54 protein-coding genes and 1 tRNA gene (2 of these 55 only partly in view) are annotated in these 57,671 nt (G+C 58.3%); 37 read left to right on the top strand and 18 right to left on the bottom strand.

Annotation, left to right across the window (positions count from 1 at the left end; all coding sequences use genetic code 11):
* Together Pan181_RS08165 and Pan181_RS08160 are read left to right on the top strand one after the other, a co-directional pair.
* Positions 1-455: the final stretch of a DUF1559 domain-containing protein gene (locus tag Pan181_RS08165; protein ID WP_145246360.1), read on the top strand. It extends 649 nt beyond the left edge of the window; 455 of the gene's 1,104 nt are visible here — the last part of the coding sequence; its start codon lies off the left edge, out of view; its stop codon occupies positions 453-455.
* A 51-nt stretch (positions 456-506) separates the two neighbouring features.
* The gene (locus tag Pan181_RS08160) at positions 507-926 is read left to right on the top strand and encodes a hypothetical protein (RefSeq protein ID WP_145246359.1); all 420 of its coding nucleotides are present in this window, start codon (positions 507-509) and stop codon (positions 924-926) included.
* A gap of 196 nt (positions 927-1,122) precedes the next feature.
* Here the strand turns inward: Pan181_RS08160 and Pan181_RS08155 are convergent, their stop codons facing one another.
* The 3 genes from Pan181_RS08155 to Pan181_RS08145 form a co-directional block, all read right to left on the bottom strand.
* Positions 1,123-2,457 carry a glycoside hydrolase family 28 protein gene (locus Pan181_RS08155; protein WP_145246358.1) on the bottom strand — a complete coding sequence of 445 codons (1,335 nt, stop codon included), beginning with the start codon at positions 2,455-2,457 and terminating at the stop codon, positions 1,123-1,125.
* A gap of 118 nt (positions 2,458-2,575) precedes the next feature.
* Positions 2,576-3,373, bottom strand: a complete 798-nt coding sequence (locus tag Pan181_RS08150) for a PEP-CTERM sorting domain-containing protein (protein WP_145246357.1) — start codon at positions 3,371-3,373, stop codon at positions 2,576-2,578.
* A 144-nt stretch (positions 3,374-3,517) separates the two neighbouring features.
* Entirely contained in the window at positions 3,518-6,847 is a 3,330-nt protein-coding gene (locus Pan181_RS08145) for a beta strand repeat-containing protein (protein ID WP_197529033.1), read from the bottom strand.
* Between the two features lie 940 nt (positions 6,848-7,787).
* Here Pan181_RS08145 and Pan181_RS08140 point away from each other — a divergent pair.
* The 5 genes from Pan181_RS08140 to Pan181_RS08120 all read left to right on the top strand — a co-directional run bounded on the left by Pan181_RS08140 (position 7,788) and on the right by Pan181_RS08120 (position 12,047).
* The gene (locus Pan181_RS08140; protein WP_145246355.1) at positions 7,788-8,033 is read left to right on the top strand and encodes a hypothetical protein; all 246 of its coding nucleotides are present in this window, start codon (positions 7,788-7,790) and stop codon (positions 8,031-8,033) included.
* 37 nt (positions 8,034-8,070) lie between these two features.
* A complete protein-coding gene (locus Pan181_RS08135) occupies positions 8,071-9,177 on the top strand; it encodes an ISKra4 family transposase (RefSeq protein ID WP_231943638.1) in 1,107 nt (368 codons plus the stop codon).
* Positions 9,178-9,250: 73 nt separating this feature from the next.
* The gene (locus Pan181_RS08130; RefSeq protein ID WP_145246353.1) at positions 9,251-10,048 is read left to right on the top strand and encodes a helix-turn-helix transcriptional regulator; all 798 of its coding nucleotides are present in this window, start codon (positions 9,251-9,253) and stop codon (positions 10,046-10,048) included.
* A 250-nt stretch (positions 10,049-10,298) separates the two neighbouring features.
* Positions 10,299-10,964, top strand: coding sequence for a helix-turn-helix domain-containing protein (locus Pan181_RS08125; protein WP_145246352.1), 666 nt, complete (start codon positions 10,299-10,301; stop codon positions 10,962-10,964).
* A gap of 498 nt (positions 10,965-11,462) precedes the next feature.
* Entirely contained in the window at positions 11,463-12,047 is a 585-nt protein-coding gene (locus tag Pan181_RS08120; RefSeq protein WP_145246351.1) for a hypothetical protein, read from the top strand.
* Here the strand turns inward: Pan181_RS08120 and Pan181_RS08115 are convergent.
* The 6 genes from Pan181_RS08115 to Pan181_RS08090 all read right to left on the bottom strand — a co-directional run bounded on the left by Pan181_RS08115 (position 11,944) and on the right by Pan181_RS08090 (position 20,450).
* A complete protein-coding gene (locus tag Pan181_RS08115; RefSeq protein ID WP_145246350.1) occupies positions 11,944-14,628 on the bottom strand; it encodes a hypothetical protein in 2,685 nt (894 codons plus the stop codon). The two genes, Pan181_RS08120 and Pan181_RS08115, sit on opposite strands and share 104 nt — an antisense overlap.
* Positions 14,629-15,498: 870 nt before the next feature.
* Complete coding sequence (locus Pan181_RS08110; protein ID WP_145246349.1) at positions 15,499-16,539, bottom strand: DUF1593 domain-containing protein; 1,041 nt, start codon at positions 16,537-16,539, stop codon at positions 15,499-15,501.
* Positions 16,540-16,629: 90 nt separating this feature from the next.
* Positions 16,630-17,202 carry a hypothetical protein gene (locus tag Pan181_RS08105; RefSeq protein WP_145246348.1) on the bottom strand — a complete coding sequence of 191 codons (573 nt, stop codon included), beginning with the start codon at positions 17,200-17,202 and terminating at the stop codon, positions 16,630-16,632.
* Between the two features lie 443 nt (positions 17,203-17,645).
* Positions 17,646-17,719: transfer RNA gene (locus Pan181_RS08100), tRNA-His, on the bottom strand.
* Between the two features lie 298 nt (positions 17,720-18,017).
* A complete protein-coding gene (locus tag Pan181_RS08095) occupies positions 18,018-19,361 on the bottom strand; it encodes a hypothetical protein (RefSeq protein WP_145246347.1) in 1,344 nt (447 codons plus the stop codon).
* Between the two features lie 90 nt (positions 19,362-19,451).
* The gene (locus Pan181_RS08090) at positions 19,452-20,450 is read right to left on the bottom strand and encodes a sugar phosphate isomerase/epimerase family protein (RefSeq protein ID WP_145246346.1); all 999 of its coding nucleotides are present in this window, start codon (positions 20,448-20,450) and stop codon (positions 19,452-19,454) included.
* Positions 20,451-20,634: 184 nt separating this feature from the next.
* Between Pan181_RS08090 and Pan181_RS08085 the strand changes: the two genes are divergently transcribed.
* From Pan181_RS08085 to Pan181_RS08065, 5 genes are all read left to right on the top strand, one after another.
* The gene (locus Pan181_RS08085; protein WP_145246345.1) at positions 20,635-21,663 is read left to right on the top strand and encodes a hypothetical protein; all 1,029 of its coding nucleotides are present in this window, start codon (positions 20,635-20,637) and stop codon (positions 21,661-21,663) included.
* Positions 21,664-21,746: 83 nt separating this feature from the next.
* Complete coding sequence (locus tag Pan181_RS08080; RefSeq protein WP_145246344.1) at positions 21,747-22,529, top strand: ABC transporter ATP-binding protein; 783 nt, start codon at positions 21,747-21,749, stop codon at positions 22,527-22,529.
* Between the two features lie 37 nt (positions 22,530-22,566).
* The gene (locus Pan181_RS08075; RefSeq protein ID WP_145246343.1) at positions 22,567-23,742 is read left to right on the top strand and encodes a hypothetical protein; all 1,176 of its coding nucleotides are present in this window, start codon (positions 22,567-22,569) and stop codon (positions 23,740-23,742) included.
* Positions 23,743-23,778: 36 nt separating this feature from the next.
* On the top strand, positions 23,779-24,573 hold the full coding sequence (locus Pan181_RS08070) for a CorA family divalent cation transporter (RefSeq protein WP_145246342.1): 795 nt from the start codon (positions 23,779-23,781) through the stop codon (positions 24,571-24,573).
* A gap of 93 nt (positions 24,574-24,666) precedes the next feature.
* Positions 24,667-25,992, top strand: a complete 1,326-nt coding sequence (locus tag Pan181_RS08065; RefSeq protein ID WP_145246341.1) for a replication-associated recombination protein A — start codon at positions 24,667-24,669, stop codon at positions 25,990-25,992.
* 101 nt (positions 25,993-26,093) lie between these two features.
* Here Pan181_RS08065 and Pan181_RS08060 read toward each other — a convergent pair whose 3' ends face one another.
* A complete protein-coding gene (locus Pan181_RS08060) occupies positions 26,094-26,360 on the bottom strand; it encodes a zinc-ribbon domain-containing protein (RefSeq protein ID WP_197529032.1) in 267 nt (88 codons plus the stop codon).
* Positions 26,361-26,519: 159 nt separating this feature from the next.
* Between Pan181_RS08060 and Pan181_RS08055 the strand changes: the two genes are divergently transcribed.
* The 4 genes from Pan181_RS08055 (at position 26,520) to Pan181_RS08040 (ending at position 30,263) form a co-directional block, all read left to right on the top strand.
* Positions 26,520-27,749 carry a LysM peptidoglycan-binding domain-containing protein gene (locus tag Pan181_RS08055; protein ID WP_197529031.1) on the top strand — a complete coding sequence of 410 codons (1,230 nt, stop codon included), beginning with the start codon at positions 26,520-26,522 and terminating at the stop codon, positions 27,747-27,749.
* Positions 27,750-27,830: 81 nt separating this feature from the next.
* Entirely contained in the window at positions 27,831-28,379 is a 549-nt protein-coding gene (gene pyrE / locus Pan181_RS08050) for an orotate phosphoribosyltransferase (RefSeq protein ID WP_145246338.1), read from the top strand.
* Between the two features lie 28 nt (positions 28,380-28,407).
* Positions 28,408-29,115: a hypothetical protein gene (locus Pan181_RS08045; RefSeq protein WP_145246337.1), complete on the top strand. Its 708-nt coding sequence runs from the start codon at positions 28,408-28,410 to the stop codon at positions 29,113-29,115.
* Between the two features lie 113 nt (positions 29,116-29,228).
* Complete coding sequence (locus tag Pan181_RS08040; protein ID WP_231943785.1) at positions 29,229-30,263, top strand: 3-oxoacyl-ACP synthase III family protein; 1,035 nt, start codon at positions 29,229-29,231, stop codon at positions 30,261-30,263.
* Between the two features lie 56 nt (positions 30,264-30,319).
* Here Pan181_RS08040 and miaE read toward each other — a convergent pair whose 3' ends face one another.
* Positions 30,320-30,895: a tRNA-(ms[2]io[6]A)-hydroxylase gene (gene miaE, locus Pan181_RS08035; RefSeq protein ID WP_145246336.1), complete on the bottom strand. Its 576-nt coding sequence runs from the start codon at positions 30,893-30,895 to the stop codon at positions 30,320-30,322.
* 207 nt (positions 30,896-31,102) lie between these two features.
* Here miaE and Pan181_RS08030 point away from each other — a divergent pair, with 207 nt between their 5' ends.
* From Pan181_RS08030 to Pan181_RS07990, 9 genes are all read left to right on the top strand, one after another.
* Complete coding sequence (locus tag Pan181_RS08030; protein ID WP_145246335.1) at positions 31,103-33,724, top strand: PAS domain-containing protein; 2,622 nt, start codon at positions 31,103-31,105, stop codon at positions 33,722-33,724.
* Entirely contained in the window at positions 33,717-34,325 is a 609-nt protein-coding gene (locus tag Pan181_RS08025) for a response regulator transcription factor (protein WP_145246334.1), read from the top strand. The genes Pan181_RS08030 and Pan181_RS08025 overlap by 8 nt, the downstream gene beginning before the upstream one ends.
* A 302-nt stretch (positions 34,326-34,627) precedes the next feature.
* Entirely contained in the window at positions 34,628-35,278 is a 651-nt protein-coding gene (locus Pan181_RS08020; protein ID WP_145246333.1) for a response regulator transcription factor, read from the top strand.
* Positions 35,279-35,565: 287 nt separating this feature from the next.
* A complete protein-coding gene (locus Pan181_RS08015) occupies positions 35,566-36,477 on the top strand; it encodes a prenyltransferase/squalene oxidase repeat-containing protein (RefSeq protein WP_145246332.1) in 912 nt (303 codons plus the stop codon).
* A gap of 70 nt (positions 36,478-36,547) precedes the next feature.
* Positions 36,548-37,150 (top strand): hypothetical protein, encoded by a 603-nt coding sequence (locus Pan181_RS08010; protein ID WP_231943784.1) that lies wholly within the window; start codon positions 36,548-36,550, stop codon positions 37,148-37,150.
* 7 nt (positions 37,151-37,157) lie between these two features.
* Positions 37,158-38,411, top strand: a complete 1,254-nt coding sequence (locus tag Pan181_RS08005) for an NAD(P)/FAD-dependent oxidoreductase (protein WP_145246331.1) — start codon at positions 37,158-37,160, stop codon at positions 38,409-38,411.
* 181 nt (positions 38,412-38,592) lie between these two features.
* Positions 38,593-38,805, top strand: a complete 213-nt coding sequence (locus Pan181_RS08000) for a DUF3311 domain-containing protein (protein ID WP_145246330.1) — start codon at positions 38,593-38,595, stop codon at positions 38,803-38,805.
* Positions 38,802-40,382 (top strand): sodium:solute symporter family protein, encoded by a 1,581-nt coding sequence (locus tag Pan181_RS07995; RefSeq protein ID WP_145246329.1) that lies wholly within the window; start codon positions 38,802-38,804, stop codon positions 40,380-40,382. Before Pan181_RS08000 ends, Pan181_RS07995 begins: the two co-directional genes overlap by 4 nt.
* Before the next feature lie 18 nt (positions 40,383-40,400).
* Complete coding sequence (locus tag Pan181_RS07990; RefSeq protein ID WP_145246328.1) at positions 40,401-41,681, top strand: glycosyltransferase family 4 protein; 1,281 nt, start codon at positions 40,401-40,403, stop codon at positions 41,679-41,681.
* 87 nt (positions 41,682-41,768) lie between these two features.
* On the opposite strand, the gene Pan181_RS07985 is transcribed toward Pan181_RS07990, so the two are convergent.
* The gene (locus Pan181_RS07985; RefSeq protein WP_197529030.1) at positions 41,769-42,689 is read right to left on the bottom strand and encodes an ankyrin repeat domain-containing protein; all 921 of its coding nucleotides are present in this window, start codon (positions 42,687-42,689) and stop codon (positions 41,769-41,771) included.
* Between the two features lie 31 nt (positions 42,690-42,720).
* On the opposite strand from Pan181_RS07985, the gene Pan181_RS07980 reads away from it, so the two are divergent.
* From Pan181_RS07980 to Pan181_RS07945, 8 genes are all read left to right on the top strand, one after another.
* Complete coding sequence (locus Pan181_RS07980; RefSeq protein WP_197529029.1) at positions 42,721-42,894, top strand: hypothetical protein; 174 nt, start codon at positions 42,721-42,723, stop codon at positions 42,892-42,894.
* A 116-nt stretch (positions 42,895-43,010) separates the two neighbouring features.
* Entirely contained in the window at positions 43,011-43,766 is a 756-nt protein-coding gene (locus Pan181_RS07975) for a lysoplasmalogenase (protein WP_145246325.1), read from the top strand.
* Between the two features lie 144 nt (positions 43,767-43,910).
* Entirely contained in the window at positions 43,911-44,549 is a 639-nt protein-coding gene (locus Pan181_RS07970; protein ID WP_145246324.1) for a PP2C family serine/threonine-protein phosphatase, read from the top strand.
* Between the two features lie 954 nt (positions 44,550-45,503).
* Positions 45,504-45,749, top strand: coding sequence for a 30S ribosomal protein S18 (gene rpsR, locus Pan181_RS07965; RefSeq protein ID WP_197529028.1), 246 nt, complete (start codon positions 45,504-45,506; stop codon positions 45,747-45,749).
* A gap of 89 nt (positions 45,750-45,838) precedes the next feature.
* Entirely contained in the window at positions 45,839-46,264 is a 426-nt protein-coding gene (locus Pan181_RS07960) for an acyl-CoA thioesterase (protein ID WP_145246323.1), read from the top strand.
* A gap of 30 nt (positions 46,265-46,294) precedes the next feature.
* Positions 46,295-46,969: an ABC transporter ATP-binding protein gene (locus Pan181_RS07955; RefSeq protein ID WP_315861140.1), complete on the top strand. Its 675-nt coding sequence runs from the start codon at positions 46,295-46,297 to the stop codon at positions 46,967-46,969.
* A gap of 55 nt (positions 46,970-47,024) precedes the next feature.
* Positions 47,025-47,516 (top strand): HEAT repeat domain-containing protein, encoded by a 492-nt coding sequence (locus tag Pan181_RS07950; RefSeq protein ID WP_145246322.1) that lies wholly within the window; start codon positions 47,025-47,027, stop codon positions 47,514-47,516.
* A 111-nt stretch (positions 47,517-47,627) separates the two neighbouring features.
* Entirely contained in the window at positions 47,628-49,286 is a 1,659-nt protein-coding gene (locus Pan181_RS07945) for an ABC1 kinase family protein (RefSeq protein WP_145246321.1), read from the top strand.
* 10 nt (positions 49,287-49,296) lie between these two features.
* On the opposite strand, the gene Pan181_RS25965 is transcribed toward Pan181_RS07945, so the two are convergent.
* The gene (locus Pan181_RS25965) at positions 49,297-49,485 is read right to left on the bottom strand and encodes a hypothetical protein (protein WP_197529027.1); all 189 of its coding nucleotides are present in this window, start codon (positions 49,483-49,485) and stop codon (positions 49,297-49,299) included.
* 324 nt (positions 49,486-49,809) lie between these two features.
* On the opposite strand from Pan181_RS25965, the gene Pan181_RS26970 reads away from it, so the two are divergent.
* The 4 genes from Pan181_RS26970 (at position 49,810) to trmB (ending at position 52,162) form a co-directional block, all read left to right on the top strand.
* Positions 49,810-49,908 (top strand): 50S ribosomal protein bL37, encoded by a 99-nt coding sequence (locus Pan181_RS26970; RefSeq protein ID WP_369299133.1) that lies wholly within the window; start codon positions 49,810-49,812, stop codon positions 49,906-49,908.
* Positions 49,909-49,989: 81 nt separating this feature from the next.
* Complete coding sequence (locus Pan181_RS07940) at positions 49,990-50,511, top strand: 3-hydroxyacyl-ACP dehydratase FabZ family protein (RefSeq protein ID WP_145246320.1); 522 nt, start codon at positions 49,990-49,992, stop codon at positions 50,509-50,511.
* Between the two features lie 113 nt (positions 50,512-50,624).
* The gene (locus tag Pan181_RS07935) at positions 50,625-51,461 is read left to right on the top strand and encodes a rhomboid family intramembrane serine protease (RefSeq protein ID WP_145246319.1); all 837 of its coding nucleotides are present in this window, start codon (positions 50,625-50,627) and stop codon (positions 51,459-51,461) included.
* 47 nt (positions 51,462-51,508) lie between these two features.
* A complete protein-coding gene (gene trmB / locus Pan181_RS07930; RefSeq protein ID WP_145246318.1) occupies positions 51,509-52,162 on the top strand; it encodes a tRNA (guanosine(46)-N7)-methyltransferase TrmB in 654 nt (217 codons plus the stop codon).
* 18 nt (positions 52,163-52,180) lie between these two features.
* Here trmB and Pan181_RS07925 read toward each other — a convergent pair whose 3' ends face one another.
* The 5 genes from Pan181_RS07925 to Pan181_RS07905 all read right to left on the bottom strand — a co-directional run.
* A complete protein-coding gene (locus Pan181_RS07925; RefSeq protein ID WP_145246317.1) occupies positions 52,181-53,203 on the bottom strand; it encodes an exonuclease/endonuclease/phosphatase family protein in 1,023 nt (340 codons plus the stop codon).
* A 164-nt stretch (positions 53,204-53,367) separates the two neighbouring features.
* Positions 53,368-53,805 (bottom strand): hypothetical protein, encoded by a 438-nt coding sequence (locus tag Pan181_RS07920; RefSeq protein ID WP_145246316.1) that lies wholly within the window; start codon positions 53,803-53,805, stop codon positions 53,368-53,370.
* Complete coding sequence (locus Pan181_RS07915) at positions 53,802-54,950, bottom strand: DUF1559 domain-containing protein (RefSeq protein WP_145246315.1); 1,149 nt, start codon at positions 54,948-54,950, stop codon at positions 53,802-53,804. Before Pan181_RS07915 ends, Pan181_RS07920 begins: the two co-directional genes overlap by 4 nt.
* 246 nt (positions 54,951-55,196) lie before the next feature.
* Entirely contained in the window at positions 55,197-56,933 is a 1,737-nt protein-coding gene (locus Pan181_RS07910) for a PEP-CTERM sorting domain-containing protein (RefSeq protein ID WP_145246314.1), read from the bottom strand.
* A 231-nt stretch (positions 56,934-57,164) separates the two neighbouring features.
* On the bottom strand, positions 57,165-57,671 hold the 3' portion of the coding sequence (locus tag Pan181_RS07905; protein WP_145246313.1) for a lamin tail domain-containing protein. It continues 201 nt past the right edge of the window; only the last 507 of its 708 coding nucleotides appear in the window; the start codon falls outside the window, past its right edge; it ends in the stop codon at positions 57,165-57,167.

Raw genomic sequence — 57,671 nt, 5'->3', positions numbered from 1 at the left:
GAGTCGCGATTAACGGTGCGATCTATCCGTTTAACAATATGAAGCTGGCCCGCATTACCGATGGCACTTCGAACACCATGATGCTCGGCGAACTGTCTTGGCAAGCCGGGGCTTCGATGCCCTGGATCGTCGGCAGCCTTAGTGGTCGTTACCAGGACCCCAATTCCAAGGATAAAATCCGTCACTCTCGTGGTTGGGTATTCAACGCCAAGAACGTGTACCACCCCATCAAAGCAGCGGCTTACTACACTCCCGGCGATGGCGATCCACAAACCGCCTCGCCGACCAGCTACCCACTCACCGACTTGAGTCTCGGTAGCGAGCATCCCGGCGGAGTAAACATCCTGATGTGCGATGCGTCGGTGCACTTTATCAGCGAAGACGTGAGCCTCGAAGGAGTGCTGCGGCCGATGGCCAGCCGCGATTCGGGCGACATCTACGAATCTGGCTTCTAGCTCCAAGTGATACCAATGCTCCAGGCACCTGTAGATAAACCAACTCGGATCATGCGTACGATTATCATGGCAGTCGGGGTCTCCCTGCTCCCTAGCTTAGGGTGTGGAGGAGGCCCCGAAACTGCCAAAGTAACCGGCACCGTACTGCTGGATGGAAACCCTCTCTCGCAAGGCAAAGTGATATTTCGCCCTGAAAATGGCAAGGTGGCCGAAGGCGAGATTGCCAGCGACGGAACATTTAGGCTTGGCACTTTTAGCGACTCCGACGGAGCCTTGCTGGGCAAGCACAAAGTGGCCGTGATGGCTTATTCCAAGGCCAACTGGCCACCGAAGTACGACCAGCCCGATGGTTCGGTCGACTCGGGATCGCTGATTCCGCTGTTCTATACCTCGCCCGACTCGTCGGGTTTGGAATACGACGTGGAATCGGGCGGTAACGACTTTACGATCGAGCTGAAGTCGAAGAACTAACAACCCGCATTCGACGCCCGATGCGACGATAGCCAGCAGGTCGTCTCATCGGCAAGAGTTGTGAAAGACTCGCGAATCCCCAGGCCGCCAATCCGCGTGATTGGCGGCCTGTTGCGTTTCGCGAGGCTTACTCGCACCGACCTCGCTTCTCCCCCATCTTCAGTGTCATTCTGCCCGCCGATCGAATTGGACCCCGCTACGGTTGCTCCCAAACGAGCGGCTTGCCGTCGACGAAGGCCTGCTTGGCAACGAGTCCCTCGACATCACCGATGCGGAAGCCTGGCTTCTCGGTCGACAGGTCGACGTTCTCGATGGTCAAGTTGCGAATCACGTCCCCCTCGTTACCGCGCAGCTCGCCGAGCGATCGCACGTTGCCGGTGAGGTTACGAATCACTACGTTCTGCACCGTGGAGACAGGCGGGGCGTGGTCGCCGAGGTCGAAGAACTGCCGCCATGGTTTGACGTCGAACAACGCTTGGGCGCCCGCGAGTTCCAGGTCTTCGAATACGAAGTTCTCGTAGAGCTGCGGCGTATCGGGTCGCAGTTTGTAACGCACCATCGGTACTCCGTTGCCCACTCGGCACCGGCGGACCACCACGTTGCGGATGATGGTGGCCTCGCTACCGCAGGTGAGCATGCCATGGCCGTTCTCGAAATTGCAATCGGTCACCAGCACGTTCTCCACCGGAGGACTCGACTCGTCCTGCATGGCAAGCGGCCCCTTCGATCCCTTCAACGCGATGCAGTCGTCGCCGACCGAGATGGTACAGTTGCGAATGGTCACTCCCTGGCAGCTATCGACATCGATGCCGTCGGAGCTGGGGGCCCGGTCGATGGAGATCTCGTCCCAGGGCTGCGAAATGTCGGTAATCTGTGGCGGATCGCCATGGGGAGCGGTGATGGTGATGCCATCGATCACCACATTGCGACACCGATAAACGTGCAAGTTCCAGAAGCCGGAGTCTTTGAAGTGGATACCTTGCACAAGCACCTCAGAAGCACCATCGATGAACATCAACCGAGGGCGTTCAACTTCGAGATTCGTGCACTTGGGGTTCTCTTTGCGGCGTTTCCAGAAAGCGGCCCAGAAGGGTTTGCCGTTGCCATCGAGGGTGCCTTGGCCGGTGATCGCAACTCGCGACATCCCTTCGGCATTCACCAGCGCGGGCCGCCAGGGCTCAAAATGCCCTTCGATACGAGTGACTCGCTTCGGATAGTCGGCCAGGTCGGTCGAACCGAGCAGCACTGCGTCGTCGGCCAGATGCAGCTCGACCCCCTGTTTGAGGAACAACGCGCCGGTCTTGAACACGCCGGCCGGCACGACAACCCGCCCTCCCCCGTCGTCGGCCGCGGTGTCGATGGCTTGCTGGATGGCCTGCGTGCAAAGAGCTTGCCCGCCAGGCGTTGCACCATGGTCGATTACGTTGAGATCGGCCCCCACAGCAATGGAGCCAAACAGGAGCATAGTAAACGCAAAAAACGGCAGAGCGGTAGCTCGCCGTAGCGGGGTCGTAAATTGTAAGCGAAGCATGTCGAATCCCGGGGTCCAATAATCGCGAAAAGTTACCACTCCTCCCTCGTGGCGACCGACGAGTTTGCTGCCCGGCACTCGGCGATCGCCAGCGAAGGAGGTGGTAAAGGTTTGCTAGTTAGCCACGACGACGGGCGACCAGCAGCATGGCTCCGGCCAAGCCGCAAAGTACCAACGAGGTGGGCTCGGGCACGTTCGCCGAGTAGGTAAGATCCAACTGCGGATGCAGTGCGGAATCCACATTCTCTTTCGAAGCAATGCCCCACCCGCGACCACCATCGGCCTCGACCGGCAACAAGAACGTGACTAGCCCGTTGTCGTCGGCTCGCGAGTTGAGGAAGGCGATCAGATCGGCACCGGTGAGCACGATCTCGCCGGTCGAGTTGTTGACGCTTTCGACCACATTGGCTCCATCTTCCATATCAAGGCTCGTGAGCAAATCGCGGTCGATACCGTTGGCCTGGGTACCGGTCGTCGCGGTGTAATTGGGACTCCATTCGGCACCGGTATTGCGGAAGTCGAGCCCGTTGGTCGCATCGCCGGGATCGAAATCATCGGTTTCGTGCCAGTTCTGCAGGGTGTTGCCTGGCAGGTCGCTCAAACCATAAGTCGCGTAGCGTCCCGTGACGATCGTATCGTTCCGGGCGCTGGGCACTTTCCAAAGTCGCAGCGCGGCATCGGTGATGCTGTCGATATCGAGGCCCGACATATCGAACTGCACGTACGGCACAAACTCAGTGCGGGCGTCGAGTACTCCGTCGATCCCGTTGGCCGAGTAGCTCCGCCCATCGCGAATCCAAGTGTCGCTACTGGAATCGAGTGAAATGGTAGCCGCGGTTGCGGGACCAGCCAAGTAACAGGCTAAGGCGGCACCGGCCCAGGCCACGAGCCAGCGTTTCGGTTGTAGTCGTTTCATTAGTCGCTCCAGAGGAAGAGAGTCCAAGGTGAGTAATCACGCGAGAGAAAAGGAAATGCGATTCCGTGCGTCCGAAAGCGATCGTTCGGTGGAAGGTATGCCAGCCAGGGCCGACACACGTTTCACCGACGACCTGACACTCCACTACTTGATGCTGCAGCGGCGGGCTGCCACTCCAAGGGTTACCAATAGCAGGCAAACCACTGCCGAGGCAGGCTCGGGCACGTTCGCTTGATCACTAAGCGAAGCCGCGGCGGCCGTGGCACCGAAGTTGCCTTTCCACAAATCGTACTGGTCCAAACCGATGGCTCCGCCGACCGTGTCGTTCACGCCCAACGTGCCTTCCGCAGCACCAAGATTGTCGCGCCACACGGTATAATCGGCCAGGTTCACGATGCCATCGTAGTTGTAGTCGCCCGGAAGCACTGGTGGGGCGACGTAGGTAGTGACTTCAAGCAACCCGAGGCCAGTCAGGTAGTCGACGTAGTAGTCGGCCCCGGCCGGCATGTCGGCACTGCTGCCGTAGATACCGGTGAGTTGCGAGACCCCGTCGAGGAACAACGAGTCGATCACGTCGGTACCGGAGAAACTAAGATCGAACAACGCGCCGGTTTCCATGTACACATCGGCCGTGTCGGCGAGGTAGGCGTTGGTGACGCTGAGCGTACCTCCGCTGACTGTTGTATCACCGGTGTAGGTATTCAGGCCCGTGAGGGTCAGCGTACCGGAACCGACCTTGGTGACATATCCTTGAGCCGGGATCTCGGAGTCGGGATAGCCGTTGCCGCCATCTTCGATCACGCCATCGAACGTGGTGGAAGCGCCGGTATTGCCAATTTCCCAGTTCGTGCCGGGCGTGGCTCCGCCGCCGCCGAAGGGCGTGAGCAGCGTGCCGGCTTCGCCGGTGAGCGAGCCAAGCTGAATGGTGGTGACCGTGCTTGAACCAGCCCGATTGACCACTTGGGCGTTGTCAACCAGCACTACGTCGGCGTTTGGAAAATCGTTATCAGCGCCGTTGATACGAACCCACATGCCTTCGGCTGGTTCGGTCTCGTCGGGATCGGTACCGATGGTAATGGTACCAGTCAGGGCGGAGTCGACTCCGCCGATGTCGAGTCGCAAATCGGTGGAATCGCTAGCGAACTCCAGGTTGCCGCTACCCGACAGAGCGGCAGGATAGAATACAGCTCCGCTATCGGCGCGAATCACATTGTCGCCGCCTGAGAGTACGATGTCGTTGACCGTCAGTGCCGCGGCGGTAGTGTTGATCGTCGCCCCCGCTCCTGGTGCCCCGAGCATGAGGGTTCCGGTACCAAGGGCCCCACCGATGTCGGCGAGTTCCACGACGCCGTCTTCCACCGCCGCGGCGGTAAACGTGTTGGCTTCGGTGAAGGTTACCGTACTGGCACCGCTCTTGAGCAGTGTGCCGGTGGCGGTAATCGAGGCCCCCGAGAAGCTGTAGTTGTTCGTATCGGAGTCGATTACCATGTTATTCGGCGATACGGCCGAAGCAAGCACCACCGCGACGTTCGCTCCGGTATCGTCGAAGGTCACGTTATCGCCTTGGAAGAACGTTTCGGCAGCACTGCTGTTGATGTTCTCCCAGTTCACCGTAGCTTCGATGTCCCAGGCATCGTTCGTCGCTCCGGTCCAAAGCAGGTCGGCCGAGGCTCCCACCGCGGTGGTGGTGAACTTCAGGTCGTTGCCTTGAATAAACACGCTCGGCTTCGCACCGCGACCGGGCCAGTTGACTGTCCAACCACTTACTGCGTCGCTAAAACCGCCGGTCGATGTCAGGAAGGTGTAAGTCTCGCCCGGGGCGGGAGCCGCGCCCATGAAGTTCGGGTCGACGATACCGCCGCCGGAGACACTGGTGGAACCGGTGACCTGGACCAAGTCGTCGGTGCCGGGAGTTTCGCTCATGTCGAACACCACAGTACCGCCGTTAAAGGCAAGATTGCCATCGAAGGTGATGGTACCAATGGTCGGGATCGGCACGTTGGTGAGCGTGGTGTCGTTGTCGGGGGTCGACACATCGGCAGGGCGGATGTCGCCTTCGTCGTGATTGAAATCACCGACAATCGTCCCGCTCCCTTGAAATTGTTGCAACGGAGAACTGGAGAAGGTCGAGTCGGTGCCAGAAACATCAAGCACCGCGCCCGCCAGAACGTCGACGGTCGACTTGTCGGTACCTGCCCCGCCGGGAATCGAGTCGATCGCGTCGGTAAATGCCAGCGTGCCTTCGGTGACGCGAATCACTCCGCCTTGGCGACCGATATCGGTGCTCGAAGCAATCAACGAGTCGCCATCGAACATGCCAGAGAAGGTATGGGTACCGGTGCCGACTTTCTCGATCGAGATACCACCTTGAGCACTGTTGCCGACGATCGTGCCGGCGAAATTGCTGTCGGTGTTGAGACCACCAATGATGTACCGCGGGGCGCTACCGCCGCTGCCGTTGTGGCCGCCGTAGAGGGACGAGCCGGCGTCGCCGTTCAGTGCGCCGAGTTCCACGTTGTTGCCGTACGAGTTGGTTTGATACACCAAGTTAAACGCGGTGAGATTCACTTCGGTACTGGCAAACATCGCGCCGGAGGGTGCCCCCGAGCGGTTAAAGCGAGCGCGGAACCAACTTGGGCCATCCGCAGCTTCTTGGTTCACCAGATTTGCGACTGCGAAACCACCACCAGCTCCAAGCCAATCACCTTGGGCAGTGACGGTGGTCGCATCTCGCTCGGTTTCGAGATTGAAGGTCGCACCGGCTCCCGCTGGACGAACGTCGGTAAGCCAGTTCGAACCACGCAGCATTTGAATCGTCGCCGAAGCGCCCGCTTCCACGGTAACGTCGGTAAATGCCGTGCTTCCCGACGCATTGGTTTGTTCGAGGCGGGTATTGTTGCTCATCGTGATCGGCGAGCTCGCCTCTCCGTAGGTATCCGCGATGCGTACGGTCCCCTCGTTGATGTTGATGGGGCCCGTCAGACCGCTCAGGTCAAAACCAAACGTGATGATGCCGGCTCCCAACTTGGTAAAGCCGGACGAACCGGTGACCGAAAGGACGTCGTTTTCGTCGAGTTCGTTGTCGTAGCCGAGAATCACGTCGTCGGCGCCGTCGGCTTCCACCACGCCGAGCTGACCAACGGTAATCGTGGGCGAGGCGCCGTTGTTGTCGAGCACGATGCCCGAGTTATTGGTAGTCGACATATCCCACACGCCTGGCGTGGTAATGTTGGTGTCGCCGAAACTCAAGTGTCCCAAGGTAATTGGCGAGTCGACAATGATCGAAGCGTAGTCGACCACGTCGAGCGTACTCATGTCGGCCGTGTTGCCGGCACCGCCAGCGATGGTGCCGCCTGCCCAATTGCTCGCCGAAGCGTAGTCGCCCCCTGTTGCGCTGGTCCAGGTACCGCTTTGCGCCAGTAGCGTTTGGCTTCCGGCGACCATCAGAGCGATGGACAGCGCCACTGTGTTCATAGAAACCTTGGATGCTAAACGAGAAGTAGCCATCGTATTACGCAACTCCTGAATACTGCTGGAAAAGTTTGTGGTGCTCGAAGCACGAGCGCACTTGTGATCCCGTGGGAAAACAATGGAGCGCAATAAGAAACCGCCGGCTGATCATGGCACCCGAATGGGGAACCTCGATCGCACTAGAAAAAGTGAACCCCCGCCACCGCTTCAATGAGGAACAGTTAAGAAAAGCTACGCCTGTAGCGATTGTGTCGCTAAAACTAAATAGGTTGATGATCTCATACTAGCCGTCTGAACGGCGTTCGCAAGTCGCATGAAACCGATTGCAAGACTTGGGGCCAGTGTTGCGGAAAAGGTCGGTGATTCGGCGGGTCGCCGCAGCTATTTTACTACTGCAACAGCCTGGCAACCAGTATTTCGAGGCGCGCCATATCGCTTACTACCGGGCGACCCTCACCCCGCTAACAGGCAATGGCTGAAAGGCCACACCAAAATCACAGTCGATAGATGGCTATTACTCGAGGCAAGATGAGCAAGTTGTCCAACCCCCTAGATCCCAAAGCGGTGGTTGAAGAACAGCAATCGAGTATCCCCCTGAGAAAGAAGGTAGGTCGACGTGTAGGGCCCCCCTTTTATCGACCCTACACGCCTGCCCCCCAAATGCCAAGCGAGCATGTACCCGACAGCTCCCCTCCCCGCTGGTCGTCCAACTTCGCTCAAAGCATCACTTGTTGCTGACAACCTTAGTCCCCTTCTCGATCGCAGCCCTCCAAGTATGCAACCCAATTTGCGCAATGAATATCACCCCAGGGGGTGAAATCCGCCACAAAAAGTAAGCATAATAGTCGGGCTTGTGTAAGCGTCTCGAAAGTAGGCATGAAATCGGTTCTAATATATTGTGCCGGGTGACTCTTCCTATTTTGCCACACGCCAGGAGATGATCATGGCCTATTCGCCGCGTGAGCCAATCGAGCTAAACGAAGAGGAGCAGCGAGTTTACGAGCTGCTGGGAGATTGCTTCGAGCAGGAACGCCGGCGGATCGCGAAGGCGCTCGCTGGCAAGGACGACTCGAATCTGTTTGGGCAGACGGAGTTCGACCTCCGCGACCGAGTGCATGCACTCGGAGCCAAGGCCTTGGAAACAGTCGCCAACGAGCGACAAAAAAAGGGACGGGTACGAGAAAGCTAGCTGCGTCTGCCCGACCTGCAATGGCGACGCCCGCTGCGTGAACGTTCGCTCGCGGTGGGTCGATAGCCTGCTCGGCCCACTGCAAGTGAGGCGTCACTACTACCACTGCCGCCGGTGCCGTCACGGATTGTTTCCGCGGGACAAAACGTTGGGACTCGGCAAGCGAAAGTTTAGTCCGGCCGCGGCCCAGGTGGTGAGCATCGCCGGCGTGCAAACGAGCTTCGCTCAGTCGAGCGAAGTGACACTTCGTAAACTGTGTGGACTGAAAGTCAGCGAGTCGACCGTCGAACGAGTCACCGAAGACGCTGGCGAGCGTCTCCAAACGTTACTCGCCGAAGGCGAGACGTTTGGCAACACAGAGCCGTTCGCCTGGCAACGCGATGCGCATGGCAAGACGTGCGCGTACGTGAGTCTCGACGCCACAGGCGTGCGACAGCAAGGCCCTCGTGGCGCGCAGGCCGAGGGCCGCATGGCGTACGTCGGCATGATTTACAACATAAACAGCGAGCAGGATGCTCGCTCGCCCGACCCGCATTCGGTGCGGTATTTATCGGGGTTTTATGAACTCCCGGAACTTGGGCGGCAACTGCGTCGCCAAGCCGCCGCGGTTGGGTGGGACGAGGCAGAGCAGCAGATCGCGATCTCGGATGGCGGTGCTGGTTTAGAAGAGTTCTTGCGAGTGCACTTCCCGCGTGCGGAGCGGATCCTCGACTTCTGGCACGCGAGTGAGTACCTGGTGGAATTAAGCCAGTCGCTCTATCCGGACGACGAGGAGCATCGCACTGCTCAGTTGGCATCGTGGTGTCACCGGCTGAAGCACCAAGGAGGCTTGAGCATCGTGTGGATGTTGCAGTCGCTGGAGAAGACCAACTGGTCTTCCGCTCAACGCGAAGCTTATACGACCTGCCTGCGATACTTCCAAAACCACCAGCACAAGATGAACTACCCCCGCTACGTGGCCCACGGCTGGCAGATCGGCAGCGGCCCGGTCGAGAGCGCGTGCAAAACCGTCGTGGCGGGGCGCTTGAAGCAAAGCGGCATGCGCTGGAGCCAGCACGGCTCAAACGCCGTGTGCCACCTCCGCGCCCTCTACCTCAGCCAACGCGGCTGCTGGGAAGACTACTGGCAAAAGTACGCAGCTTAAGCAAACTGCCCACAATTGTGACGCTTACACGTCGGGCTTATCCTTATGTCTTGTCCAACCCTTGAGAGAATCGATGCCCGACTCGGATCAAAACCTGATTCCCATGGAAGATGCCGTGGCCGCCGTGAAGCTCCTGGGCGACGTCGCGGGCCACGAAGGGGACGTGAACGAGCGAAAGCGACTGTTAATGCAGCGGCTCAAAGAGTTCACCGACGCCGATGGATGGCTGTGGTCCGTGACCTTTCGCGATGCTTCGAACAACCGACCGATGTCGGTCGGCGTGATCCACGAAGGGCTTACCGATTCGCAGTTCAGCGGATGGCTCGAAGCCAGCCAGGTCGCTCGCCCACAACCCCCGGAGGACCAACCGCTCGGGCGCGAACTTGCCAAAGGCATGCACTACACCCGTACTCGCCGACAGTTGGTCACCGACGCGGAGTGGTACAACAGCCCCACGGTTAAGAAGTATCGACTCGACCGCGGCATCGACGACTTTCTCTACAGCATCTACCCCCTCGGCGGCGACGACATGTGCAGCGCTATCGGGCTGTTCCGCCACGTGGGCCGCGAGCCGTTTGCCGACCATCATCGCCGAGTCACGCATATCATCCTGTCGAATGTCGAATGGCTACACTTCGCAGGGCTTCCGGAGCATCGCGAGAATGCGGTGCCGCAGCTCACGCCGACCCAGCGGATGGTGCTCGTCTACCTGCTCGAGGGACGACGTCGGAGCGACATCGCTGAGCTGATGCACATCACAGAGAACACCGCGAAGGTGCATGTTCGCAACGTGCTGAAGTTCTACGACGCGAAAGACCAGCTCGATCTGGTTTGTAAGTTCCGCGCCGGCGACGGCCGCGATGTGGTGTGAGACCGCCGACGCTTTTGCGACCCCATCTCAAAAACGCGGATGACCGCCATTGCATCGCAACCCTCAAGCTCCACCATCCATCACACTGAAAAATCTCCCAGAAAACTACTAATTTCCAACCCCCGATCGCTGCTACGATCCGTCGTAGTCGATTTAAACGGTGTTTTACCACTAGTCGCTCCGATAGCCGACACCTAGACTTACCCTGTTCAAATCGTAAGGGAAACCAAGGACGGGGGGATGGGAGTCGATGGGTTGGAAGAAGCGACCACCGGAGAGTTCGCTCTCGTGCATGGGCGACGTGTTGCGCCGTTATCGAAAGCGACGTGGTTGGACCCAGGACGAGCTGGCCATTCGTTCGGGCTACAGCCTGCGATTGGTTCGTAAGGCAGAAGCCGGGCAGCCGGTAAACATCGACACCATCGAGATTCTCGCCGAAGCCCTCTCGACCAGCGACGACCCGCTGCCGCCAGAAGACGTGGTGGCAGCGCCGGGCCTCATCGTGCAGGCGTTTTTCGAGCGATTTCAAAAACATGGAGTTGAAGTCGGCGAAAACGTCGACGACATTGTTTCGCCGAACTTCCGCTTCTGGGTGGCTGGCGACGAGTCGCTGCTGCCGTTTGCGGGTACTTGGCACGGGTACGAAGGCCTGTCGAAGTACGCCCAAACGCTGATGTCGATTCTCGCCCCCGTGGAGGTGAATCCCTCGACGCATCGGCTTTACGTTGATGGCTCGAACGTGATCTACAACGGCTCGATGACCTGGAAAGGCATCGGCTCGTCAAACCATCACGATGTCTGGCAAGTGAACCATTACCGCGTAAAACGGGGCAAAATCATCGAGTGGCTCTGCTACCTCGACACGCTGGCCGTCGAGCGACTTTACCGCGATTTTCTGGCCGCACAGCAATCCTGAGCCGCTCGCTAGCAAAGTGCCGGTTTTCTGCGGAAGCCAGCATTATACTGGAACTGAAACGCGGGCTACCGAGTGTTTGCTACTCGCCACCCATGGATTTTGCTCCGGCAGATAACACAACTTGGCTGGTTCGACGCGTGCCTCCATGGGGGGCAGGCACCCGAAGAATCCAGCTACTCCAGCGGCCCGAGACTCTCCACTCGGGCCGCTGTTTTTTTGGCCCCCTGCCCTGCCAATACGTCAGCTGGAGAGCTTCGCAGCGGTCTCTAATCGCTGCCCCGGAACTAGTGGTTTTCTGCCGGTTTTCGGTTTTGGAAGCTGCTCATTGGGCGACCTTTGCAACCGGATGACCATTGGGGAATAAAGAATAGCAACTGAGCAGATAGGTCAACTGGCTCCAGTCACTTATCATCATATATCCCATCGAAGATTGCCTTCCTTTAGGTCGGCACTTGAACTCGCTAACGGCAAACTCGCCCGCCAACGAGCCTCCCCCCCATGAAACCTAAGACCATCCTCCTTACTGCCGTGTCGCTGTTGCTCCTCGGCTGGATCGTGGGGCTGGGGTGCTATCCACTGCTTATGTGGTCGCCGCTCAATTGCCGGCACGAGTACGTTGATCTTCAGTCGGGCCGTATCATGCGGCAACAGATCGTGCTTGGTATGGCAGTTCGCGAGCGGGTGGAAGAGTCGCCGATCAGCCGTGTGTTGGCAACGGACCAGGTACCCGCCGACTGGCAACGCGTGCAAACGTTCTCGCCCTGCGTCGATCATTCGCCGCACTATCGGTACCACGGTTGCCTGCAGCAGATGCGAGAGCTCCAGATGATTTGGGAACTAGGCCACATGACCGTCGAGGCCCAACGTAAGTCGGCCGTCGAACTCCTCAAGCATTGGCAACAGGACGATAGCGGTCAGGCAGCCGAGGAGTTCTTGAACCATTTGTCCGAAACCATGCACGCGTCGGTTGCTCCGTGCATCACGGACTCCCCAAGTCACGAAGATGTAGCGCCCGCAACTGAAACGGATACAGCGACATCTGAACCGAGTCGCCCGAGCGAGCAAGCGGCTCGTCGGTCGTAGCATCCACCACCTGTCCGTCGCCCGGCAATCGAATCTGGATGTTCGATAGCGGCTTCCTACTCAGGCTGACGACGGCAAGATAAACGCCTTGGCCGTCGGTCTCGATTGCCCGCACCACGACTTCGGGATGCGACGAAGCGCCGTGTAAACGCGTGCTCGGTAGTGCCGGCAACGACAGGAAGGCCGTGTTGAATGCCCGAACGTACTGGGGAAATCCTCGATTGAAATTATTGCCGGCCAGGTAGCCGAGATACCATGGATCCCCGTTGGCCATCGCATAGGCTTCGGCCATCATGCAATAGGGCCCCGCTCTCTCGATATCCGCAACGAAGTATCCCAAGAGTGGATCGTCGTTCTGGTCGAACATCATGTCCTCGTTCAACGGATAGTGCCGAATGAGTGCTAGTCCCGAGTCACCACGAAACGCATCGAAGGTTTCCGGATCAACAACGGTATAGAGCCGGTTAAACGCGTGAGTCATCAACACCCCGTCGACATCGGTGTAGTTTGCCGGGTCTGCGGGGGGATTGCGGTGATTCAACTCCCACCCGCCCCAGTTGAGTGGTTCCGCAAGCAGCGCTTCAAGGTATCGATGCGACGATTGGATTTCGCTAACCGTCACAGGCGCAAGCCGCTTGTCGCTGACGAGGTCTTGGATCGGTCGCAGCCGATTGATTTCATCAGTCGCAACCACATTGTCCCAAGTCGGAAAGCGGACACCACTCTCAGCGGCTTCCGCGGTGAAGAGTACTTGAGCTTCCGCGACTCCCTGGTCGCGAAGGTAGTCGCGCATCGCCACGAGGAATTCGCGACGTTTGTCATTCCACCACGATTTGTAGCGTTTCAGCAGCGATGGATCATCGATCAAGTCTTGCCGCGTGACAGCGACGGACTGATTGGCTTCGTCGGCGAAACGTTCGCGCGTCGAATCCGCGAAACTCATTGGCATCTGACCACGGCTGCGCAACCAGGCTCCCACAAAGTTTGCCTTCTGACGATGACGCACAATGGTCAGATCCAGCATCTTTTCGAAGTCGCGGTACGTCTTCGGGTCGGTGATATCGGCGTTGCTATTTTCGATCCACGTAATATGGGAATAGGCATCATCCCGAGTTAACGGCTTCGCCAGCTTTTGGTTCCCAAGCCCGTGGGCACCTTTGCTGCCGGAATATTCATAGTAGGGCAATACGTTGAAGTCGGCTTCTCCCATCAACGCGACAATTTGAGACCACAAGTCCTTTTGCTCCGCATTGAAGTACGCCCAATCGTTGCCGCCGTGAGGGGTTGTATCCCAATGCTGCACCGCACCGAACTCAAGCAGATCCTTGCTGAATGTATTGAATCCCAAGAACTTCATTCGATCACGCTTGAACCGCCACCAGTCGAGTGGATTCGTCACCCCACGGCGCGACTGGTCGCCGGCCAGTACGCCATCCGACATTTCTTCTCGCCAAAAAAGGTGGCGGTGCGGCAGATCTTTCGGCAAGCGAACCTGTGCGTCGAATCGCGCTGGATCGGGAACGGCCAAAAGCCGAATCCGCGAGACCGCTGCGCCATGAGAAAAGGGAATGTTTTGCTCCGAAAACTGAGCAATAGTGACCGTAAAACCTTCTTCGGGAGTGTCTTGCCGAGGCTGGCTGTCGCCACGGATGAACTGCACACGCGGCGTTCGATCGTGAAGCTGAAACAGACTGGTCCAAGTGCGGTATTCGCCGGAAAGCGGAATGTCCAACGATTCACTCAGGTTGGTCACGTACTTGGGATAGAGCGCATCGCCAAAGGTGGTGCCGGTATGAAATCCCGTACCCGTTTCGTCGCCGGCGTTCATGACAATCCAACTACGCGGGGCGTCTTCGGGAAATTCCACCTCGAGTACATAGGTCATGCCAGGCTCCAGCAATTTCAGCTTGCCGATGCGGTAGGTCATGTAGCTTGCCTGGCCTTTGATCTTCGGCAAAACACGACACGGCTTGCCCAAGATCGTTTCCACCCGACTAATATCTTCGGGGCTCTGTTGGAGGGGAGCGACCTTGGAGGTATCGATCTCATCAATCAGATAGAGTTCGCCGAAGGGTTCTGCGACCTTCACCTTGGGACGTCGCCGCATTTCGTCACGTGCCTTTTCCAAGGCTGCCTCACGCGCGGCGGCTGCCTGGGCCATGGCGGCCTTGCGTTTCTGCATCGCTTGGTAGGCCTCGTCGGTGTACTCATAGAGGGCAATCTCGCTGAAATTGGCGGCTCCATCCATGCGGGTCAAACGGAGATAACGCGTTTCGCAATCCAACGGAATCTCTACCCACTGTTGGTATTTGGAACAGCGGTGGGTCGTGGCAAGCTGCCAGTTGTCAGGGCGTCCGATCGAAACCTGAAGTTCGCCCGTGCCGTTGGTGTCGAAGATCCAGAGCGAAGCCAAACGCCGCTCCGACTTCAAATCGATCGTCGCATGATGCGGGTAGTTACCTTTGCCGTTGCGAGGAGTGCTCCAACCAGAAATCGGCTTGCCCACAGGGGTGCCGATAATCTCCTGCTGTTCATCCACAAGCGGATGCTCGCGGTCTGAACTTGTCTCGTCGACAATCATGGAAGACTCTAACTCAAGTCGGTGACGATCCAGCTCTTGAGCACAAACCTCACTGCTTGGCGTCAAACTGTACGAAACGCTCAGCGACAAGAACAGCAGATGGAGAACCAGTATTCGGAATGGAGAGTGACGCTTAACCAGCATGGGATGAACTCCGTGGAGAACGGGAACTTCAGCTGTGCATTCGTGGCGGGGAGTACCCGGACCGGCGGCGACTTTGGCGTGAGCGAGCTTCACTTGGGCCCCTGCAACTTTGAGGGAAAGGTCGTTCGTGAATCGACGGGCTTCCTCGCTAGTCTACGCTATCGCAGCAGGCGGACCGGGATTTTCTAAATCCTCCACTTTTCGCTGGAAATTGGCCACCACACATGATCAAATGAACATGCAGATAGAACTGTAGCCTGTTTGGTGGAAGGAGGTTGGTGAGATGTGACGCTTTTTATTCGAACGCTTAGCGACGCGCTGGCGATGTTTTGCTCGCGTGGGCGTTGGCTGCTGCGCGGATGGTAAAGCCGTAGGCTCTATAGGCTAGCCCTTCGGGTCACTGGAAACTTACCGCAGCATGACAGTCCGCATTCCGCTTCCCCCTGATCCCTGATCCCTGCCCCCTGACCCCTGACCCCCAAATCCTGAATCCTCCCAATAATAGTTTCCCACCCCTGGGAATCTATTTTGGGCGCTTTCAACGGAGGTGTTGTTGCAAATGCATACAGGCAAACGACTTGCGATTGATACCCACGGCGATAATAGATTCCCACTCGATGCGTTTTGCAGAATGGGAATCTATTCGCAGGCGAAAACCACTGGTTTTGTAGAGTGCGTGCAGATTCAATTTTCCCACTGGTGGGTAAATTGGGAATCTATTCCGAGCTACTGCCCGTCGCGAAGCCAAGTCATCCGCTGTTGCCAGTCGCTTAGGTAGTCTTGCCGCCAGCGATTCACGGTTTTCGCGCCGGCTCGATTTTGGTCGCTCAGGCTTGGTTGTGGATCGTCGGTCCAGTAGTGCGGGCCATGGTCGGTTGGTTGAAAGGCACCGCCCCAGTGGTCCGCGGTCGGATCGTTGATGTCGCCCCGCAGCAGGTACAGCAGCGACGGAGTGTCGCCCATTTTGATGTCTTGCTTCTTGTCCCAGTACAAACTTCCCAAAGCCCCAAAGTCGCGCACATGACGCTTGATAAACTCGCGATTGCCCCACTCGCCTTGCTGCAGTCCGCCCTGGTACATGCCGCGGAAGGTGGTGTCGTTTTCGATCCACCACAGATCGGGATGCTTCTCGTACAAGTACTTGCGGGCGGACTCGTCCATCTTGGTGTTCCACGAACCAATGGAATACACCCGCAGGTTGGTTTTGATCGTAGGATCGTCGTGCACCGCCTGGGCGACATCGGTAATGCTGCCCCACACGAGCACCCACAAGGGGCGGTCGGCTTTGAGCTTGGCTTGCTGCACGATCCGCCGCGAACCATCGGTCGGCTGACTCCACCCTTTGGCCGGAGCAGCATCGATGGCCCCCTGCACCGACAACTCGCGAAGCTCGCTGGCCGTCGGGAACTGTCGGCCGCTGTTGCGACAGAGCGCTCGATAGTCGGCTTCGTACGCGTCGAGCACTTCGTGGATGTGCTCCAGTCGCCCCTTATCGGGCGGCGACGAAATGAGCCCTTCGATCTGCAGCGAGTCGGCATACAGCAGCAGATGGACCATCGACTGAAAGTCGTCGGGGTCGGATCCTCCGATGTCGGTCGAAATGATCACCCGTGGCCGCTCGCCCGCCAGCGCGCCCCCCTCAGGCGACTCGGCCAGGCTCTCAGCACCCAAGGCCAAACCAACTCCCAGCAATCCCAAGCAGCACAAAGCAACCCCACCAGCGGGGTGGAAGGAGACGAATTGACTGAGCTTGGCGGAACATTTCATCGGTCAAATACCTTTCGTTGCCACAGCTGCTGGATAGAGAGGAAGGGGCGTAGGCGATTGGAGTCGCAGCGAGTCGCAATCGGCTCGCTTTCATCGGCCCCCCCGGCTTGTCTCGGGGGCTTCTTTACAGGATTGATCTTCGCTCCTTTCGTATATTAGGTCCGCCTTTTGTAGTGGCTCGAAGTTCTCGTGGTAAGCCTTTTGGCTATTCTCCAAAAAGGTGTCTTCCTCCAACAACGGGACTTTCGTCACAAACGCGAATGTCTCCGAGTCGCTTTCCTCCATATGCATTTCGTCGTGCCAAGTTCCGCTGCTAAGTCTCTTGACATAGACAAGCAAGTCTGGGCTTACGGATAGTTGCTCCAGCACCTTCAATAAACAAATACTCTCCACAATAATCGGTTGTATGCTTTCCTGTGATTCACCTAGCTTAGCAGCCAACTCATTCATCCGGATCGCTTCGAGATGTGAATGGGACTCACCCTTGTTTAAGTACTCATCCACATGAATAACTGTAGCTGGAAGCTCTTTTGCAACATAATCCGCAAGCGTCGTTTTCCCCGAGTTCATGCAGCCGTCAATTCCGATGCATGCCAAAGGCTTCAACTGCATCGTTTCCCTGATGGCCTGCAAAACACTCTCTTGATCTTTTAAGACTTTCATGGCTACCTTTGATTGTTAAACAAATCGATTCGGTTCAAGCACTCTCGGTGGGGTGTAAGGTTGCAGGAAGCACCGTACTAACGCCAAGCGAAAGCTAGGAGTGCATCCCCTATTACAATCATACGATCGGCAGCAATTTCTTCCTCAGCGTTCGCCGCGAAGCTCCAGTCAATTGGAGTTAGCAGGCTGCTGCAAGCCCTGAAATGGGACAACTTGGATACTCTTTATCGCCCGATTCTCGGGGATTGGTGTTATTCAGTATGCAGCGTTCTGATACTCCAAACAGCTTCCAATCAATTGGAGCTTTTGGACAAACAACCTCTGAAATCTGTACCCGATTTCGCTCGGATTTCGTTCCAAATCGGGTACAAAATCGGGTACGCAAGATGGGCCAATTCTGGCCGATTGCCGTAAGTGCCTTGCAGAAAAGGACTTATAAAAAGGGTGGCTGAGGGGTCTCGAACCCCCGACCTTCGGAATCACAATCCGACGCTCTAACCAACTGAGCTACAGCCACCGTGGGTGGTTCGCCGAGCTGGGTGGCTCGGCGAAGCAAGAATCGTACCTTGTTTTGGGGCCTTTGAGCAAGTGGCTATCGGGCACGCCAGTAGCGGAATACCACAGCAGCGGCTACGCCGGTAGCAACGCCCAGCAAGTAAACCAGGGCCAACGAGGGAGATTCGACGTGTGTAATATGGGCAAGCAGGGACATGGCAGTAGGGACCCTAAATCGAGGGAATGGTTCGGTGAAATCCGGTCTTATGTCTTAGCCGATTCGGGAGCGTTTGGCTAGTCGAAACAGCCCGCGGAGTCCCCTATTCGGCGGGCAGTTGTCGCACGAATTGCTGGAATTCGGCATCCAATTCCGGATACGAGGCCCCCATGAGTTCGGCCAGCGTGGTTGAGTCGTCCTTGCCGGCGTACACCTGCTGCAGGTACTCGACAAACGAGCGATGCCGCGGAGGGGTCTGCAAGCAGAATGCCGCCAGGGCGGTCGCCTCTCCGTACAGCGGGGCGAGGTCGCTCCGCTGCTGCAGATCGTTTTTGCCGAGCGAAACGAGTTCGGCCAGCGACACATGATAGCCCTGCTCGACCAATCGCAGACGAGCCCCAGGGAGTCGTCCTGCGGTGGGGGTGCCGATGGTGAAGAGCCGCTCTCCCTGCTCGGCGGCTACGGGAGCGAGTGTCTCGAACCAGCAAGCAACTCCCTCGATGGCCCAGAAATTATGCTTCGTCCCCGGATCACGACGAGCCGAGTCCGACTCCTGGAACAACTGATGCACCGACTCGTGGAGCAACGTGCTGTCGATGGAGAACTCGGTGGAATGGAAGAAGTGCGCTTCGCGCTGATGGTCGAAGTAAATGCCGATGGTCTTACCGATCAGCGGTTGCCGGCGGAGCAATTGGCGGTTGTATTGGTCGCGGTCGCGATGGAACACCACCTGAAACGGCCGCGAACGCACGCCTGGTACCCGATGCTTCTCGAACCGGTCGAGAAGCTCGCTGTTGTCGATGGCAAAATCGGCAAACAATTGCAACCACACCTGATAGAGCTGTTCAAGCTTCGCAGCCAGGTGCGTGCCGGCCTCCAGGCTATGGTTGGTGGTCACCACGAAGTGGTCGGTTCGAATCTGCCAGCCCTCTTCGATTTCGCGATGGGCCTCGGCATCGACTTCGGCCGACACCCATCGGCGGCGCATTGGTCGTTCGCCGGCCTGGTAGCGGGCGAGGTCCTCCGGCTCGATCCAACCGTAGTCGGCATTCCAGACTTGTCCCCGCTTGGCCATGCGCACCCCGTATGCAGTCAGCCAGCGATCTTCGTACCGCTCGTAGCCCAGGGCCAGGCGGGCGGACTCGCAATTCGGGTCGGCGTCGACTGCTTCGGTCGCCAGGCGAATGGCCAACGCGGCTTCGCCCAGTTCGGCAGCCTTGTGTGCCAGCTGCGAGAGCTTCTCGGCCTGCTCGGGGTCGGCTGGCGAAGTGCTGGTGGTGCCCGAATAGTCGTCGGCCGCCACGGCGAGCCACTGCCCGACCGGCGGCGACTGAAACCGCCGCAGCGATTGCCATTGGGTGCGGATTTCGTCGACCGTCTGCGCATGCGACAACCCGGCTACCAAAACGGCAACCATCGCGGCCATCGACAGGCGAACAGCAAGCATGCGGAATCTCGGCAGTTGGGCGAACCGGCAGGCATCGGGCGTACTGTTATTATTGTAGCACCCGGTGCCCGCCAATTTGGCCCAGGCCGGCTATTCCTTCTCGAAAGCGGCGTCGAATTGCACGTCGGAGGGGGCAAAATCCATGCGGCGCACGAACTCGGCGGCCTCCTTGGCCCCGTGGTCACGCTGCATTCCGCAGTCTTCCCACTCCACGCTCAGCGGGCCGGCGTAGCCCACCCGATTGAGCGCCCGCAGCACTTCCTCGAAGTTCACGCCACCGCGTCCCGGCGAGCGGAAGTCCCAGCCGCGGCGATCGTCGCCGAAGTTCAGATGGCTGGCCAGGATGCCGGTCTTGCCGTTGAGCGTGACGATGGCATCCTTGATGTGCACATGATAAATGCGATCGGGGAACGCCCGAATGAACTCCACGGGATCGACACCTTGCCACAACAGATGGCTGGGGTCGAAGTTGAAGCCGAACTCGGGGCGGTTGTCGATGGCCTCGAGCGCCCGCTGGGCGGTGTAAATGTCGAAGGCAATCTCGGTGGGATGCACTTCGAGGGCGAACTTCACGCCGCACTCGGCAAACACATCGAGAATGGGATTGAACCGGTCGGCGAACAGCTTGAAGCCGTCTTCGATCATCGACTCCGGAACTGGCGGAAACGAGTACAGCAGGTGCCAGATGCTCGATCCGGTGAACCCGTTCACCACCTCGACACCAAACTTTTGGGCTGCCCGAGCCGTGTTTTTCAGCTCCTCGGCGGCCCGCTCGTTGACTCCGGCCGGGTTGCCATCGCCCCACACGTAGTCGGGCAGGATGCTCTTATGACGCTCGTCCACCAGGTCGCACACGGCTTGTCCCACCAGATGGGCGCTAATGGCATGGCACTCCAGATCGTACTTGTCCAACTGGTCGCGTTTGGCGGCCACGTAGTTGGGATCCTCCATCGCCTTGTTCACTTCGAAATGGTCGCCCCAACAGGCGAGCTCCAAACCGTTGTAACCAAAGTCGCGGCCCTTTTGGCACATCTCTTCACAAGTAAGATCGGCCCACTGACCGGTAAACAGAGTAACGGGACGCGACATGGGTACCTCCTGAAGCAGCGGAAGAATCGGAAACGTGTTTTGCGAACATGCAGGTATGCATGGTCTGCCAGGTGCGAAGCAGTTGCTAGCACCAGCAGGCAATCCGTCTATTAGACCGCCCGCGGGGACTCGCTTCAATGATCCCTCCCCGTAGGCGACCCAAGCACTGTGCTATAATTCCAGCATGAATAAGACATACTTGTACTGGTTCACCGTAGTCGTGGCGACTCTGCCGATTGCATCGATTGCTCGGGGCGACGCCTGGATCTCGGTGGAACTCATCCTGACTTCGCAGAACGATCCCCTCGCCCAGCGCGAATGGCTCGAGACCCTGAGCTCCGCCGGGGCCGACGATGTGCGGGTGGTGAATAGCGGCCGGAGCAAAGAACCTTCGCTCACGCAAACCGGCTCTGCCGAACGCCCCCGCTACAAGCTGATCGGCGCGGTCGACAGTCGCGGCCAACTGCTGCTACCTGGCGGGCGGTTCGGCCAGCGCGACGTCAGCAAGTTGCGAAAATACTTCGAGAGTCTCTCGGCCGATGGCACCGAAGGGGTGACCGCCGAGCGAGGCAAGTTCGGACTCACCAAGAACCAAACCCAGCAGGTGACCGACGACCTGGCCCGCCCGCTAGGCTTTGCGACCACCGGCATCGCGCTCGGCGATGTGCTAAAGCAAGCCGATCAAGGTACCAAGCTATCGCTGCACATGGACGACCAGGTCTGGCGACAGGTTTCCAAGGCCCAGCCGGTGCCTGAAGAGTTTCAGACACTCACAACCGGCACGGCGCTGGCCATCATGCTGAAACGCGAAGGGCTGGTACTGGTACCCACTAAACCGCAAGGCAAGGAAGTCGAGCTACGCATCGAACGGGCGAGCGACGCCACTGGAGATAGCTGGCCGATCGGTTGGAAGCCGAATCGTTCGCCAAGTGAACTGGCCCCTGCGACCGCCGAGGAGATCAACGCCGAGGTCGAGGGCTTTACCCTGGCCGAAGCGATGAAATCGATCGAACCGCGGTTGGGTATTCCGGTATACTGGGATCACGCGACGATGCAGGCCAAGGAGATCGACCCCAACGAGGTGAACGTTCGCCTGGCGCGGCAACGCACCCGTTTGGGCCGCGTGGCCGACCGCTTGCTGTTCCAAGGCCGTTTACGAGGCGACATCCTCGTCGACGAAGCAGGGACACCATTCTATTGGATCTCGCGGTAGCATTGCCGGAGATCCCAAGAATCATGGCCCCCCGGCGAAGCACTCCGTGAAAGCTTGAGTGATACGCCGACCCTGGAAGATCCATGATTGAAGTACGCGATGTGACTCACCACTATGGCCTGCGGCCGGTGCTGCAGGACATCTCCCTGGAGGTCGCAAAGGGCGAACTGGTCGTACTGCTCGGGCCGAATGGCTCTGGTAAAACGACGCTCCTTGGTTGCATGGGAGGCACCATTTACCCCTCTCGTGGAAAGGTGCTGTGCAATGGTATTCCGCGTCGGCTAGATGAAAAATCCGAGCTGGCCATCCGTCGTCAGGTGGTTTACCTGCCTGACAACACCTGGCTCCCGCGACATCAAACGGGCCGTGAATTTCTGTTGGCGGTCGGTCGCCTTTACGATATCGACGACTTCCGCCTGTTCGATCATGCCGAGAGACTAATGGCTTTGTTCCACTTGGAAGACAAAGGCGACTCGGCCATTTCGAGCTACTCGACCGGACAACGAAAGAAAATCGCCCTGGCGTCGGCACTCATTACCGAGGCTCCCTGTTTGCTATTAGACGAACCTTTCTCCGGCGGCCTGGATCCGGCTGGCATTTTGGCAATGAAAGCGGTACTCAAACGTTTGGCCGCCGACGAAAACGTGACGGTGGTGATGACAACGCCGGTACCCGAATTGGTGGAAGAACTCGCCCACCGCGTAGCTGTGCTCCGCGATGGCCAACTCGCCGCCTACGGCACTGCCGACAAGCTACGGGCTATCGCTGAAACCGACGACTTCGACGAAGCGTTGCAGCAACTGCTCTACCCCGAGGATCGAAACGTGGTGGGAAGGTATTTCGGAGAATCGAGCGATGAAGCTTAGTGGTACCTTGCGACAAACGCTGAGATACAAATACGTAATGACCACGCTTGTATCGACGGTGGTTCTTTTTTCGATATTCGCCGCTGCTTTTGGACTGATCGCAACCACCGCCATTCCCGCTTGGCATCTCACCATCCCTATTTTTTTCATCCTTTGCACCTTGTGCTTTGCCTATGGCGTGATTCGTGTCACCATGAATCACCCGCTGTTCGACAACGACTACTTTCAATGGCTATCGAATACACCTTGGACCCCCAAGCATCCGCTCCCTAAGGGCTCACCACTGCCAGTTCCTACTGATGCGATGGTCGTGGCAATACTATCCCTGCTCGGAGCCATACTCGTCCCCACCTTCGAGCATCCAAGTTGGCTGCCATTACTTGTACCATTCGTTGCCTATTGCGGTGGCCTTGCAACCACGTGTTCTTTGGCCAACTGGCTGACGGATGAGCAGACCTGGGTATACCTAACCTTGGTTTCGGTCTTTTTGTTGCTCGTGCTCCCGGTTCCCGCGGTGGCGTTGCTTATAGTACCGGTGCTGGCCGCCTCGATTGCTTGCTGGGGCACTTGGCAGTCTCTCCAGCGTTTCCCCTGGGGCAAGAATCCCGGCAACCAAGCCACGAAATTGCAAGAATCAAACGACCACGTCATGATTGGCTGGCCCTACCACACCTTAATGCTGAATCCCTCAATTGAAATCGTCACCAATTGCCGTCGAGCCCTGCTCGAATCAGGTATCATGGCAACGCTGGCCTGGGCAACTATTGCCCGCATTCCTACGGAAGATCTACGCGACGACACGATAGGCATCAGCACTACGCTAACCATCGCAAGCATATTTGCCACTCTTGGGTGGATCGCAAGTTACTCTCCAGGGTTGTGCGATCATCTCTGCTTCGGCTATCGCTGGGCAAACCGTCGCTGGCTGCTTTGGCGGCACGATAGTATTCTGTTGGTGCCACTTCTGGTGCTTACTGTTACCCTTTTGTTGCCGTGGTTGCTGATAATAGAAATTGGCGTGCCGCGCGACCTAGGTTTCGCCGTAACCACGGGAATTGCTTGGTTCCTTTTCCGCGGTGTCGGCACATCGGCAAGGGAATTACAATTGACGGGACTGCATTCGAAGTTTGGTAACTTGGTGGGTAGACAAGACTTTATGTCTGTCGAGGGCGACCAGTCTCCCTCCGCCCACCGAACTCGACGCAGAAGTTAAGCGGATCGTGATTCTGTTAACCTGAGGGAATCTTTGATGGAAGTACAACCCGGCACCCAATCCTTGCTCCCTCCCAACTGGAAAGTTCCCCAGCAATTTCGCGATCGGCTTGGTCGCCGGGTTGGTCGGCAACGGCTCATGGAGGCCGAAGGGCACCTGCTGATCATCTTGCACGAACCGCCAGATGCCGACGACGACTTTCGCGTGGGCCATTTCTTCTGGCGATCGCCCGAAGGAGCGTGGAAACCCAAAGCCCAACGCCGCGGCGAGTTGCCGATCGCCGAACTGCTGGCCAAGTACGATCAGATGATCGACAAACTCGACGACCGCGAAGAGATCGCCGACTCGCCCGACGAATACTTCAGCCTGCTCCGCGACCTGAACCCATTAGTGCGGGCGGCCAACAACTTTTACAACACGCTGCAGAAGGCCCGCGAAGCGATGCCGAACGATCGCGAGCTGCTGCTGCTCCGCGACTCGGCCTACGCCATGTCGCGACGAGTCGAACTGCTCGCGGCCGACACTCGGCACTCGCTCAACTACCACATCGCCATGCGGGCGGAAGAGCAAACCGAAAACAGCGAGCGGATGGCCGTTGCTTCGTACCGACTCAACCTGCTGGTCGCCTTGTTCTTTCCGATCGCGACGCTGGCCGGCGTGTTTGGTATGAACCTGCATAACCCTCTCGAAGAGTTCTCGGAGAAAGCCGGGGCCGTCGTCATGGTGGTGGTGCTGCTGCTCGGACTCCTCATGGGTGGCATCCTCACGTTTTTTGTGATGCAGCCACCCGGCGTCAAGAAAACAAAACACAAGAAACTCGGCGATTCCTAGCCGTCGATCCGTAGCGCGTCTGCGTTGCCTATTCTCGATTCGTTGGTCAGTGGTACCATGGGAGGCGATACCCATCCCCACGAAAGGTGCCCCATGGCCGATCTGTTTGCCAGCCAGGAAGCGAACAACTTCGAGAGAGTTCAGCCGCTCGCCGCGCGGATGCGCCCGCGATCGCTCAAGGAGTACGCTGGGCAGCAACACCTGATTGGCGAAGGGCAACTGCTCTGGCGGTTGCTCAAAGCACAACAGCTAGGGTCGGTGATCCTGTACGGCCCGCCGGGGACCGGCAAAACCACGCTGGCGCGGTTGCTCGCTCAGCATCTGGCTTACGAGTTCCGCCAGCTGAGCGCGGTCACCAGCGGGGTAAAAGACATTCGCGAGCAACTCGAGTCGGCCCGCGACCGCGTGGCGACCGGCCGCAAGCAAACGCTGCTGTTCATCGACGAAATCCATCGCTTCAACCGCGCCCAGCAAGATGCCCTGCTGCCCGACGTGGAAGACGGGGTCGTGATTCTGGTGGGAGCGACCACGTCGAATCCGTTTTTTGCGGTGAACTCGGCGTTGGTGAGTCGTAGCCGAGTGTTTGAGCTCGAACCACTGGCTCCGGCCGATATTCGTGGACTCTTGGACTCGGCACTGGCTGACAAGGTCCGCGGAATGGGCAAGTTCCAGGTGGTCGCCGACGACGAAGCGCTCGACTATTTGAGCCAGGTCTGCGATGGCGACGCCCGTCAGGCCCTCTCGACGCTGGAGATCGCAGTACTCTCCAGCGACAAAGAGAGCGATGGCCAGATCCACCTCACCAAGCCGGTGATTGCCTCGGCGGTACAGCGACGCGCGGTCGCCTACGATGGCTCGGGCGACGAGCATTACGACTGCGCGAGTGCGCTGATCAAAAGCATCCGCGGCAGCGACCCCGATGCCAGCGTGTACTGGCTCGCCCGCATGCTCGAGGGGGGTGAAGATCCTCGGTTCTTGTGCCGGCGGTTAGTGATTCTCGCCAGCGAAGACATCGGCAACGCAGATCCGCACGCGCTGACGCTGGCAGTTTCGGCCATGCAGGCAACCGAGTTCGTGGGGCTGCCGGAATGTCAGCTCACCTTGTCGCAGGCGGTGCTCTATCTGGCACTAGCGCCGAAGTCGAACGCAGCGACCATGGCCATTGGTTCTGCTCGTAGCGACATTCGCGACGGGCGGATCGTTCCGGTGCCACGGCATTTGCGCGATGGTCACTACGCAGGCTCGAAGCAACTCGGGCACGGGCAAGGCTATCAATACAGTCATGAAGCCGAAGATGGCGTTGCCGCGCAAGATTACCTGGGGGTCGATCGGCAGTATTATGAGCCGACCACTCGCGGCTACGAAAAGGTGCATACCGAGCGGCTGGCATGGGTTCGCAAGCGTCTGCGGGGCGAGTAATCTCCACTCGGCACGCGTCAATGCTATCACCGATAGCGGCGGGAAAAATTCTGCTGTAGCGGTCTTTTCGGCGAATCCCTACGATCCCCCCGTGCTGCCATCTACAGCAGTAGTAATGCAACGATGGTTGCGCCGACCCCAAGCAGACTGACCACGATCCACCACCAGGGTTTTCCCTGCCAGGGACTGGTACTGAATGACACGTATTCGCCACAAATTGGACAACGCACCGCTTCGTCTACGATGTCGGCCCCGCAATGGGGACACGGCACCAGATCGAACGAGTCCGACGATTCGTACTCGTCAGGGTACTCCGAGTCGTCCCAATCGGTTGAATCGTCCTGCCAGTCGTCCCAGTCGTCGTCCATTGTTATCCCCTCAGGCATCGCAGTGGCTTACTCACTGTAGTGCCTAAACATATTCGATCACGTATTTCCAACTAATTCACATAGCCCCAGGCAACTGGGCGCACCATTCAACAAGCTGGCAGCGACAATTGCCTGCCACAGGTCATGGAGGACCGTTCGATGAGTGCCATCCGCCCGCTCGCAACTATCGCCGCACTGATGGTGTTAGGTTACATCTTATGGCAACAGATCAACACTCCCGATCTACAGACATCGACAGAGAATCAACTGGCGATGGAAGAAGGCGTTCCGCCTGTGGAGTTCGATTTTGGTGCCGGAGCAGGTGTGGAACCGGGACCTCCCGCGTTCGAATCGTCTGCTCCTCCAGCGTTTGAGCCGGCTATGCCAATCGTAAAGGACACTCCCCCCACGGTAGCACCAGTGGCTCCGCCGCAAGAGCCCGAGTTCGATTTCGGCCCGGTTCCCGATTCGGCAGTAGCTGGCGGCATCACTCCGCTCTCTCCCGAAGATACCTCGGCGATGCCCGAACTCCCTCCCCTGCCCACTCCCACGGGTAGCGGCAATACCGCTGTAGTACCTGCTCCAGCTCCGGAGAACTCGATCGACAGCATGGCACTGCCTCCCATTGCCGAAAGCAGCCAGCTTCCCCCGATCGAAAGCAACCAAGCTCCTTTGGACGAAGATTTGACCAGCATGGCGAGGGCCGAAATGGTCCCTTTAGCGTCCGGCTTTGCCAAAGAAAAACCAGCGATCAACGATGCTCTTGCTCGCGGCGAACTCGAGCAGGCGCACTTGTTGCTCACCAAATGGTATGGCGACCGTAGCTTGCCTCCCGCGGAGCAGAGCGAAGTTGAAGAGTTGCTCTCCCAACTTGCGGGTTCGGTGATCTACTCCACGAATCACTCGCTCGAGAGCCCCCACGTGGTTCGCCAAGGCGAAACACTCGAAACGATCGGTCAAGTCTACGGGGTACCTTGGCAACTACTGGCTAAGATCAATGGAGTCTCGCAGTCGGCCGGGGTGCAGCCAGGCCAGGAGCTGAAGGTGATCCAAGGCCCGTTCTCGGCCGTGGTCGACGTGGAACGTCAGCAACTCGCGCTGCTGGTCTCCGAACGTTACGCGGGCCGGTTTAACGTAAAGACCGAAGGCCAAGCCGCCAACGAAGGCGCGTGGGTCGTCACTCAGAAACAAATGCCCAACGGTGTCACCACCGACAGCAAAGTCGTGATTCTCGAACCCGAGGGTGGCAGCACCGGAACTCAATTGGTGCTCGGCCCCGCGTCGGATACTGGCCCTCGCTCAGCTGGCGCCATTCGCGTCGCTCCGCAGGATCAAAACGACCTGTTCGATATCCTGTCGATCGGCTCGCGAGTGATGATTCGCAAGTAGTCGCGGGTGGCATCCTATCCGCCTGAAAGCGGTTTTGCTACGTTGCAGGCTCCGCAATCAAAGCTACCAGGAGCCTCGACCATGTACGACCGCGAAAAACTGAAGGATCTCATCCGCCAACACGCCTTGAAGTTCGGTGATTTCACCCTGGCTTCGGGCAAGAAAGCGAGCTACTACCTCGATTGTCGGCAGGTCACCCTGCAGGCCGAGGCGTTGCCGCTGGTGGGTGCTGGCATGCTCGAACTGATGGCCGACGACATGCCCGAACTCGTGGGTGGCATGGTGATCGGTGCCGATCCGATTACCGCGTCGATCCTCACCATCGCTGGCCAGCAAGGCCAACCGCTGCGGGGCATCATGGTTCGTAAGGAAGCCAAGGGCCATGGCACCAAGAAGTTTGTCGAAGGTCCTTATCGCGAAGGCGAACGCGTGGTCATCGTCGAAGACGTGGTGACCACCGGCGGTTCGAGCCTGAGAGCGATTGAATACTGCGAAGAAGTTGGCTTGAAAGTCGAGCGCGTGCTGGCCATTGTCGACCGCCTGGAAGGTGGCAAACAAGCCTTTGCCGACAAAGGTTATGAACTAACCACGCTGTTTACCGTGGAAGATTTCGGCATCACTGTCGAGTAAGGCACGGCCGCCTTACGATCGACGAGAGATGCCTGCAAGACCCTACGCTGGTATGGAAACCTCACTGCATCAACAGCTCAAAGACCGCTACGCGGGCACCAAAGGCGAAACGGAAGTGCGCCTGGGGCGGTACCGTATCGATGCGGTGGTGAACCGCGAGCTGGTGGAAATCCAACATGGCTCGCTGGGAGCCATCCGCGACAAGATCCGCGAACTGCTCGACGAGCACAAAGTTCGCGTCGTGAAGCCGATCGTGGCCTCGAAGGTGCTGGTGAAACGGACCGAAAAAGGTGGCCCCGTGGTTTCGCGTCGCCGCAGCCCCAAACGGGGGACCCTGCTCGACTTATTCGACGAGCTGGTCCACTTTACCCGCGTCTTCCCGCATCGCCGGCTAACGCTCGAGGTGTTGCTGGTTGACATCGAAGAGTATCGCTATCCCGGGCATGGCAAGCGTCGGCGTTGGCGACGTGCCGACCACGAGCGCGAGGATCAGCACCTGGTGGCCGTGAAGGAGACGCATCGTTTTCGGACTGCCAAGGATTTATGGAAACTTGCTCCAGCAGGCCTGCCGCGGCCTTTTCATACCGGGCACTTGGCCGAACAATTAGGCGTTGGGCGATGGGTAGCTCAGCGAATGGCTTATTGCTTTCGCGAAATGGACATCGTCCGCCAAGTGGGAAAGTCGGGAAATGCCCTGCTTTACGAACCCGTACGGCGGCGACGAAAGAGCGCCTAGCTCGGTTAGCCGCGACCACCCGGCACCGGACGGGGTTGCCCCGCAACCAAGCAAGGCGTAATCTGCTTGGAATACCCCACGCGTACTTGGCACCGTAGTTAGAGGACAGGAAGTTGGGCGAGTCGGAAGCGATCAATGTACAAGTCAGCCGTGGACCACTGAACCGCCTGATGGGCGTGCAGGTGATTGGTTCTGGCAGTTATTTGCCCGACAACGTGGTTACCAACGAAGACCTCAGTCAGCTCGGGTGCGACAGCGACTGGATCATCCAGCGAACCGGCATTCGCGAACGCCGGCATGTTCCGCCGGGCATGACGACCAGCGATCTGGCAACCGAAGCCGCCAAGCGGGCGATCGCAGCGGCCGGCATCGACAAGAGCGAAATCGACCTGCTGATCCTCGGCACGTTCACGCCCGACCATCCGATTCCCCAGACGGCCACCACCACGCAGCACGACCTTGGCTTAAGCAACTGTCCCGCGATGGACATTTCGGCCGCGTGTGCGGGCTTCGTCTACTCGTTCATCACTGCCGCACAGTTCGTCGCCAACGGAACCAGCAAGTACGCTTTGGTGATCGGGGCCGACGCGAACAGCCGGGTGCTGAACCCTAACGACAAAATCACCTACCCGCTATTCGGCGATGGAGCCGGTGCGGTGGTGCTCGCCAAAGGCTCCGACGAGCAAGGCATGCTTGCTTACACCATGGGAGCCGACGGCGCAGGCACCAAGCTACTGTATCGCGAGATGGGTGGGGCCAAGGTGCCTTACGAACCTTCGGACGATAAGTCGCACTGCCCTTGGCTGGTGAGCATGGAAGGGCGCCCCATCTTCAAATGGGCGGTCCGCTTGATCGAAGACAACTTCGCGCAAGTGTGCGAAGCGGCCAAGGTCGACTACAGCGACGTGAAGCTGTGGTTCATGCACCAGGCCAACCAGCGAATCATCGACTACGCGGTCAACTCCTGCGGCATCTCGTCGGAGCAGGTACCAGTGCACCTCGACCGCTACGGCAATACGTCGGCCGGAAGCATTCCGATCGCGCTCGACGAAGCCTTGGCCGCCGGCAGAATCGAACGGGGCGACCTGGTGATGTTCTGCGGTTTCGGCGCAGGACTCTCGTGGGCGACCACGCTCATTCGCTGGTAACAACTGCGCTGGCAACCAGTCGCTACGCCCGCGGAACTCAGTGCAGCTCACAATGCTTAGCTGTGCATCCGCGGCAAGTCTTCGCCATGGCCAATGATTTCGGCCTCGGCGGCGGCCAGTTCGTCCAGACGCTGCATCACCACCTCTTCGCTGGCAAAGTGCTTGGCCAGTCGTGTGTAGGTGGTGTGATGGCGGGCTTCCGACTCAAACAAGCTGCGGTAAAACTCCGCCAGTTCCGCATCCTGCACATGATCGGCCAAGGCCGAGAACCGCTCGCAGCTACGGGCTTCAATCAGCCCCGCGACCAACAGTCGATCGACCGCCCTTTCGGGCTCGCCGGTGCGGACCAAGTCGTTCAGTTGGCGGCCATAGCTCGAAGGTTTCAGCCGCCGGAACTTGATTCCCCGGCGATCGAGCAAGTCGATCACCATGTGAAAGTGCTCCAGCTCTTCGTTGACAATCAGCGTCATTTCGCGGCAGAGTTCGATGTCGTCGACGTACGCGAAGATCAAATTCATCGCAGTGCCGGCCGCTTTTTTCTCACAATGGGCATGATCGATAAGAATCTCGGGCAACGATTGGTCAACTTGGTCGAACCAACGCTGGGAGGTAGTAGACTGCAGGTGAAGCATGCTGGGAGAGGGCTAAAAGTCAGTTTGGTGGTGGGAATTAACGGTTACTTCCGCCGATTGTAGTTGTCGGTCACCTGGTCAGCTACCGCCAGTGAGCGATGCGTTGATCGTTCCAACTGGAATCGACTAGACTTAGATATTGGCCCGCCTTGGCGTGTTTCCGTCGATTTCGCCCATCCCCTCGCAACTTTTGGACTCGATGCACGCATGGCATCTTCTTCTTCCGTCACCTCGTCGATGCTCAGCGACCCGAAATCCCGTTCGGCGTTTGAGCAATTGCTGATTACGCTCAGCAAGCGATTCATCAACCTGCCGATCGAGGCGATCGACGACGACATTGTCGAAGCCCTCAGCCAGGTTGGCGACTACACCGGGGTCGACCGCTGCTTTGTCTACTTGCTGAACGAAGCAGATGGCGAGTGGGCGCACCTTACCCACGAATGGGTGGCCGAGGGAGTGACCCCGCACAAGCAAGGCATGCAACCGCTGCACGTGGGCCCGCTGCGGTGGCTGATGGACCAACTCTCGGCTGGCCTAATCGTGCACGTGGCCAACCGCGACAAGCTGCCCGACGAAGCCGAGTCGCTGCGGGTGTTGTACGAAGCATTGCAGATACGCTCTGCATTGCTGCTGCCGCTGATGACTCGCGGCAAGTTTGTGGGGGCCTTGGGGCTATCGTGCACCACGGTAAGCAAGATCTGGTCGGAAGAGAACGTAAGCCTGCTGCGCATCGTTGGCGAAATCGTCATGAATGCGATCGACCGCCATCGCTCGTACAGCAAGCTACAAGCCAGTCGCGAGCAATACCGTTCGGTCGTACAGGATCTCACCAACTACATCGTGCGATGGAAACCCGATGGCACCCCACTGTTCGTGAACAGTGCGCTCTGTCGGTTTTGGCAGATGTCAGAAGAGGAGTTTCTGGCCAAGAACATCTTCGAACACTTCCCTCCCGACGAAGCCAGCCAGATCCGGCAAAAGATCTCGATTCTCACGATCGACAATCCGTTCAACACCCAAGAGCACCACATGCAGCTCTCCGACGGAACCGTCGGCTGGCACGAATGGTCGGATCGCGGATTGTTCGACTCGGAGGGAAACCTGGTCGAGATTCAATCGATCGGCCGCGACATCACGCAGCAAAAGCGCGCACGGGAAGAGCTCGAATACCGTCAGCAGCTAGAGAATCTGATTCTCATGCTGACGCTGAGATTCATCAACTTGCCGCCCGATCGGCTCGAGCACGAGATCACCGACGCCCTCCGCGAAGTCAGCGAATTCGTCGGCGGCGAGCGGACCTACATCTACGTAATGAACGAAGAGACCGACGCGGCGGATCTTTCGTACCAGTGGGTTGCCGACGATGCGGTACCGACTCCCAGCAGCCTGCTACGACTTCCCTTGGACGAGCATCTGTGGGCGGTGGAGTCTTTCAAGCAAGGGCAACCGGTGGTCATCAACCACCTGGACGACCTGCCCAAAGAAGCCGAGAACCTTAGGCAAATGCTCAAGGAAATCCGCTCGGTGTCGCTAATCACCGTACCGGTGCTGCTCCATAGTCGGCTCTATGCAACATTCAGCATTACCGGAGCGAACGACAACAATCCTTGGAATAAAGACACGATCTATCTGCTGCGGCTCATCGGCGAAGTATTCGTGAATGCCATGGAACGCAAGGCAGCCGAAGAAGCACTGGCCAACAGCGAAGAACGGCTGCGGTCGACAATCGACGCGGTTGCCGATGGTTTCTACGACTGGAACATCACCACCGGCGAAGTGTATGTGAGCGACAACTGGCTCGAGAATCGCGGGCTGCTCGCGGGCGCAAATATCTGGACGCTCGAAGACTGGCAAGCATTCATCCACCCCGAGGATCGGCTGCGAGTAGTCGAACTGCTCGACACCCACCTACAGGGGCGTACGACTGCTTTCGAGTGCGAGTACCGAGTGCGGATGCCAGGCGATAAGTTTCGCTGGACACTCGACCGTGGGCGGGTGATCGAACGCGATGGCCAGAGCAAACCGCTTCGTATGGTGGGGGTCGATCGCGACATCACCGACCAACTGGCCGACCGCGAACGCCTGCAACAGGCCGACGCCCGGCTGGCGCATCTGTCGCGGGTTGCCATGATGGGCGAGATCGTGGCCGGCATCGCCCACGAGGTCAATCAACCGCTCCACGCAGCGGCCACGTTTGCCTCGGCCGTGAACACGGCGATTTCGAATCGCGATCCCGATTGCATGGACCGCGTGGCCGAAATGGTGCAGAAAATCTCGAAGCAAATCAATCGCGCGGCCGACATCATTCGTCGCATGCGCGAATTTGTTCGCCCTCGCCCGGTACGCATGGCCAAGTTCGATCTGAACGAACTGATCCGCGAATCGGCCGAGATGCCTGGTTTTGGCTCGCATTGCAAGAACATTCGGCTGTCGTTCGACCTCGACGAATCGCTAAGCCCGGTGATCGGTGACCGGATTCAGGTGCAGCAGGTCATCGTCAATCTGCTCCGCAATGCGTTTGACGCCTGCCATATGGCAGCCGAAAAATGTTCGCACAGCCCAGTGGTGATCGTTCGCACGTTGCCGTTCGAGGAGCGAATCCTCATGCAGGTGGTAGACAATGGTTGTGGGCTGACTACCGACACCGAAATCGAGCCGCTATTCAACGCCTTCCAGACCAATAAGGAGGAAGGCATGGGCATGGGCCTCGCCTTATGTCGATCGATCGTGGCTAGTCATCATGGGAAGATTTGGGGAGAATTGAACTCCGACCATGGAATGACCTTCTCTGTTTTGCTCCCCTCCGACTCGGAGCGTGAACGTGGCTGATACCCCGACCGTTTACATCGTCGACGACGACAACGACTCTCGCGACTCGGTGGAGACATTGCTCGCCGAGATGAAGGTGCCGTTCCGCGCGTACGCCTCGGCCGAGGAATTCCTGGAGACCTACGATGGAGCGCGGCCTGGTTGCCTGGTGACCGACGTGCGGATGCTGCAGATGAGCGGACTGGAGTTGCAGGAAGAACTGCAACGCCGAGGCATTACCATTTCGGTGGTCGTGGTGACCGCCTACGCAGATACGCCGATCGTGGTGCGAGCGATTAAAAACGGGGCGGTCACACTGCTCGAAAAACCATGCCGCGAGCATGAACTGTGGGACGCCATTCGCGAAGGACTAGCCCGGGACGAAGAAAATTATCGTCGCGAGACTCGCCGAGCCGAATTGCGAGCAAGAATTGATCAGCTGACGCCAGCCGAGAAAGAGGTGCTCGACCTCATCGTCGCCGGCGAACCCAACAAACGCATCGCGACCTCGCTCGATATTAGTGTCCGCACGGTCGAGGTCCGCCGTCAGCACGTATTTACGAAGCTACAGGCCGATTCCGTAGCAGAACTAGTAAAAATTGTGGTTGAAGCGGAGCAGTAAGGGTAGATTGAGGCCCCACAGGTCCACTTGATTCGGCCAGCCACACACCGCATGTGGTCACTCACACGATTCCGCGGGTTTCCCTCTCTAAAAACCTCGGGGATTGGGTCGTATTGTTGTATTAGTCGCAGGAAGACATGAGTTTCTGAACGGAAATCACTCTGCGACCGGCCGCCAGATGCGGCTTCCCCCCCCGATTGAGCGATCGACACGGATCGCCCCACTCCCCTTGGTACTCCTCAACGATACCACCCCCCCTGGGGGAGTCGATTTTTTACTGTTGAGTAGCTGGAACCCGATTGATGATTGCATTAGACAACCCAAGCACCGAAGAACTAGTAACTACCGACACGGTCTACATCGTGGAAGACGATGAGAGCACCCGCGAGGCGCTCGGCGAGTTGATTCGCCCGACCGGAGCCAAGGTCGTGACCTATGGGTCGGCCGAAGAATTTTTGCAAAACGTCGACTCCGATCAGCCAAGTTGCTTGTTGCTCGACCATCAGCTCCCTGGCATGAATGGCTGCGAACTGCTGCGTCAGTTGCGTAACGATAACCTGCAAATGCCGGCTGTTTTGGTCACGGCTTACGCCACGACCTCGATGGCAGTCGACGCCATGCGAATGGGCGCGGTGAATGTGCTGGAGAAGCCTTGCTGCGAAAATCAGCTACGCGACGCGATCGACCAGGCGTTGGCTCTTGGTCGTAAGGAAGCCACCCGCAACGCGACTCGCCGCGAGCTGGCCGCCCGCATCGAAGGACTCTCGGACAACGAGCGAGCGGTGCTGAAGTACGTGCTCGATGGGGTTCCGAACAAGCAAATTGCCAGCTTGATGAACGTTTGCATTCGCACGATCGAAGCCCGCCGGAGCCGGATTTACAAGTCGATGGGCGTGCAATCGGTGGCCGAGCTAACCCGTTCGTGCGTGGCCGCTGGATTCATCGATTCCTGAGAAAAAAGAGTTCGGGTTGCCGAAAAACGGCGACCCAAAGGCAACCTGCCTTCGTAAATTGTTTAGTAGCAGATAGTTAAGAGCAGTCTCCCAAGCAGGCGGCACCACGGTATTCTCCCCCCCTCCCTCCGTGGTGCCGCCCTGCTATCCCCTCGACAGGCTGCCAGCACCTGACTATGCTCAATCGCTACAGAGGGCGGCGGCCGCATGGGTTGCCGCGATCCGCCCAGCGGATCGACCTATGACGCGCGGGTGGTTTCGCGTGTCTTCCTCCCGCGTGAACGTTTATGTTCTCCACCACAGTTACCGCGGTTGCCCCTGCAGGCAGCCTACTGCGGAAGTCTCCGGTACTCGCGACTCCTTCGTCCTGTCCCACGGATGACTGGTTGCGCGAGTGGAATAGCCCTGTGGTTGCCACCGCCGCTGCGGTCGGAGCGTTGGTGCAGTCGGAACAGCACGGTCATGAACTGCCGGAGACCGAGACCGACGACGAGTTTGACTCGGCGTATCAAACCGACCTGAGCGAGGTAATTGTTAGCTCGGTCCACTGGCTGGCTCGCCATCAACAGAAGGATGGTGGATACAGCGGCATCGCGACCGATTGCTCGGCCCCCTCGAATCTGCTCACCACGATTATGGTTCGCTCGGCATTCCAACTCACGGGTGCCCCTGCTGCTTACCCCGACTTGGTCGATCGTATCAATCAATACATCAAGCGTAACAACGGCCTCGACCAGTTACGCGTGACTTATGGGCCCTTTCACAACGCCACGCTGCTCGCCCGCGGTATTAGCGCGTTGACCGAAGTGCTCGACTGCCAGTACTTACCCACGATTCCGGTGGAAACTTTTCCGCTCGATGGCAATGCAACTCGCCCGGTTTTCTGGGCCGATCGCGGATCGATCACTCCCGCGCTGATTGCATTGGGACTGGCCAGTTATCACAATTGCAAACCACTGAACCCACTCACGCTGTGGCGTCGTAGCCGTGCTTACCAACAAGTGCACGACTGGTTGCGATCGCAACAGCAGAAGGATGGCGGTTTCGGCGACTCGGTGGCCGTGACCAGCCTGGTGATCCTAAGCCTGGCCAGCATCGGCCAAACCTCCGGTCCGATTGTCCGCCGCGGCGTGGAGTACTTGTTTAGTACGCTCTCGTCCGATGGCAGTTGGCCCCCCCACCCGGCCGCGGGTAAGTAGTCAGCCCCCCCGACTCATGCTGCTCTCCGCGTCTGCCGATTCCAGCTGCTGCGAAAGGACGAACGCGCACATGCCTGAGCCGACCGGAATTACCGCCGAAATCAGCCGGTCGAGATGGGAGGACACCGAAACTCTCGCCCAACTCTTCCACGATGGGCTGCAGAATATGGGCCATTTCGAGCCGGTTGGCGAGCAACAGCTACCTTCGAGCTATGCCACGCTGCTCGCCCACGAAGATCACATGACCGTGACGCTCGAGGCCTATTTCGAGACCCTGGTGACGCTCACAGTGGTTCGGCAAACCATCGAGCACGATTTCTACGCCCGGCAAAGTCTTTTGGCTCGTCAATCGGATGGAGCAGTCGTACAATACGGCATTGTACGTTTGGTGACCGCGGGTCTGCCTTGGGAGGTTCGCGACGCCATACAAACCCACCGCGGTCCGTTAGGTCGTGTGTTGATCCGCAACAATCTGCTCCGCCATGTGGAGCTGCGTGCGTTGTGGCGAATCGAACCCACCGACGAACTCCGAGTACCCCTGGCCCTGGAGCCAGACGACGTAATCTACGGTCGTCTGGCGGTCATCCACCTGGATGGTCGGCGGGCTGTAGAAGTGCTTGAGATCGTCACTGACCACCCCCGACCAATTCCCGAAGTTTACCCAGTGCCTTAGTCGGACAATGCCTGAATTGCTGAGCGAATACGATTGTGTGGTCATCGGCGGCGGCCCTGCGGGCTCGACTGCCGCCGCTTTGGTTGCCGAGCAAGGCCACTCGGTGCTACTAGTCGAACGCGAGCCAATGCCTCGCGAACACGTCGGCGAGTCGCTGATGCCCGAAAGCTATTGGGTATTCGAACGATTGGGCGTGCTTGAACAGCTCAACAAATCGTGCTTCCCGCGCAAAGTTGGCGTGCAATTCGTCAACAATACCGGCCGCGAGTCGCAACCTTTCTTCTTCCGCACGCACGACCCTCGTCCCTGCAGCGAAACCTGGCACGTCGACCGCAGTGAGTTCGACCAGATGCTGTTCGAAAACGCAGCGACCAAAGGGGCTCACTGCCACGATGCAACGCGCGTGGCCGACGTGCTATTCGACGACAACCGCGCAACCGGCGTGCGACTCATCGACCGCACCGGTACCGAACACAAGATCGCTTGCAAAGTGGTGATCGATGGCTCCGGCCAACAAACGCTGATCGCCAACAAGTTGGGCATCAAGCAGGTGAATCCCGAACTCAAGAAGGCCGCAATCTGGCGGCACTACCGCGGCGCCGAACGCGACGAGTCGGGCGGCGGCGTGAAGACCATCATCATGCACACCAGCGATAAGAAGTGCTGGTTCTGGTACATCCCGCAAGCCGACGACACCGTAAGCGTTGGCTGCGTCGGCGATAACGACTACCTGCTCAAAGGCCGCGGTACCCCTGCCGAGGTGTTCGAGCAGGAACTCGCCAAGTGCGAAGGGGCGTACCAGCGGGTGCAGGGTGCCGAAGCCCTCGACGACCTGCGGGTCGCCAAGGAGTTTTCGTACTCGACCGATCAAATCGCCGGAGACGGCTGGGTGCTGGTCGGCGACGCTTGGGGCTTTATCGATCCGGTTTACTCCTCCGGTGTGTACTTCGCCTTGCAATCGGCCGCATTGGCTGCCGATTGCGTTTCGCAGGCCCTTACGACCGGCGACACCTCGGCTGCTCAGCTCGGCGGGTGGGGTCCTGAGTTCAAAGAGGCCACGAATTCGGTTCGCAAGCTGGTCAACGCGTTTTACTCCGGCGAGTTCCGCGTCGGTAAGTTTGTGATGGAGCATCCCGAGCACCAAGGCAACCTGACCGATCTGCTGATCGGTCGCATCTTCAAGCCGGGCGTTGCGATGATGTTCGACGACCTCGACCCCTGGCTCGATCGCCAGATGTCGGCCATGGAAGAACCCGCCTAGCGCGTGGTTAGGTTTTCCGATTCAGTGATTGCGGGACGGCAATGGGGAACCGGTCGTCCTGCGAAAGCCATACGGGGCAACTTGCCCTGAGCAAGTTTTTCTTTAGTCTCCCCGGCGGTTGTGGTACACTCTTGGCTCGTTTCCCTGGAGCCAGCGACTCTTACCCATCAAAGAGCGGCATATGAAATTAGCGGTGTGGATCATCATCGCAGCCCTACTGGTGCTGCATCAAGACAATTGGAATTGGAACAGCGATACCATGGTGTTCGGGTTCATGCCGATCGGCTTGTTCTACCATGCGTGCATCTCGCTTGCCGCTGCCGCTACCTGGTTTCTGGCGACGTTGTTCTGCTGGCCCGCCGAGCTTGAAAAGAAAAAGGAGCCCGGCGTATGACCCCGCTAGTTACCCTGATTATCATTTGTGTGTACCTTGGCCTGCTGCTCGCGCTCGGCATGTTTGCTAGCCGACTCTTTACCGGCACCAAGGAAGACTACCAACTCGCGAGCCATAGCATCGGCCCGTTCCTGTTGTTGATGTCGATTTTCGGCACCACGATGACCGCCTTTGCGCTCGTCGGCTCTAGCGGCGAAGCCTTCAAGGAAGGCATCGGCGTCTACGGCATGATGGCCAGCAGCAGCGGTATCATCCACTCGCTCTGCTTCTTCGTCATCGGCGTTAAGCTCTGGACCCTCGGGCGCGACAACGGCTACTCCACCCAGATTCAGTTCTTCCGCGACCGTTTAGAGAGCGACAAGATCGGCCTGCTGCTGTTCCCCATTCTCGTCGGTCTGGTGATTCCTTACCTGCTAGTCGGCGTGATCTCGGCCGGCGGCGTTGTCGAGACCATCACCGGCGGCCCTCCGGGGAAACCCGAACTCGGTGCCCTCCCCTTCTTCGAATCGACCAACGGCGGCGTCCCTCGCGAGATTGCCTCGCTTGTGATCTGCGGCGTGGTGCTCGTTTACGTCTTCTTCGGCGGCATGCGTGGCACCGCCTGGGCCAATGCGTTCCAGACCATCGTGTTCATGGCGTTAGGGCTCGTTACCTTTTACACGCTCTCCGACAAGCTCGCCGAGAAGGTTGGCGAAAGCGGCACTTTGATGGAGAACCTGCGATTGCTCTCCCAGCAGATACCCGAGTCGAAATCGACCCGGGCGGAGATGTCGCAGACGCAGTTCTTCACCTACTTGTTTATCCCGCTGTCGGTCGGCATGTTTCCGCATCTGTTCCAGCACTGGCTCACGGCCAAAAGCGCCAATAGCTTCAAGCTCTCGGTGGTCGCCCACCCACTGTTTATTATGATCGTGTGGGTGCCATGCGTGCTGATCGGCGTATGGGCCGCTTCGGGCATCGTGATGATTCCCCCGCCTGTTGCCGAGAATCCCAACCGCGTACTGGTGTTCCTGGTGAAATCGCTGACCGATCCCGTGCTCTCCGGTCTCTTGGTTTCCGGCGTGCTTGCGGCCATCATGTCGAGCCTCGATAGTCAGTTCCTCTGCATCGGCACCATGTTCAGCAACGACATGGTAGGCCATTACATGGGGCATGATCGCTACAGCGACCGCACCATGGTGCTGATCACCCGCGGATTCATTATCGCCATCGTCGCGGTCACGTACTGCTTCAGTCTGTTTGAGCCACCGAGTGTGTTTGCGCTGGGCGTCTGGTGCTTTAGCGGCTTTGCCTCGCTGTTCCCGCTGGTGTTCGCCGCCCTGTACTGGCGGGGGCTCACCAAAGCGGGCGCGTACGCTTGCGTGCTGTCGACCATCGCGACCTGGTTCTACCTGTTCCGCGCGTCGGGTTACGGATCGGATCGCACCTACACGCTCGATATCACCCTCGGCGGGACCACCTACGAGCTGATGCCAGTGGCTGGCATCTTTGCGGCCTCGGCGATTTCGCTGATCGTGGTCTCGCTGATCACCCCGAAACCGTCAACCGCGACCTTGCAGAAGTTCTTCCCCAGTTAAGCGGTTCGTCACGTCGATATGCGTATTGCCTACATCGCTGCTGGTGCCGCTGGTATGTACTGCGGCAGCTGCCTGCACGACAACACGCTCGCCCGGGCGTTGATGGACCTCGGTCACGACGTACTGCTGGTGCCGACCTACACGCCGATTCGCACCGACGAAGTCGACGTGAGCCAGCCGCGGGTGTTTGTCGGCGGTATCAGTTCGTACCTGCAGCAAAAGATGCCGCTGTTTCGCTACACGCCGCGGTGGGTCGATCGGCTATTCGATCAGCCCTGGCTGCTGAAGCTGGCCACCCGCGGCGGGCCGAGTGTCGATCCCGCGAAGCTCGGCGACATGACCGTCTCGATGCTCCGCGGCGAAAGCGGCAACCAGCGCAAAGGGGTCGTGGAGCTGGTCGACTGGCTGGTGGATGTCGCCAAGCCCGATGTGGTGCACCTGTCGAACTCCATGCTACTTGGCTTCGCCAAACTGATCGCCGAGCGATGTGGCCCGCCGGTGGTTTGCTCGCTGTCGGGCGAGGACATCTTTCTCGAAAAGCTCACTCCCCCCTACTACCAGCAAGCTCGCGATCTGATCCGCGAGCGGGCGGGCGACGTGGCCGCGTTCGTATCGCTCAACGAGTACTACGCCAACTTCATGAGCGAATACCTGGCGGTCGCTCCCGAGCGGATGCACGTGGTGCCGCACGGGCTCGACCTCGCGGGGCATGGACCAGCGGAGCCACAAAGCGACGATCTGATCGTGGGGTACCTGGCCCGCATCTGTCACGACAAAGGCTTGCACCTACTAATCGAAGCCTGCGAACACCTGGCCGAGACCGCGCCGGAGCTGCATTTTAAGATCCAGGCGGTCGGCTACCTTGGCAAGTCCGACCAGCCCTACCTTGCCGACCTCGAGCGTCGCATCGCCAATGGCCCGCTGGCGGGGCGATTCGAATACCTTGGCGAACTCGATCGCGACGGCAAGCTCGCCTTCCTCAAATCGCTCAGCGTATTTTCGCTACCAACCGTGTATGCCGAGAGCAAAGGCCTGCCGGTGCTCGAAGCCTGGGCCAACGGTGTGCCAGTCGTGCTGCCCGACCATGGCAGCTTCTCCGAAATGGTAGCCGACACCTCTGGCGGAATGCTGCACGTGCCGCACGACCCGGTCGACTTGGCCGGCCGCCTGGCCGAACTACTGGTCGACGCCGACCTGCGAAAAGAACTCGGCACCCGAGGCCACGCCGCGGTGGTCGATCGGTACCACGCGAAGAAAATGGCCGAGACCACGCTCGAGCTGTATCGATCGCTTCTGTAACGGAGAGCGGTTCCACTCTGCTCTGCTGTCTTTGCTCAAAGCGACTTTGACTCAGAGACAACTCTCGCCATCGTTCGGCAACTTCGGCTAAGGTTGCTTCTCGGCAGTTTCTGCTTTTAGTTTCTCGACTTCCTTGGCCATCATCTCCTGGTAGGTGCCGGCTTCCCGCCACTCTCTCCACTTCTTTTTGTCTTCTGCGGCCTCTTCCAGGGACTCACCATGGGCCTCCAGCCAGTCGATCACTTTCTGCAGCTCTTTCCTCGTCTCTTTACTCATAACAGAGCTATTTGCACCTTCCGCCAGGTGTATTAAGCGAGCAGCATGATCTGGTCGATGACGTCGATAATCGGCCCCCGACTCCAAGAGCAATAGGGTCAGATCGAATTGACTGAAACAACTGATAGAAACGGTGACTGGCGTTGCATAGCCAGTAAGTTCGTCATCGTGATTTGCCTCCAAGTCGGCACCTAAATCGATCAATCGCTGTAGCTTCGCTTTCTTGTCTTGGCACAAGCCATAGATTAAGACGAGCATCGGTGTATTGTGACTTTGGGGATGGACTAGATTCGGATCCCCTCCATGCTCGAACACATATTCAAAGTACTTCGGAAAGTAACAATCGCAAACCATATGAGTCACCGAATCTCCCGGAACGATAATCGACCGGCGAGTGTTGAAATCGCTCGTGAAGATCACATTCGGATCAGCTCCATGTTCCAGGAGTTTCTTCAATCGCTCCGGATGATTCTCGGGATACGCCCACAGTAGCGGAGTCATGTTGCCTTTCCCCTTGGCATTCGCATCCGCTCCCGCAGCCAACAAGCGATCCATCTCCTTTAAGTCATTCGCTTCGATTGCCTTGCAGAGTGCGATGACTTGTGAGTCATCGAAAAAGTCCTCCGCGATCCACTTGTACTTTTCGTGAAAAGGACGGCTCTTCATCTCGATCGCTTGACCGAAAGTGGATACCTGCATCAACATTATTGCGATGAAGATGCCAATGGGCACAGGAATTCTCGAGATGCTTGTGATCACATTCATGGTTCACTCGACAGAGCGGACGAGCAACGAAACCAAAGTCGCCACCCCCAGCTTCGGCTCAAATGGTAGTACTTTTAGTATAGCGAACCGAGGCCATGCCGGGGTGGTCGATCGATACCACGCGAAGAAAATGGCCGAGACCACGCTCGAGCTGTATCGATCGCTTCAGTAACGATCCCGATTTCACCCGAGCGGTTGGTATCTTTTGAGCCTGCGTCGATCTACGATAGCAGTGCGTTGCCACTGGCACCCGCCAGGTTTTGCCCTCCTCCAATTCCGCTCGCTTCGATGACCTCTACAGCACCACCAACCCGGACGTTTTGGATTCCCCTGTTGCTGTGGGTGTTATGGGCGGGGCTGCTTACGTTGGGATTGCTGGCCGATGCCACACCGAGTGCTGGACTCAAGGCAAACGAGACCTGGCTCAAGGCGGGCTCGTCGCTGGTTTTGGTCGCGACCGCTTGCTGGTTTGCCTGGCGGGCCACGGGGGTTTGGCACCACGTCGCCCGCTACCTGGCGGTCGGCATGGCGCTCGGCTCCATGGGCGATGCGAGTCCCCTGCTTGGCAACTGGTGGCCCGATCCTCAGCGGACACTGCTGAACATGGTGCTCTTTGGCATCGGGCATCTGGCGTACATTCGCGCCAGCGTGCTGGCCGCGCGGATGTCCCCCTCCACTCCGAAACAGGCTAACGGGTGGTACGCGAGCCTGGCACTCTGGCTGATCGCAGGAGCCGTGCTGTGGTACTTCGCCGCCTGGCGAGGTGCCCACCACTCAGTGCTCAAGTGGCCCGCCCTCGCGTACACGCTGCTGCTGGCAACCACGGCCGGGGCAACGCTCGGCACCGCACTCACCCGCCGCTGGTTTGCCGTGGTCGCCCTAGGTGCCATGCTGTTTGTCGCCAGCGACGCCTTACTGGCGATCTGGATTTTCCACGACTACCGCTACCCCCACGTCGACCTGGTCTGGCTCACCTACGGGCTGGGGCAAATGCTCATCGTCTTCGGAGCACTCGGTGACTGGTTGAGTTTGCAGAGAGATTAATAGGATTCATCCGTCGGGCGAGACATAATGCTCGCCGATGGAACTGGTAATCGGTTTGACTTCTTGACCTGACAGCGATCCACTTAAGTAAAGAACCGCAGAAACTTGTTTCGGAGACGACCGTGAAAGTGCCCCGGCAGTGCCATGTCGCATTTTGAAACGACTATATTGGTGGAAGCTTATCGCCAGTGGTGCGAGGATCGCGTAGCGGTGTTTGAGGCGGGCGAACGAACTGTGATCGTTGTTGCTGACGGCGCAGGTGGCATTGGCGCAGGCGACATCGCCGCAGAAGCGGTGCTTAGGGAAGTCGAGGCAGCGCTGCCTCATGTTCATTCAGCCGACCAGTGGGCAGACACACTGCGACAGATCGACTGCCGACTCTCACAGGGCGAATCAACGGCCGTGGTGGTCGATATTCGACCCTACGGCCTCGCCGGGGCTAGTGTTGGCGACAGCGAAGCTTGGATCATCAAGGATGGCAACACAAGTGCTCTCACAGTAAACCAGATCAGGAAACCACTGCTTGGGTCTGGCAATGCGTCGCCAGTGTCATTCATGCAAGGCAAACTCGATGGTCTATTGCTTGTTGCCACCGATGGATTCTTCAGCTACGTGAAACCGAGTGACTTGCTACCGATGATCGCGCAAGCTGACTTCTTCTCTATCCCGCGGAAGTGTGTGGAAATGGTGCAACTCCCCTCCGGTGAGCTATGGGACGATATCGGTATCGTTGCCGCACGAGTGAAACCGCAACACCGAACCCGCGAGCGATACACCATCTAATCTCGTAGCACACGAACAGAGGATCGCCGTCGCAGCTCATCGGCTCTGGCAACTGGGCGGGTGATAGGTGACCTGTTGGTACGACCCCGACGCCCTGCGACTCCGCGTCAGAATTCTTGCGGTCGCTCTAGGTCCACATCGCTAGCCATCGCCTTCGGCTGCGGGCTAAACGATTTCGCTGGTTGTTTCACTTTTCGCTGGGAATTGGCCACCACTGGTGATCTAATGGACAGGTAGTCGAGGCTGTCGGCTTTCAGCTATCGGCTGTTGGTTTTTTAGCGATTGGAGGTGATTGAGATGTGATACTTACATTCATGTCGGACTTCTGGCGACGCGCTGGCGAATGGTCGCTTGCGTGCGGGTTCGCTGCTGCGCGGGTGGTTAACACGCTCGAAGTGGCAAGCCAAGATTCTTCAGTCGCCGGAAGCTCCCTCAAGATGACATCCTCCACCTTCCCCTGTTCCCTGAACCCTCACTCCTGAATCCTCCCCAGAATACTTTCCCACCTATGGGAATCTATTTTGGGCACTTTCCGCGGAGGTCTTGCTGTAACTCATGACCTACCAACCACTTGCGATAGATTCCCGGCGAGAAAATAGATTCCCACTCGATGCGTTTTGGGAAATGGGAATCTATTCGCAGCCGAAAACCACTTGTTTTGTAGTGTGGGCGAAGATTCAATTTTCCCATCGGTGGGAACATTGGGAATCTATTTGCTCAGAGGTGGGAATCTATTTGCACGGCGTTGGGAATCTATTGCTCCCTCGCACGCAACACCGTCGGTTCTCCGCATCGCTTGGTAAGCTGGGGCGTGGTCGGTTGGCGACGAGCTTCGATTCTCTCTTGGGTTTGGGGGTTCGAATCCCCCACCGGTTGCGGGCGAGTCGTAAAGCGGTATAATGCGGGACTCTACAAGAGCCCTATTTCCCATTCATCGTTTTTCAGAGTTAATCCATGGCCAAGCGTCGTTCCAGCGCAAAAAAAGCCCCTAAGAAGGACCCGATTTACGTCGATGGCGTGAAGCCACGCCCGATGTATGTGGATTACAAGGACCTCGAGCTGCTCGGCAAGCTGACGAACCGTCACGGCCGCATCGTGAGCCGTCGCAAGACCGGCTGCAACGCTGCCAGCCAGCACGCTGTTTCGAAGGCGATCAAGCGGGCTCGGTTCATGGCTTTGATGCCATACGTCGGCGACTGATCGCAGCCCGGCGCGAAACCCCAATACATACCGATTAGCCCTCGGCCACTGGTTGAGGGCTAGTCTCGTTTACGGAAGGGCGACTGGCGATGCCGCAGAGCTTTACTAGGCAACGGATGGTCGAATTTGCCGACACCGACATGGCCGGCATCATGCACTTTGCGTCGTTCTTCCACTACATGGAATCGGTCGAGCACGAGTTCTTCCGCAGCCTTGGTCTGAGCGTCTACACGCAGATCGAAGGCAAAGCCATCAGCTTTCCGCGCGTCGCTGCGAAGTGCGATTTCAAGTCGCCAGCGAAGTGCGAAGACGTACTCGACGCGAACTTCAAAATCCTGCGACTCGGCCGCACCAGCCTGACCTATCAGATCGATTTCAGCTGCGAAGGTCGCCCGGTAGCGACCGGCGAGATCACCTGCGTGTGCTGCCATATTTTCCACGATCGCCCACCTGAGTCGACACCGCTGCCGGCCGATTTCGTGAAGCTGATCGAGCCTTTCGTCGCGGCCGATTGATCCCACTGACGCGCAGCAGAGACACCCGCTATGACGATGCTGACAGTCGACAACGTGACCAAAGAGTATCCGACCCCGGCCGAACCACTTTCGGTACTGCGAGGGGTATCGCTCTCGCTCGACCGGGGCGAAAGCCTGGCGATTGTCGGCCCGAGCGGGTCGGGCAAGAGTACGCTGCTCGCGATTCTCGGTGCGCTCGACCGGCCGACCAGCGGGCAAGTTCAGCTCGGCACGGTCGACCCGTTTGCGCTGAACGACATGAACCTGGCCGAGTTCCGCCGGGACCGGGTGGGCTTTGTGTTCCAGGATCATCACCTGCTGCCGCAACTGTCGGCGCTGGAAAACGTACTGGTACCGCTGCTGGCCGATGGTAAACCGACCTCGGCCGACATCGAGCGGGCCGAGATGCTGCTCGGGCGCGTCGGCCTGGCTGAGCGGCTCACGCACCGGCCCGCAGAGCTATCGGGCGGCGAACGCCAACGGGCGGCCATCGCCAGGGCGCTGGTTCGCTCGCCGGTGCTGCTGCTCGCCGACGAACCGACCGGCAACCTCGACTCGGCGACCGCCGACTCCATCGGTCGGCTGCTCGTGGAACTGCAAGTCGAGCATCAGTCGCTGCTGGTAGTGGTCACGCACAGCGAAGCCCTCGCGGAGACCATGCAGCAACAAAAACGCATTGAAGATGGCAAGCTGCTGGAGAATTAAGCGACCGACCGACTCCCCCTTTTCTTGACAATCCATTTGCAACAAGCAGACTGCCATGACTCCTTCCGAAGCTCGGACGTTGCTCACAAGCAGCGACAATCCATCGCGACAGCAAGCCGCGGAATGGCTTAGCCAGAACGCCGACGTCGCTATGGAATTGGCGGTAGAGCTAGTGGAGCACTCTGGCGACGACGACCGCGTGGTCGCGGAGTACTGCGTGGCAACGCTCGAAGAGCTCGGCGAACCAAGCCCGAACGACTTGCCAGCGCTGTGCCGACTACTGGCGAGCGACAATAGCGATGTCGCGTACTGGGCCGCTACGCTGATTGGTCGCTGCGGCGAGCAATCGGCCGCTTGTGCCACGCAGCTCGGCAACCTGGTTGCCAGCGACGCAGCACCGGCGACTCGCGAGCGTGCTGCCTGGGCGATCGCCAAGATCGGGCCTGCAGCATCGTCGGCGAAGCCGCAGCTCGAGTCGCTTTCGATCACCGAGCCAGAGAGCCTCGCCCGGGCCATTGCCAAGGCACTCGCTGCGATCGAGAGCTAACTGCTGCAATCGCTCGAAACAGAACAACCCAACCTTTTTTGTCCTCGGCCCTCCCCTCAACTAAAATGGCTATGACGTCTTTTGTTTACCCCCCCCTCGCCCGGCCTTGCGATGAAGATCTCCACGATTCCACAGATCAATCGCTACTTCTGGCGCTGGCAAGAGATTCTGTCGGTACTGAGCAAGTACGGACTCGCAGGGTGGGCCAGTCGGCTCGGGTTGAGCTTCGGCTCGAACTTCCTGACGAACCGCCAGGGACAACCACTGATACGAGCCGGGCACGAAGAGCGCATTCGCCTGGCCGTCGAAGAGCTCGGGCCGACGTTCATCAAGCTAGGACAAGTACTCAGCACACGGCCCGACCAGGTAGGCTTCAAGCTTGCCGATGAGCTTACCAACCTACAACAAAACACGCCTGCCGACTCGACCGACGACGTCGTCGCGTTGATCGAGAAGGAGCTCGGCCGGTCGATCGCGGATTGCTTTGCAACGTTCGAGCACCAGCCGCTCGCCTCGGCTTCGATCGGACAAGTGCACCGTGCCACCCTTACCAATGGCACGCAGGTGGTCGTCAAGGTGCAGCACGTCGGCATTGAAAAGCAGGTGCATGTCGACCTGGAGATACTCTCGGGCCTGGCCCAATTGGCCGAGCGTTTGCCCGAGCTGCGCCCGTATCGCTTGCAATCGACGATGGCCGAACTGCAACGGATGATGCGTCGCGAGCTCGATTTTGGTCTTGAGCTTCGTAACCAGCAGCAGTTCGATGCCATGTTTGCCGACGACGCACTGGTGAGCGTGCCAAAGGTGTACCCCGAACTCTCCACGCAGCGAGTGCTGACGATGGAGTGGTTCAACGGCCGCAAGCTGTCGTCGGTGGTCGAAGACCCCGCGGCCAAGGTGCGGTTGCCAGAGTACGCCCGCCGAGGCGCGGAGATCTACCTGACCATGATCTTCGAGCATGGCTTTTACCACGCCGACCCGCATCCAGGGAATCTGATCCTGCTCGATAACGGAGCGATCGGCCTGTTGGACTTCGGCATGGTCGGCCGCTTGGGAGACCCGCTTCGCGAACAAGTCGAAGACCTGCTGGTCGCCATGGCGTCGCACGATACCGAGCGACTAACCAACGTAGTCATGCGACTCGGGGCGACTCCTCCCGGGCTCGACGACATGGCCTTGTCGACCGACCTGAGTGCATTCGTTGAACAGTACGCCTATCAGTCGATGGACAATTTCGATCTGTCGGGCGCGTTCACGGAGTTTGTCGAGCTGATCCGGCGATACGAGATCGTGCTGCCAACGCAGGTTGCTCTGCTCATCAAAACGCTGCTGATGCTCGAAGGCATGGCCAAGATGATGGAGCCAGAGTTTTCGCTGATGGAGCTGGTGAAGACTTATCGGACGAAGATCTTTCGCAGGCGGCTGTCGCCGAAACGCCAGGCTCGCAAGCTGCGGAACATGATGAGCGAGCTGGAGCAACTTGCCGAAGTTGCTCCTCGGCGGCTACGCGAGATTCTCGAACAGGTGCAGCGCGGCAAGTTCGACGTACACCTCGATCACCGGGGACTCGAACCGTCGGTCAACCGACTGGTGATGGGCATGATGACCAGCGCCCTGTTCCTCGGTTCGTCGCTGATGCTCAGCCGCGAAGTGTGGCCAGTGCATGGCATCTCGGTACCCGGCACGCTCGGCATGGTACTCAGCGGTATGCTCGGCATCCGCATCATGCGGGCGATCAACAAGTCGGGGCACTTGGATCGCAAACAATAACCCGAGGATACTACTGTTCCGTCCGCGTGGTGTTTTCCGCCAGCACGGCTTCGATGCGGTCGTTGAGTGCGTCGAGCTCGCTGAGAAGCTGCGAGTGACGACCCTCGATGTCCTTGAGCAAATCGATATTGTCGGTCATCGGCGGCAGAAGGCAGGCAGGGCAGATGGGGGGACTCGGTGCGGCAGCGAATGTTGCCACCGCACCGAGGAGGGGACAAAACTAACCATCGACCGAGCGTCGCCGAAACGCCCAGGCCGGCTGACGCCAAAGTGACAAGGATTGGCCTGAGAATGGTAAACTTTGCGGGCCGTAACGATCGTACCGAGGGGGTCGATCGGCTACCCGAAATCGGCCTTGCGAGTCTCGATAGCTGTGATCGCACAACCTGCGGATTTCCCCCACGCTGCCAGGGATCGCGGATTTGGAAGATGGGGGTGGGCTGGCTTTCTCCGCTTTGCGGGTTCTGCTACAATGCGGGGCTCAAACTTGAACAATCCTGTTTCCCTCTGCTGGAGTGATTCGATGGCCAAGCCCGGTCGTAAAGTCAAAAAAGCCAACCACGGTGCCCGCCCCGCTTGCAGCCGCCCTCGCAAGCAACGTCGTCAGAAGGTGAAGACCTAAGTCTCCTCCGAGTTGTCTGGCGTCTGGCTTATGCTGCGCCAACTGGTGGAATTTTCATGGCGGCTTCAGAGGTAACTTCGCGTGCCTGAGAAGGAATTTTTACTCGACCCCCAATCTATCGACCTGGACAATGTCCTGGCCGGTATTGAGGAAATTCGCAAGTACAATCCGCAGCGCTACTCCATGGAGCAGCTGACCGCGATTGTGTACGACGACCCCGACGCAGGGCTCGTCGCTGGCTACAAAGACCTGAAAGAGAGCGAGTTCTGGGTTTCGGGTCACATGCCTGGCATGCCGCTGATGCCTGGGGTCATGATGTGCGAAGCGGCAGCCCAGCTGAGCACCTATCAGGTGCAGCGCCACGGGGCACTGCAGGCTGGCATGCTCGGCTTTGGAGGCTTAGATAAGGTCCGCTTCCGTGGCATCGTCCGACCTGGCGACCGACTGGTGATTGTCTCCAAACGCCTAGCGCTGCGGCCGCGGATGATGATCCGCTGTGCGTTCCAATGCTTTGTTGAGCAGAACATGGTCTGCGAAGGCGAGTTGGTCGGCGTCTCGATTCCCATCGAGTCGGTCAAGCAGGACCTTACCACCAACAAGTAAGTTGCCGACGGGCAAGGCACTGGGCTACTATACTATCAGTGGTTCGTTACCCCCGCCGCGGGGGTGGTGGCCGCTTCGCCCTCCCAGTGCTCTAGCTACCGCCCTTCGGCTGCATGTTACCCCTATACGACGAAAATCCGCATCGCCGCTTTCCCATCATCACGATCCTGCTGATCGTGATCAACGTGTGGATCACCTTCCAAACCGCACGACAAACTCCGGTGCGTCAGGCCCTGGTGGCATTCCAGCATGGCTTTGTGCCGGCCCGACTCACCCACATTGGCGATGCCCAACCGCTTCGCATCCGTCAGCCGATGGAAGTGGCTGCCGGCCCCTGGGGTCAGCAGGCTCCGCAGCAAGTGATGCTGAAGATCGACCTCCCGAACGACTCCGCGTCGGTATTCGGGTCGCTGCTGACCAGCATGTTTTTGCATGGCAGCTGGCTCCATTTGCTTTCGAACATGTGGATGCTCTGGATCTTTGGAAACAACATCGAGGACCGACTGGGGTACGTCGCGTATAGCGGGTTCTACGTCGCCGGTGGCCTGGTAGCGGCGATCAGCCAATGGGCGATTGATCCCGAGAGCCAGTTGCCAATGATCGGCGCCAGCGGAGCGGTGGCAGCAGTGCTCGGTGGCTACGCGTTGACCTTCCCCTGGGCAAAGGTCAAGACGCTTGTATTCATTGGCATTCCGTTGATACTTTCATTACCTGCCTTTGTCGTACTGGGCACCTGGATGCTCATGGAAACCGTGCTCGGCATCATGCAGATCCAGTTGGGTGCACCGACCAGCGTTGCCCACTGGGCCCATATCGGCGGCTTTGTCGCCGGGCTGGTGCTGATGCCGATCCTGGCGGTCGGGCGGCCTCCCGAAGGTCAGGACTGGAACCAGGAAACCGAGGCGCTGTTTCAGTTCGACGATCCCCAGCCTCTTAGCAAACGCACCTGAGCTGGCTCACGCTTTCTAAGAATCACCTTATTTCGAGTGTTAACACCATGGGGCGACGTGCCTTACCGAAGGTCGACAAAGACATCGACCTGACCCGCCATTTCAAACTGCCGGAAGACTTGCCCGATCCTTGGGATCCCGTGGCCCTGTTCGACCGCGATGCGCCGCTCGAGATCGAAGTCGGTAGCGGCAAAGGTCTGTTTATTCAAAACGCCGCCAAGACGTTTCCCGAGCACAACTTCCTCGGCATCGAAGTCGCCCGCATGTACGCCCGCTTCTCCGCGACTCGGCTGGCCAAGCGTGAGATCGACAACGCGGTGATGGTAGCCGGCGACGCCCTGGCGATCTTTCGCGAGCGCGTGCCCGACGCCAGCCTGGCGGCCGTGCACGTTTACTTTCCCGATCCCTGGTGGAAGAAACGCCACCGCAAACGTCGAGTGCTGACGCCTGAGTTCCTGCAAGACGCGTCGCGCACGCTCAAAGATGGCGGGCTGTTCCACTTCTGGACCGACGTCGAGGAGTACTTCGAGTCGACTTTGGAGCTATTGGAACAAGTGCCAACGCTTGCTGGTCCGCAAGCGGTCGAAGAACGCGATCCCGAGCATGATCTCGACTACCGCACCCACTTCGAACGCCGCAAGCGGCAAGCCGGGTTGCCGATCTACCGCTCGCTATTTGTGCGAACTCCGCGCGTCGCCTAATAGCGAAGCGATCTCCGACTACTTGGCGGGGAGCTCCAAGTCGACCACCACGGGATAGTGATCCGAGGTTTCGAGCCCCACGCAGCGGGCGATGAACACTCGCTTCACGTACGGCATCAGCTGCTCTGGAAGCAAGATGTGATCGATCATCGTGTACACGTCCTGAGGATCGCGGGCACCGTTCTCGTTCCAGTCCCAGTGCGAAGTGTAACGATCCGCCTGGCGGGTGATCTTCTCGGCAACGTTCACCAGTTCGGCTCCATCGTGCTCTGGATCGTAATCCTTCAAGCTCGCGAGCACCTTGGTTGCGGTCTCGCGGGAGTCGTCGCGGTCAGCAACATCGGGATCATAATCGTTCAGGTCACCGAGGACGACTGGCAAGTAACCATTCTTGGCGATCTCGTCACGCATGATGCGGGTGGCAACCGTCGCTTCGGCGGTGCGGCGCGAGTTGGAATACTCGTCTTCGGGATTCGATTTCAGGTGCAATCCAAGGAAACCGAGCTTGTAGTCGCCGACCGTGAAGTAGTAGACCGAGTTTCGCGAGATCGATGCCCGTGATGTTTCGCGACTACCGCTAAAGCTGGTATACGAAAACGGTTCGCGCCAGGTCTGGTCGTCTCCCTTGGAGAAGTAGGTGCGAATCTGCTCGCCGTCGATGGTATCGGGCTCGAGCCGGGTGATGAGCGATACGTCCATGCCAGTGAACGAATCGTTGCTTTCCACGTGGTAGCCATTGTATTCGGTGAGTCCCTTCTCATGCAGGATTTGCACTACGAGATCCACGGCCTCTTTGCTGGTGGCTTCTACCAGGTTCAAGATATCGGGGCGGAGTACTTCGATGATGTCGGCTACGCGTTCATGATGCTGCTCACGAGCGAAATCAAAGCGATACCGCTGCAACTGCCCTGCCCTCACGCCTGGTGCGGTCAGGATCTCTGCGTTGAACGTCACGATTCGCAACGAGGTCGGCTCCGCCGCTTTGAGCGGAGAGGCAAAGAACAGCAAGACAACGAGCAGCAAAGCACTAGAAGTACGCATCGGGAGAGCCTGAGGGGGGATTCGTAACTGGTGGGAGGCAAACCCGCCATTCTAATTTCGCCATGTACTCGGTGCACACGTGGCTGGCAAAATAGCGGGAACGCGAAGTGGTGAGGTTTGCAGTCGCCGCTGCAGAAGCCTGCAGTGACGGAAGGGGCGTTCGGCTATCCGCCAAACGATTTGACTTGGCGATCTATCTGCTTCGCCTGTTGCATGAACTGCTTAGCTTGAGCCTTGTTGCCTTGCTTCTCGGCCCAAAAGCTCTTGGCGGCCAGCACCTCGTCCATGTTGGTTGCGCCTTGGTCGAGAATCTCGAAGTCGGCTTGGGCAACATCCAACTGATTCAAATGAACAGCCGCCACGGCATGATACACCAGAGCCTCGGAGTAGAGATCTGGATTCAATCCACCTTTGGCTGCCATACCAAGGTCGTCGAAGGCCTTTTGATAGTCACCTTGTTCGAAGGCTTGGAGACCCGATGCATGTAGCTCTTCGGCCGAGCGTCTTAGGTTAGGATCTCCGGCATCGCCGGAACATCCGATGAATGACATCAGGCTGACGAAGGCGATGCAGAGAAACAGGATGCGTGGCAATTGCGTCATTCCACCGTGTCTTCCGTTTCACCACCATTGCGAGATCCGGCTGCTCGCCAGGCCACTAAGTCAACATCGTCGGCAACGGTTGCGACATGACCATCGGCAAAGCAAACATTCACGATGCCTGAGTGCATGCTGCGAGCACTTAGGATTGCGTGTTCTCCAGGGGTATCAGCAATGGCACTCCAGTTGCCGCAGTCGCGTCCCGACCAGTTCGGAGGAGCCACGTGATTGTATTGCGTATTCGAATAGCCTGCGAATGGCCATCCATTCGAGAAATCGCTTCCTGGCAACCAACGTCCGGTGGAAGTGAAGTCGTAGCCACTCGCGGACTTGCCTGCGTTCTGACAACGCGAAAACATCCCATCGCGAGGAATCAGTGCATCCTGGCGACCTGGCATGGTGACAATGTCGGCTTCGGTTACGGGGGCGGATCCAGCCGTGATACCGCTACCCTTGGTACGTTCAGAGAACAATGCGGTATTGGAGAGACCATCTTCAAACTGCCGAGGCTTGAGTCCACCGCCGATGGTGAAAGCACCATTACCGCGGCACGAGAAGCCATCGCTGGACTCGGCGTCGATGTTGTCCTGTTCCTTAGACGACTTGGCTCCGCCATAAGGGGTGGAGCCACCGAAGTTGCAACGATAACTGTTTTCCGAAATCTTCTGTTCGCTATTCGCATCGCTCGGACACAGGAAAATGTCCTCGGCGTTTGCATAAGCGTTGTAGTTAATGTTGCCCGACATTCTCAGCGTCTGGGCACGGCTGAAATCGATCAAGTCGTACACATTGATGTTTTCGATGTAAGGCAGAATCCGCACGTGTACGCTGTAGAAACCGGTCTCTTCATCGGTGTTCTGCTGTACGGAGTTGTAATTGGTATAGCTGCTCTCAGGCGAGCCGCCAGAGGACCAATCGGGATACTCACGACCGGGAGGAAACTCCTTGTTCGCGCTCTCGTAGTTAATACATGCGAGACCGATATTCTTCAGGTTATTCGTGCATTGCATCCGGCGGGCAGCTTCGCGAGCGGACTGAACCGCGGGTAGCAGTAGAGCTACCAGAATGCCGATGATGGCGATCACCACCAGGAGTTCCACCAAAGTGAAGCCCCGATCACGAGATTTCGAACACAGGATTTGTTTCATAGCAACTCCGTTGAGGCACTGATTGGCACCTGCTAATTCTCCTGAGCAAAGCAGCTTAACTGCTTATTCCACCGCATGATAAAGGCTTTGCTAGCATCCGTCTATCACGCGGAAAAAGAAACGGGCTAGCTTCTCAACATCGATTGCGAAAGTTTGCGTGTCAGCAAAAAGGCGGTACGGAACCCGAGACGCCAGGAACCGCACCGCCTGGTTTACCTATTCGTTCACAGTTACACCAAGTTGCGACTACGAACGGCGTACAGCCCGACCACCCAGTAGAGCGGCCAAGCCGAACATCAATCCAACAACGCTGGCTGGCTCGGGCACATTTGCTGAACCACTGAGGCTTTCGACCGGAGCAGTAGCGCCGAAGTTCGACTTCCACAACTCGTAGTCAGCCGCATCCACAAGGCCAGCACTCGCACCGGTTTCGTCGCCGTTGCCGCTGAGGTCGTTACTGGAGCCAAGGTTGTCGCGCCATACGGTATAGTCGCCGAGGTCGACGGTGCCGTCGCCGTTGAAGTCGCCTTCGAGCACGGTGGGTTCTTCAGCCTCAAAGAATCCAGGACTTCCTACATCACCACCAGCGTGGAATACGTCGTCGTAAAGGACGACTGAAAAAGTGAGATTGGGATCGCCATCCTCAAAGCTGGTAGCTTCACTCCAACTTGTCCCAAGATTCGGATCAAGCGATAGATCGGTAAGGAAGATCGAGCTAGTACCACTGTCGGAAGGCCAGTCACCATCGCTCTCGTAAGCCACAGAAGCAATCGCATTGGTAGCCACATCAGCTGCACGGTCAGCCAAGTAGAGCGCTTCGTCGTCCCAAATCGAGATCACATCACCGCTATTCCCCAAGAGTCCACTAGTAGTATTTACGAAGGGACTGACTCCAATAAAGTTGATACCCGTATTGCCCGGATCCCAAGCGGCTTGAATCTGCTCCAAAGTAATGTCATCGGCATTGTAAAGCACGGCCGCTTCCTGATTGCCAATCACACCGCTGGTCAAGTTTGCTTCTTCAAACGCATCGGTTCCATTGTCGTCGTCGTCAAACCAATGAGGAGTGGCACTGAAATCGATAGTGCTTCCGGTATTGTTGTAGATTTCGACCCACTCCCAATCATCTTCAACCACCGCGTTGTACATGATCTCGGTGATCAACAGTCCGGTTGGAACCGCACCCGAAGCAGCACTTGGGACAGCTCCAGGGCTGCCACCTTCTTCGCCGTTCAGAGCGACCGAACCGGGGATTCCTACAGCGCTGCTGGTAGTTACTCCGGTTTGTTCGAGCGACGACAGCCGCCAGTTCGCTCCATCGGTATAGCTGCCATTTCCGGTCCAACTGATGGAATACCCTTCGGTATTCGATGGCCAAGGGTTGGCAGTACCATACTCAACACCAGCCAGAGCATGATCGAAGGAAGCGACCGTTCCTTCATCAGCACTGGTATCTAAATCTTGAAGATAAGCTTCTCGGCTCTGCCAAACACCAATGGAATCGTTGCCGCTGTTACTCAAGAAAGGATGAAAGTCGACCGCAATCACAGGGACCGACGACGAGATGTTCCATGCATCGCGAAACAGTTGAGGATTGTGTGTCGACAAATTGCCAGATCCAGCCCACGAGTTGTAGAACACCGCAACGCTGCCGGCAGGAATTACGGTTTCACGAACTGCATTGGCACCAGCACTAGTATCCGCTGTAACGTTAGGAGACGAGCCAGCACCTGGATCTACGTCGCCAATGCCGTCGAGCCAAGCACCATCCTCTTCGGCTGGCAATCCGTCTTCAACAATCAAATTGATATCTGTTGCACCAGAATTGCGTACTTCAAACCACTCCCATTCACCGCTGTAGCTACTGTCGCCACTACCGGTTGGGTTGTACATGATCTCGGTGATTTGCAATTGTGCGTGGGCCGAGCCACAGCACACGGCGAGGGCTGCAAGCAGCGCTCCAAGCCAATGACTCTTCATCATTCCCTTCTTTCCTTATGAGCTTTAAGCAAGGTTTGCCCCGCGAGTCCGACTCAGACCTTTAGGCGTTCCGTCGGTAGCGAGTCGCAGGTGCAATTGAATTGGGGGGCGAATAAGAAAGGTCACGCCACGCCGTATGGACGCAGCGTGACCCCTTATTCCGTGAACCACCTGCCTGACTCCGCTGCCAGGAGCAAGCAGGGCGGAAAACAAACGAATCTATCTGAAACGCAATTAGCCCAAGCGGCGACGCATTACCACAGCACCAGCACCGGTGGCGGCCATCAGCGTGAGCAAAATGCTCGAAGGCTCTGGAACTTGCATGGGGGTAAAATCGTGGGTACCTGGGGTCGTGAGCTGCAGAATCAACGCAGCTTCTTCCACGTCGTCACCAGTTTCCAGAGAGTTGACACCGCCGGTGAACCATTCGCTGTGATCGTACACACCGCCATTGCCGGTGTTGACGCTCGGCAAACGGTAAGCGTAGCCATCGGTGTATTCCCAGTCGGTGCCGGTACCATCCACATCGATTTCGCCATGGATGTCGGCAAGCACGCTCGCGTCGTCGCTGAGGGTCAGAATGTAACGGTCGTCGCCGTTGCTGAAGAACGCATCGGTGTACAGGTCAGCGGCAAAGCCATAGGTCGACTCAAAGACTTCTTGTCCGGTATTGGAAGTGCTCTGAATCACATACGAATCTAGAGCAGCAATGGTCACGCCGGTGAGGTCGACATCGATATC

It is taken from the genome of Aeoliella mucimassa (assembly GCF_007748035.1).
In the GTDB taxonomy this organism is placed as follows: Bacteria; Planctomycetota; Planctomycetia; order Pirellulales; family Lacipirellulaceae; genus Aeoliella; species Aeoliella mucimassa.
The sequence above is the reverse complement of the archived record's forward strand: the minus strand, read 5'-3'. Positions and strand labels throughout refer to the sequence as shown.

Excerpts from the sequence above, each read along its gene's own strand:
- Pan181_RS08160 (WP_145246359.1), top strand. The coding sequence starts at position 507 with ATGCGTACGATTATCATGGCAGTCGGGGTCTCCCTGCTCCCTAGCTTA.
- Pan181_RS08155 (WP_145246358.1), bottom strand. The coding sequence starts at position 2,457 with ATGCTTCGCTTACAATTTACGACCCCGCTACGGCGAGCTACCGCTCTG.
- Pan181_RS08150 (WP_145246357.1), bottom strand. The coding sequence starts at position 3,373 with ATGAAACGACTACAACCGAAACGCTGGCTCGTGGCCTGGGCCGGTGCC.
- Pan181_RS08145 (WP_197529033.1), bottom strand. The coding sequence starts at position 6,847 with ATGAACACAGTGGCGCTGTCCATCGCTCTGATGGTCGCCGGAAGCCAA.
- Pan181_RS08140 (WP_145246355.1), top strand. The coding sequence starts at position 7,788 with ATGGCCTATTCGCCGCGTGAGCCAATCGAGCTAAACGAAGAGGAGCAG.
- Pan181_RS08130 (WP_145246353.1), top strand. The coding sequence starts at position 9,251 with ATGCCCGACTCGGATCAAAACCTGATTCCCATGGAAGATGCCGTGGCC.
- Pan181_RS08125 (WP_145246352.1), top strand. The coding sequence starts at position 10,299 with ATGGGTTGGAAGAAGCGACCACCGGAGAGTTCGCTCTCGTGCATGGGC.
- Pan181_RS08120 (WP_145246351.1), top strand. The coding sequence starts at position 11,463 with ATGAAACCTAAGACCATCCTCCTTACTGCCGTGTCGCTGTTGCTCCTC.
- Pan181_RS08115 (WP_145246350.1), bottom strand. The coding sequence starts at position 14,628 with ATGATTGTCGACGAGACAAGTTCAGACCGCGAGCATCCGCTTGTGGAT.
- Pan181_RS08110 (WP_145246349.1), bottom strand. The coding sequence starts at position 16,539 with ATGAAATGTTCCGCCAAGCTCAGTCAATTCGTCTCCTTCCACCCCGCT.
- Pan181_RS08105 (WP_145246348.1), bottom strand. The coding sequence starts at position 17,202 with ATGAAAGTCTTAAAAGATCAAGAGAGTGTTTTGCAGGCCATCAGGGAA.
- Pan181_RS08095 (WP_145246347.1), bottom strand. The coding sequence starts at position 19,361 with ATGCTTGCTGTTCGCCTGTCGATGGCCGCGATGGTTGCCGTTTTGGTA.
- Pan181_RS08090 (WP_145246346.1), bottom strand. The coding sequence starts at position 20,450 with ATGTCGCGTCCCGTTACTCTGTTTACCGGTCAGTGGGCCGATCTTACT.
- Pan181_RS08085 (WP_145246345.1), top strand. The coding sequence starts at position 20,635 with ATGAATAAGACATACTTGTACTGGTTCACCGTAGTCGTGGCGACTCTG.
- Pan181_RS08080 (WP_145246344.1), top strand. The coding sequence starts at position 21,747 with ATGATTGAAGTACGCGATGTGACTCACCACTATGGCCTGCGGCCGGTG.
- Pan181_RS08075 (WP_145246343.1), top strand. The coding sequence starts at position 22,567 with ATGACCACGCTTGTATCGACGGTGGTTCTTTTTTCGATATTCGCCGCT.
- Pan181_RS08070 (WP_145246342.1), top strand. The coding sequence starts at position 23,779 with ATGGAAGTACAACCCGGCACCCAATCCTTGCTCCCTCCCAACTGGAAA.
- Pan181_RS08065 (WP_145246341.1), top strand. The coding sequence starts at position 24,667 with ATGGCCGATCTGTTTGCCAGCCAGGAAGCGAACAACTTCGAGAGAGTT.
- Pan181_RS08060 (WP_197529032.1), bottom strand. The coding sequence starts at position 26,360 with ATGGACGACGACTGGGACGACTGGCAGGACGATTCAACCGATTGGGAC.
- Pan181_RS08055 (WP_197529031.1), top strand. The coding sequence starts at position 26,520 with ATGAGTGCCATCCGCCCGCTCGCAACTATCGCCGCACTGATGGTGTTA.
- pyrE (WP_145246338.1), top strand. The coding sequence starts at position 27,831 with ATGTACGACCGCGAAAAACTGAAGGATCTCATCCGCCAACACGCCTTG.
- Pan181_RS08045 (WP_145246337.1), top strand. The coding sequence starts at position 28,408 with ATGCCTGCAAGACCCTACGCTGGTATGGAAACCTCACTGCATCAACAG.
- miaE (WP_145246336.1), bottom strand. The coding sequence starts at position 30,895 with ATGCTTCACCTGCAGTCTACTACCTCCCAGCGTTGGTTCGACCAAGTT.
- Pan181_RS08030 (WP_145246335.1), top strand. The coding sequence starts at position 31,103 with ATGGCATCTTCTTCTTCCGTCACCTCGTCGATGCTCAGCGACCCGAAA.
- Pan181_RS08020 (WP_145246333.1), top strand. The coding sequence starts at position 34,628 with ATGATTGCATTAGACAACCCAAGCACCGAAGAACTAGTAACTACCGAC.
- Pan181_RS08015 (WP_145246332.1), top strand. The coding sequence starts at position 35,566 with ATGTTCTCCACCACAGTTACCGCGGTTGCCCCTGCAGGCAGCCTACTG.
- Pan181_RS08010 (WP_231943784.1), top strand. The coding sequence starts at position 36,548 with ATGCCTGAGCCGACCGGAATTACCGCCGAAATCAGCCGGTCGAGATGG.
- Pan181_RS08005 (WP_145246331.1), top strand. The coding sequence starts at position 37,158 with ATGCCTGAATTGCTGAGCGAATACGATTGTGTGGTCATCGGCGGCGGC.
- Pan181_RS08000 (WP_145246330.1), top strand. The coding sequence starts at position 38,593 with ATGAAATTAGCGGTGTGGATCATCATCGCAGCCCTACTGGTGCTGCAT.
- Pan181_RS07995 (WP_145246329.1), top strand. The coding sequence starts at position 38,802 with ATGACCCCGCTAGTTACCCTGATTATCATTTGTGTGTACCTTGGCCTG.
- Pan181_RS07990 (WP_145246328.1), top strand. The coding sequence starts at position 40,401 with ATGCGTATTGCCTACATCGCTGCTGGTGCCGCTGGTATGTACTGCGGC.
- Pan181_RS07980 (WP_197529029.1), top strand. The coding sequence starts at position 42,721 with ATGGTTCACTCGACAGAGCGGACGAGCAACGAAACCAAAGTCGCCACC.
- Pan181_RS07975 (WP_145246325.1), top strand. The coding sequence starts at position 43,011 with ATGACCTCTACAGCACCACCAACCCGGACGTTTTGGATTCCCCTGTTG.
- Pan181_RS07970 (WP_145246324.1), top strand. The coding sequence starts at position 43,911 with ATGTCGCATTTTGAAACGACTATATTGGTGGAAGCTTATCGCCAGTGG.
- rpsR (WP_197529028.1), top strand. The coding sequence starts at position 45,504 with ATGGCCAAGCGTCGTTCCAGCGCAAAAAAAGCCCCTAAGAAGGACCCG.
- Pan181_RS07960 (WP_145246323.1), top strand. The coding sequence starts at position 45,839 with ATGCCGCAGAGCTTTACTAGGCAACGGATGGTCGAATTTGCCGACACC.
- Pan181_RS07955 (WP_315861140.1), top strand. The coding sequence starts at position 46,295 with ATGACGATGCTGACAGTCGACAACGTGACCAAAGAGTATCCGACCCCG.
- Pan181_RS07950 (WP_145246322.1), top strand. The coding sequence starts at position 47,025 with ATGACTCCTTCCGAAGCTCGGACGTTGCTCACAAGCAGCGACAATCCA.
- Pan181_RS07945 (WP_145246321.1), top strand. The coding sequence starts at position 47,628 with ATGAAGATCTCCACGATTCCACAGATCAATCGCTACTTCTGGCGCTGG.
- Pan181_RS26970 (WP_369299133.1), top strand. The coding sequence starts at position 49,810 with ATGGCCAAGCCCGGTCGTAAAGTCAAAAAAGCCAACCACGGTGCCCGC.
- Pan181_RS07935 (WP_145246319.1), top strand. The coding sequence starts at position 50,625 with ATGTTACCCCTATACGACGAAAATCCGCATCGCCGCTTTCCCATCATC.
- trmB (WP_145246318.1), top strand. The coding sequence starts at position 51,509 with ATGGGGCGACGTGCCTTACCGAAGGTCGACAAAGACATCGACCTGACC.
- Pan181_RS07925 (WP_145246317.1), bottom strand. The coding sequence starts at position 53,203 with ATGCGTACTTCTAGTGCTTTGCTGCTCGTTGTCTTGCTGTTCTTTGCC.
- Pan181_RS07920 (WP_145246316.1), bottom strand. The coding sequence starts at position 53,805 with ATGACGCAATTGCCACGCATCCTGTTTCTCTGCATCGCCTTCGTCAGC.
- Pan181_RS07915 (WP_145246315.1), bottom strand. The coding sequence starts at position 54,950 with ATGAAACAAATCCTGTGTTCGAAATCTCGTGATCGGGGCTTCACTTTG.
- Pan181_RS07910 (WP_145246314.1), bottom strand. The coding sequence starts at position 56,933 with ATGATGAAGAGTCATTGGCTTGGAGCGCTGCTTGCAGCCCTCGCCGTG.